This window comes from Streptomyces sp. NPDC001532 (assembly GCF_040298625.1).
Lineage (GTDB): Bacteria > Actinomycetota > Actinomycetes > Streptomycetales > Streptomycetaceae > Streptomyces.
In genome coordinates, this window is sequence record NZ_JBEPAL010000030.1 from 55958 (window position 1) to 108137 (window position 52180).

Here is a 52180-nt window from a genome sequence, read left to right on the forward strand (position 1 = left end):
TCACTCATGACCTGGTACAGGAACGTACGCGAAATGATCGTCGTCCCGCAACCCGTGTCCGGATCGCGGGACGACTCGAGGGGAGCCGGGAGTTCGCCCCTAGGGGGTGTCTCGTCGATCAGGCCGGACCAGCGAGCGGCGTCCGGTGCCGTGCATCGCAAGGCGGAGGAGGGCGGCATGGCGGAGCCATGGCAACCGACGACAACGCGGCGAGGCGCGGCACCAGACGCCGGGAGCCCGGCATGATCGGCGAGACGACCCCTAGGCGTGGCTCGCGGCGATCCAGCGCTCCAGGGCCCGCTTCGCCGCGCCCGTGTCGATGGACTCGGCCGCCTTCGCCATCCCGGCGCGGATCTGCTCGGCCAGCGGGGCGTCGGTCGGGTCCAGGGCGACCAGCGCGGCCGCCGAGTTGAGCAGCACCGCGTCCCTGACCGGCCCGGTCTCGCCGTCCAGCAGGCGCCGGGCGACCTCGGCGTTGTAGGCGGCGTCGGCGCCGCGCAGCGCCTCCACCGGGACCAGCTCGATGCCGACGTCGCGCGGGTCGAAGGACTCCTCGGCGACCTTGCCGTGGCGCACCACCCAGACCCGGGAGGTGGCCGTGGTGGTCAGCTCGTCCAGCCCGTCGTCGCCGCGGAACACCAGCGCCGAGTTGCCGCGTTCGGCCAGCACGCCCGCGACGATCGGCGCCATCCGCGGGTCCGCCACTCCCACCGCCTGCGCCTTCACCCGCGCCGGGTTGGTCAGCGGACCGAGGATGTTGAACGTCGTCCGGATGCCCAACTGGCCGCGGGCAGCGGCCACATGACGCAGTGCCGGGTGGAACTTCACCGCGAAGCAGAAGGTGATGCCGGCCTCCTCGGCGACCTCGGCCACCCGCTTCGGCGTCAGCTCCAGATTGACGCCCAGCTTCTCCAGCACGTCGGAGGCGCCGGAGGCCGAGGAGGCGGCCCGGTTGCCGTGCTTGACGACCTTGGCGCCGGTGCCGGCCACGACGATGGAGGACATGGTGGAGATGTTCACCGTCTTGGCGCCGTCGCCGCCGGTGCCGACGATGTCGACGGTGGCGCCGGGCACCTCGATCACGTTGGCATGCGCGTACATCGTGCGGACCAGGCCGGTGATCTCCGCCACCGTCTCGCCCTTGGCGCGCAGCGCCACCGCGAAGCCGGCGATCTGCGCGTCGGTCGCCTCGCCGCGCATGATCCGGTCCATCGCCCAGGCCGTGTCGTCGGCGCTCTGGTCCCGGCCCTCCAGCAGACCGTTCAGCACCACGGGCCAGGAACGGCCCGCCGCGGTGTCGCCTCCAGCGGGGGTCACAGCGCTCATCAGCCGCTCCTGATCGTCGTAGAACACGTTGTGGGCCCAGCCTATCCAGCCACGGGCACGGCGAAGGGCCCCCGTCCGAACACCGGACGGGGGCCCTTCAGCGTGGCGTGGCGAACGCAGCGATCAGTGGTGGCCGTGGCCGCTCGTGATCTCCTTGTACTCCTCGACGGTCGGCTTGGGGATCTGGGAGTCCTCACCGAAGTACGCCTTGCTGAGCTTGGCGCGCATCTTCTCGGAGCCCTTCACCTTGCGCTCGACGCCGTTCTCGTCGACCGTCGGGCCGATCTCGGCCGGCTGGTACTGCTCGTGCGCCGTGAGGGTGTACAGGGCCTCCTGGCTGAGCGGCTCGTGCACCTCGATGAACTCACCGTGCGGCAGGCGCTTGATGGTGCCGGTCTCGCGACCGTGCAGCACCTTGTCCTTGTCCCGGCGCTGGAGGCCGAGGCAGATCCGCTTGGTGACGATGAAGGCGATGACCGGTCCGGCGAAGAAGCCGATCCGCACGAACCACGTCACGTCGTTGATCGACAGGTGGAAGTGCGTGGCGACGATGTCGTTGCCACCGCCGATCAGCATGATCATGTAGCCGGTCACCCAGGCGACACCGAAGGCCGTACGGGTCGGGGCGTTGCGCGGGCGGTCCAGGATGTGGTGCTCGCGCTTGTCGCCGGTGATCCACGACTCGATGAACGGGTAGAGCGCGATCACCGCGAGGAAGATGCCGAAGAGCACCAGCGGGATGAACACGCCCAGGACCAGCGTGTGGCCCCAGAAGTTGACCTCCCAGCCCGGCATGGCGCGGATCAGGCCCTCGGCGAAGCCCATGTACCAGTCGGGCTGGGCGCCCGTGGACACCTGGTCCGGACGGTACGGGCCGAGGACCCAGATCGGGTTCACCGAGGCGATGCCCGCGATGGCCGCGATCACACCGAAGACCAGGAAGAAGAAGCCTCCGGCCTTGGCCATGTAGACCGGCAGCAGCGGCATGCCGACCACGTTCTTGTTGGTCTTGCCGGGGCCCGCGAACTGCGTGTGCTTGTGGTAGAAGACCAGGATCAGGTGCGCCACCACGAGACCGAGCATGATGCCCGGCAGCAGCAGGATGTGGATCGAGTAGAACCGCGCCACGAAGTCGGTGCCGGGGAACTCCCCGCCGAACAGGAACATCGAGATGTACGTGCCGACGATCGGCACGGACAGGATCGCGCCCTGCGTGAAGCGGACACCGGTGCCGGAGAGCAGGTCGTCCGGGAGCGAGTAGCCGGTGAAGCCGGTGAACATGCCCAGGACGAACAGCAGGAAGCCGAACAGCCAGTTGATCTCACGCGGCTTGCGGAACGCGCCGGTGAAGAAGACGCGCATCATGTGCACGAACATGCCGGCGAGGAAGATGATCGCCGCCCAGTGGTGGATCTGCCGGATGAGCAGACCGCCGCGCACGTCGAAGCTGATGTCCAGGGTGGAGGCGAACGCCTCCGACATCAGCTGGCCCTGGAGCGGGACGTAGCTGCCGTGGTACTCCACCTCGTTCATCGACGGGTGGAAGAACAGCGTCAGATACACACCCGTGAGGATGATGATCAGGAAGCTGTAGAGGCAGACCTCACCCAGCATGAACGACCAGTGGTCGGGGAAGATCTTGCGCATGTTGGCCTTGGCCAGGGAGTAGATCCCCAGCCGGCCGTCGGCCCAGTCGGCGACGCGTTCGCCGGCCGGCGCCTTCCCGCGCGAACGGGACTCGGTGGTCTCTGAAGTGCTCATCCGCGCTCCCAGAATGCAGGACCGACGGGCTCCTCGAAGTCGCCGAGCGCCTGGAGGTAACCCTCGTCGTTCACGCCGATGCGCAGCTGCGGCAGGGCGTGGCCGGCGGGGCCGAAGATGACCCGGGCGCCGTCGGACAGGTCGAAGGTGGACTGGTGGCAGGGGCAGAGCACGTGGTGCGTCTGCTGCTCGTACAGGGAGATCGGGCAACCGACGTGGGTGCAGATCTTCGAGTAGGCCACGATGCCCTCGTGCGACCACTCGAGCTCCTGCTTGTCCTTGATGTCGGACGGCTCGAGCCGGACGACCATCAGGGCAGCCTTGGCGATCTCGTTCTGGAAGTCGTGGTCGTGCTCCTCCAGGCCCTCGGGCATGGCGAAGGTGAGCGAGCCGACAGCGACGTCCGAGGGACGCAGCGGCTCGTTCGTGTTCATGTTGACCAGCAGCTTGCCCTTGGACCACAGGGTGTGACGCAGCTTGTCCTCGGGCAGCGGGCCGAGGTCGCGCAGCAGCACGACACCGGACAGCGGCACCAGGGCCACCGCGCCGAACATGGTGTTGCGGATCAGCTTGCGACGGCCGAGCTGCGACTCCTTGGCACCCTGCTTGAAGTCGGCGTGCACCTGGGCACGGACGTCGGCGGGGGCCTCGATCGGGTGACGCTCGCCGACCATCTCCTCGTCCGACATCAGCGTGCGGCCCCAGTGGACCGCGCCGGCGCCGATGCAGAACAGCGCGATGCCGAGCGTCAGACCGAGCGCCAGGTTCAGCGCTCCGACGTGGCCGAGCGGCCAGACGAAGACGGACTTGTCGACCGGGATCGTCACGAAGGAGGCGATGAAGCCGATGGTGCCCAGCATCGACACCGTGAACAGCAGGGCGACCGTACGCTCGGACCGCTTGGCGGCCCGCTCGTCGATGTCCTGGATCCGGTGCTCGTGGGGCGGCAGGCCCGGGTCGGCGAACGGGTTCTTCTCGTCCGCGACGTCCACCGCACCGTGGGTGGTGTCCTGCGCGGCGGGCAGGTTCTCTTCTGGAATGTCTTGGCTACTCATGACTTCTTGGCCTTTGCGGTCCGGGCGGCGACCCACACAGCGACGGCGATCAGGCCACCGAGGCCGGCGATCCAGCCGAACAGACCCTCACTGACCGGCCCGAGGCCGCCGAGGTCCGTACCGCCGAGGTTCACCGTCTCGTCGCTGTTGACCGCCTCCAGGTACGCGATGATGTCCTTCTTGTTCTGCTCGGACAGCGTCGTGTCGGGGAAGGAGGGCATGTTCTGCGGGCCGGTCTGCATGGCCTCGTAGATGTGCTTCGGGTCCACGTCTTCCAGGGTCGGCGCGTACTTGCCCTTGGTCAGGGCGCCGCCCTTGCCGGTGAAGTTGTGGCACTGCGCGCAGTTCGTGCGGAACAGTTCGCCACCCTCGCCGATGTCCGCGCCCTCCGGGCCGTACTGCTCCTTCGTCGGGACGGTCGGACCGGCCCCCAGCGAGGAGATGTACGCCGCGAGCTGGTCGATCTCGGCCTGGGAGTAGACGACCGGCTTCCGCGGCGCCTGGGCGCCCTGGGAGGTCGCGGCCGGCATACGGCCGGTGGCGACCTGGAAGTCGACGGCCGCCGCACCCACGCCGACCAGGCTCGGACCGTCGGAGGTGCCCTGACCGCCGGTGCCGTGGCAGCTGGCGCAGCCGACGGCGTAGAGCTTCTTGCCCTCGTCGATGGCGAGGGACTGGGCGGTTTCGTCGGCCTGTGCCTTGCCCGCGGGTGCGAACGCGGCGTACAGCCCCCCGGTAGCCGCCAGCGCGAGGAGTAGGACGACGACCGCCGCCAGCGGATGGCGTCGTCGTGCGGAGAGCTTTTTCACGGATTACCCCGGTGTCAGGATCTTCTGCGTCGATGCTTCTGGGATGTGCGTTTCGGGAACGCGCGTGGGATCGGGTCCGGCTACTTGATCATGTAGATCGTGGCGAAGAGGCCGATCCAGACGACATCGACGAAGTGCCAGTAGTAGGACACGACGATGGCGGCGGTCGCCTGCTCGTGGGTGAACCTCCGGGCCGCGTAGGTGCGGCCGAGGACCAGCAGGAAGGCGATGAGGCCGCCCGTCACGTGCAGTCCGTGGAAGCCGGTGGTCAGGTAGAAGACCGAGCCGTAGGGGTCGGACGAGAGCGAGAGGCCCTCGTGCTTGACCAGCTCGGTGTACTCGTACACCTGTCCGCCGATGAAGATGGCACCCATGATGAAGGTCACGATGAACCACATCCGGAGCTTCTTCACATCACCGCGCTCGGCGGCGAAGACGCCGAGCTGGCAGGTGAGGGAGGAGAGCACCAGGATCGTGGTGTTCGTCGCCGAGAACGGGAAGTTCAAGGCGTCCGCCTTCTCACTCCAGAACTCGGGTCCTGTCACCGATCGCAGGGTGAAGTACATCGCGAAGAGGGCCGCGAAGAACATCAGCTCGGAACTCAGCCAGATGATGGTTCCGACGCTGACGAGGTTCGGCCGGTTGACCGACGGGTGCGCGTGCCCGGTATCTACTGTCGTTGCTGTCGCCACGACCGACATTATGTCGGTCGCTTATCCCGCCCTCACTCCGGGGGGTGCCGTTCGGAGTGTTGCCGTCCGCCATACCGGTGTTGACGTGGTGTTCAGAGGAGTAGCATCCGGCCCCACGGGCCTTTCCGTACGACGCCGAAGTCACGGAGGAACAATGCAGCCGACCGCCACCGTGCTGGTCTACAGCGACGACTCCAACACCCGCGAGCAGGTGCGGCTCGCCACCGGCCGACGGCCGGCTCCGGACGTCCCGGTGGTGGAGTTCGTCGAGTGCGCGACACCTCAGGCGGTCCTGTCGGAGCTGGACAAGGGCGGCATCGACGTCTGTGTGCTGGACGGCGAGGCCGTGCCGATGGGCGGCATGGGCCTGTGCCGGCAGATCAAGGACGAGGTGTTCTCCTGCCCGCCGGTGCTGCTGCTGATCGGGCGCCCGCAGGACGCCTGGCTGGCGACCTGGAGCCGGGCCGAGGCTGCGGTGACCCTGCCGGTGGACCCTGTGGAGTTCGCGGCGTCGCTGGCGGCTCTGCTGCGGCGGAAGCACCTGCAGAGCGCCTGAGGCCGAAGGCACCGGGCGGCCGCGGCTTCGTCGTGGCCGCCCGCCCGCGCGCTGTCCGCGTGCCGGGGCCGCCGGTGGCCCCGAGGGGCGCCCTCAGGCGCTCTGAGGCGTCAGACGGGCCTGTTCCACCGGGTTGGGGGTCTGGGGGCCGCCGCCGGTCAGCGCGCTGCCGGTGCGCCACTTCTCCCAGCTGAGGTTCCAGTCGCCGAAACCGTTGCCGAAGGTCTCCATGGTGTGGCCCTCGGAGTTGACGACCTTGACGACGTCGCCCGCGCGGACGTTCTCGTAGAACCAGGCGGCGTTGCCGGTGCTCATGCCGGTGCAGCCGTGGCTGACGTTGGCGGCGCCGTGCGAGCCGACCGACCAGGGTGCGGCGTGGACGTACTCGCCGCTCCAGGTGACCCGGGTGGCGTAGTACACCGGCAGGTCGTACGACTCGGAGGAGCCGGCGGCTATGCCGATGCTGGTGCTGCGCATCTGCACGAAGTACTCCTTGCCGAGCACCACCTTGACGCCGTTGCGGGTCTCGAAACCGGGTTTGCCGGTGGTGACCGGGATGGAATTGATCTCCTCGCCGTTCTTGTAGACGGTCATGTAGTGCGAGGAGGCGTCCGTGACGGCGACGACCTGGTCACCCGTGGTGATCTTCAAGGGCTTGGCGGTGCCGCCCCACAGCCGGTCGCTGACCTTGATGCCCTCCAGGTTGCTGCGGACCTGGACGGTGGCGTGCGCCGGCCAGTACTCCTTGGGCCGGTAGTGCAGTTTCTTCTCGTCGACCCAATGCCACGAGCCCTCCACCGCGGGTGTTGACCGCACCTGGAGGGCTCGTTCGACGATCGCCCGCTGAGAGGCGTCCTCGACGGCGTGGCTCAGTTCGGCGGTTATGGGCTGGCCGACGCCGTACTCTCCCGCGTCGGGGCCGAAGGTGACGTTCAGCCGCTTCTGGGCGGAGGGCCGGCCGGTGTCGAAGGCGATGACCCGGCGGCCCTGCCGGCCGTCCTCGTCCTCGGTGCTGACCCGGACGGTGTAGTGCGCGTCGGCGGCGAGCGGGGAGGTGGAGTGCCAGCGGCCGCCGTCGGCGGAGAGTTCGCCGGCCAGCCGGCGGCCGTTCGCGTCCGTGGCCGTGACGTCCGTGATGCGGCCCTCGGAGCCTTCGGCGGTGATCTCCAGGGGCTTGTCCGGGTCGGCCTTCCTGCCGTCCTCGGTGGGGCCGTTGAAGGCGATCTGGTCCGCCGCGTCGTACGGCGCGGCCGACAGCGGGTGGGAGTCGCCGCTGCAGGCGGTGACGGCCGGGCCGATGGCCGTCACCAGCAGGGCGCAGGCGACGACGGTGCGAGTACGCGGAGTGTGGCTCATGGGCTCACGCTAAGAAGGTCTGTCAACGACGGCGCGGCGGGATAACCCGGTCGAGTGAGCCTTGTTGCTGCAAACGCAGAGCCCGGACGCTCCTGACGGAGTGTCCGGGCTCTGCGGTGTCCGGTGCGTGCCGGTGCTCGCTACTGCGTGCGGCTCTCACCGCGGTAGTACTCGAAGACCCAGCCCCAGATACCGATCAGGATCACGGGGGCGGCGAAGTACAGCAGCCACCAGCCGACCGCGACACCGAGGAAGGCCAGGGCGCCACCGATGCCCAGGGCCAGCGGCTGCCAGCTGTGCGGGCTGAAGAAGCCCAGCTCGCCCGCGTCGTCGGCGACATCGGCGTCCAGGTTGTCCTGCGCACCCGCGTCGACCCGCCGGGCGGTGAAGCCCAGGTAGAAGCCGATCATGATGCACAGGCCGAAGGCCAGGAAGAGGGCCGTGGTGCCGGCCGGCTCCTTCGACCACACGCCATAGACGATCGCCATGACGAGGACGAAGACGCTCAGCCACATGAACATCTTGCCCTGGATCTTCACTTGCCGGCCTCCTTGCTGCCCGCGAGCGCGCTCTGCCCGGTGTGACCCAGCTGCTCCAGGGCCGCGATGTCGGGGTGGTGCAGGTCGAACGCCGGGGATTCGCTGCGGATCCGCGGCAGGGTGAGGAAGTTGTGCCGCGGCGGCGGGCAGGAGGTCGCCCACTCCAGGGAGCGGCCGTAGCCCCACGGGTCGTCGACGCCGACCGGCTTGCCGTACTTCGCCGTCTTCCACACGTTGTAGAGGAACGGCAGGATCGACAGACCGAGGACGAACGAGCTGATCGTCGAGACCGTGTTCAGGGCGGTGAACCCGTCGGCCGCCAGGTAGTCGGCGTAACGACGCGGCATGCCCTCGGCACCCAGCCAGTGCTGGACCAGGAAGGTGCCGTGGAAGCCCACGAACAGCGTCCAGAAGGTGATCTTGCCGAGACGCTCGTCGAGCATCTTGCCCGTCCACTTCGGCCACCAGAAGTGGAAGCCGGAGAACATCGCGAAGACGACGGTGCCGAAGACGACGTAGTGGAAGTGCGCCACCACGAAGTACGAGTCGGAGACGTGGAAGTCCATCGGCGGCGAGGCCAGGATGACGCCGGTCAGACCACCGAAGGTGAAGGTGATCAGGAAGCCCGTCGCCCAGAGCATCGGTGTCTCGAAGGACAGCGAGCCCTTCCACATCGTGCCGATCCAGTTGAAGAACTTCACACCGGTCGGGACGGCGATGAGGAACGTCATGAAGGAGAAGAACGGCAGCAGCACACCGCCGGTGACGTACATGTGGTGCGCCCACACGGTCACGGACAGACCGGCGATCGAGATGGTCGCCGCGACCAGACCCCAGTAGCCGAACATCGGCTTGCGGGAGAAGACCGGGATGACCTCACTGATGATGCCGAAGAAGGGCAAGGCGATGATGTACACCTCTGGGTGTCCGAAGAACCAGAAGAGGTGTTGCCACAGTAGTGAGCCACCGTTGGCGGCGTCGAAGATGTGGGCACCGAACTTGCGGTCCGCCTCCAGGGCGAACAGCGCGGCCGCCAGGACCGGGAAGGCCAGCAGGACCAGGACACCGGTCAGCAGGACGTTCCAGGTGAAGATCGGCATGCGGAACATGGTCATGCCCGGTGCGCGCATGCAGATGATCGTGGTGATGAAGTTGACCGAGCCGAGGATGGTGCCGAAGCCGGAGAAGGCCAGACCCATGATCCACATGTCGGAGCCGAGCCCCGGCGAGCGGACCGCGTCGGACAGCGGGGTGTAGGCGAACCAGCCGAAGCTCGCGGCGCCGTTCGGGGTGAGGAAGCCGCCGACCGCGATCAGCGAGCCGAACAGGTAGAGCCAGTAGGCGAACATGTTCAGCCGCGGGAACGCGACGTCGGGTGCGCCGATCTGGAGCGGCATGATCCAGTTCGCGAAGCCGGCGAACAGCGGCGTCGCGAACATCAGCAGCATGATCGTGCCGTGCATCGTGAACGCCTGGTTGAACTGCTCGTTGGAGATCAGCTGCGTACCAGGGCGGGCGAGCTCGGCGCGCATGACGAGCGCGAGCACACCACCGATGCAGAAGAACGCGAACGACGTGGCCAGGTACAGCGTGCCGATCGTCTTGTGGTCGGTGGTCGTCAGCCACTTCACCACGGTGTTGCCGGGCTGCTTGCGCCGGACCGGCAGCTCGTTCTCGTAGGAGCCGGCCTCGGCGGCGCCTTGAGGTTCGTTGACGATACTCACAGGATGTTCGTCTCCCGGTTCTTCTCGTGCTCGGTCTGCTCGATGCCGGCGGGCACGTAACCGGTCTGGCCCTTCTCGGCGAGCTCCTTCAGGTGCTGCTCGTAACGCTCGGGGGAGACCACCTTCACGTTGAACAGCATCCGGGAGTGGTCGACACCGCACAGCTCGGCGCACTTGCCCAGGAAGGTGCCCTCACGGTTCGGGGTCACCTGGAAGGCGTTGGGGTGGCCGGGGATGACGTCCTGCTTCATCAGGAACGGCACCACCCAGAAGGAGTGGATGACGTCACGCGAGGTGAGGACGAAGCGGACCGTCTTGCCCTCCGGCAGCCACAGCGTCGGACCGGGGTTGCCCGTCTGCGGGTTGCGCTCACCCGGCGTACCGCAGGTGTAGACACCGCCCGCGTTGTCCGGGAAGTCCTTCTTGTAGCGTTCCGGGACCGCGGCCAGTTCCTTGGAGGTCTTGGCGTCGCCCGTGGAACCTTCGACGTTCTCGATGTAGTTGAAGCACCAGCTCCACTGGAAGCCGACCACGTTCACCGTGACGTCGGGCTTCTTCTCCAGGCTGAGCAGCTTCGACTCGTCGCGGGCCGTGAAGTAGAAGAGCACCGAGACGATGATGATCGGAACAACCGTGTACAGCGCCTCGATCGGCACGTTGTACCGGGTCTGCGGAGGTACCTCCACCTTGGTGCGGCTGCGCCGGTGGAAGATCGCACTCCACAGGATGAGGCCCCACACCAGCACGCCGACGGCGAGCGCGGCAGCCCAGGAGCCCTGCCACAGGGAGAGGACGGTCGGCGCCTCTTCCGTGGTGGGGGTGGGCATGCCAAGGCGGGGGAAGTCCTCCCATGTGCAACCGGTGGCGGTCGCCAGGACCAGGCCCGCGGTCAGTGCCTGCAGCAGCTTCCGCCGCATCGGGCGCCGCGGCGAGCGGTCGGAGCCGTTGGGACTCACGTAGCGCCTTCCCGAGAGTCTCGCCCGCGCGCATCGGCTGCGGCCTGCCTTCTCGCTGGTCGGTCGCCGCCCTGCGTCGGGCAGGGGTTTGGATGTTTATGCGGACCAAACCCTACTGGACGCGTTTTGGGGTCGCGCGGGGAGGGTCCCTCCACGCGCCGGGGGTCACTCAGACGGGGTGGAACGCGGTATTCCGGGGGGATCTGACGGGGGCTCCGGCGAGGGGGCGGGGCACTGGTCCGGTCGGACGTTCTAGCGTTGCGGTGTGTCCTACTTCGATGCCGCCTCCGCCGCGCCCCTGCACCCCGTGGCCCGCCAGGCCCTCCAGGCCTCCCTCGACGAGGGCTGGGCCGACCCCGCGCGGCTGTACCGGGAGGGCCGCAGGGCCCGGATGCTGCTGGACGCGGCGCGGGAGGCGGCCGCGGAGGCGGTGGGCTGCCGGCCGGACGAGCTGGTGTTCACCTCCTCCGGCACCCGGGCCGTGCACTCCGGGATCGGTGGGGCGCTGGCGGGCCGGCGGCGGGCCGGACGCCACCTGATCGTGTCAGCGGTCGAACACTCCTCTGTACTGCACGCCGCCGAGACCCACGAGGCGGACGGCGGAACGGTCACCCGGGTGGGCGTGCGGCGCACGGGTGAGGCGGCCGCCGGGGAGTACGCGGCCGCGCTGCGCGCGGACACCGCGCTGGCCTGCCTTCAGTCCGCCAACCATGAGGTGGGCACCGTGCAGCCGGTCGCCGAGGTGGCCGAGGCGTGCCGGGCGGCCGGGGTGCCCCTGCTGGTGGACGCGGCGCAGTCGCTGGGCTGGGGGCCGGTCGCGGGCGACTGGTCGCTGCTGACCGCCAGCGCCCACAAGTGGGGCGGGCCGTCCGGGGTCGGACTGCTCGTCGTGCGCAAGGGTGTGCGGTTCGCGCCGCAAGGGCCGGTGGACGAGCGGGAGTCGGGACGGGCCGCCGGGTTCGAGAACATCCCGGCCGTCGTGGCCGCCGCCGCCTCGCTGCGGGCGGTGCGCGCGGAGGCGGCCGCGGAGGCCGCGCGGCTGCGGGAGCTGACGGAGCGGATCCGGGTCCGGGTGCCGCAGCTGGTGCCGGACGTGGAGGTGGTGGGCGAGCCGGAGCGGCGGCTGCCCGGCATCGTCACCTTCTCCTGTCTCTATGTCGACGGGGAGGCGCTGCTGCACGAGTTGGACCGCGAGGGCTTCTCGGTCTCCTCCGGTTCGTCCTGTACGAGCAGCACGCTGACGCCCAGCCATGTGCTGCGGGCGATGGGGGTGCTGAGCGAGGGCAACGTCCGGGTGTCGCTGCCGCCGGGGACGCCGGAGGAGGACGTCGACCGGTTCCTGGCGGTGCTGCCGTCGGCGGTGGCCGGGGTGCGGGAGAAGCTGAGCGCGCCGGCGCCGGCCACCGCCGTACCGCGGGGCGGCGGGGACGCGCTGGTGCTGGACGCGCTCGGCAAGCTGTGCCCGCTGCCGGTGATCGAGCTGGCCAAGGTGATCGGGACCGTCCCGGTGGGCGGCACCGTGCGGGTGCTCTCGGACGACGCGGCGGCCCGGCAGGACATCCCGGCGTGGTGCGCGATGCGCGGCCAGGAGTACGTCGGCGAGGAGCCGGCGGAGCGCGGTACGGCCTACCTGGTCCGCCGGACGAGCTGACACACCCGGACGCGCTGACACACCGGGCGCGAGGACGCTCCCGCCGGGGCGGACGTGTGGCCGCTCCGGCGGGACCGGGCCGGGTGTGCCTGGGCCCTGGCGGTGGGATCAGGCCGGGTGCGCCCGGGCCCCGGCGGTGGGATCAGGCCAGGTGTGCCTGGGCCCGGCGGTGGGATCAGGCCAGGTGTGCCTGGACCTCGGCGGCGGCGTCATGGCCGTACGCCTTGGTGAAGCGGTCCATGAAGTGGGCGCGGCGCAGCTGGTACTCCTGGGTGCCGACCGTCTCGATGACGAGGGTCGCCAGCATGCAGCCGACCTGCGCCGCACGCTCCAGCGAGACGCCCCAGGCCAGACCCGACAGGAAGCCGGCGCGGAAGGCGTCGCCAACGCCGGTGGGGTCGGCCTTGCGCTCCTCCTCCGGGCAGCCGACCTCGATCGGGTCCTCGCCGACCCGCTCGATGCGCACACCGCGCGAGCCGAGGGTGGTGACGCGGTGGCCGACCTTGGCCAGGATCTCCTCGTCCGTCCAGCCGGTCTTGGACTCGATGAGGCCCTTCTCGTACTCGTTGGAGAAAAGGTACGTCGCCCCGTCCAGCAGTATCCGGATCTCCTCGCCGTTCATCCGGGCGATCTGCTGGGAGAAGTCGGCGGCGAACGGGATGGACCGGGAGCGGCACTCCTCCGTGTGGCGGAGCATGCCCTCCGGGTCGTCGGCGCCGATCAGGACGAGGTCGAGGCCGCCGACGCGGTCCGCGACCGTCTTCAGCTCGATCAGGCGGGCCTCGCTCATCGCACCGGTGTAGAAGGAGCCGATCTGGTTGTGGTCGGCGTCGGTGGTGCAGACGAAGCGGGCGGTGTGCAGGGTCTCGGAGATCCGGACCGAGCCGGTGTCGACGCCGTGCCGGTCCAGCCAGGCCCGGTACTCGTCGAAGTCGAACCCGGCGGCGCCCACGAGGATCGGCCGGGTGCCGAGCTGGCCCATGCCGAAGGCGATGTTCGCGCCGACGCCGCCCCGGCGGACGTCGAGGTTGTCGACCAGGAAGGAGAGCGAGACCGTGTGCAGCTGGTCCGCGACGAACTGGTCGGCGAAGCGGCCGGGGAAGGTCATGAGGTGGTCGGTGGCGATGGAGCCGGTGACTGCGATGCGCACGGCGGGGACTCTCCTGGGTGGAGGGGTAATGACAGTCCACGCTACCCGGTACGCGCGGTGCCGGCCGAAGCGGGAAAACTACCCGATAGTAGATCTTTCTTCGTGAGCCGCCGCGTGCTTACGGTGCCGCTATGACGAACCTCGACGCTCCCGCGCCCGCTGCCGCGCTCGCCGACCTCGAAGGCGATCTGGCCTCGCTGCGCGGCGACTGCGCCCGGATGGCCCCGCACTGGTCGGTTCCGGACCACGGCGCGGCGCTGCCCGTCCCTCCGTCCCTGATCCACGGCGTGTCCGTGCCGCCGGCCTCCGCCCGGCTTCTGGACGCGATGTCCGACTACGGCGACTGAGGCGGCCGTCCGACGGGAACCGCACGCTCCTCCGCCACGTCCCATCGCTGTCCCCCGTAACAGCTGTGCGGCCGAAGGAGCGATGCGGTGAACACCGAGCGACCCGACAACGACGACGAGGTCGTGGGCGAGCCGGGGCCCGCCGGCCGGAGCGAGGACGCCTCGCGGGGTCGGGACGACACGCGGGACGACACGCGGAAAGACACGGCCGGGCGAGCCGGTGCGCCGGACGACACGGGCGACGCGGACGACGCCCGTCCGGAGGCATCCGAGGAGGCGTCGGGCGCGGAAGCCGACGTTCCCGGCACCACCGGGCCCGACGACACCACCGCGCCGGTCGACGCCGGCACTCCGCGCGACTCCGACGCCGACTCCGATGTCGACGCCGACTCCGATGTCCACGCCGATGTCGACGCCGACTCCGATGTCGATGCCTCCCACGACTCCGACACTCCGGACGTCACCCGCGCGGACCAGACCCACTCCCCCGACGGCGCTGTCCGCTCCCGGCGCCGCTCCCCCGCCGTGATCGCCTCCGTGGCCGCGGCGGTGCTGCTGGTCGGCGGTGGTGGGACGTACCTCGCCGCGTCGGCGGGTGGCGGAGGGTCCGGGGACAGGGAGTCCGGCGCGCCCGCCGGGGACGACGGTTCGCCGCCGCCGCTCGCGCTCGACGGTTACGCGGAGGGCGCGGGCAACGGGATCGCGCCCGGCGAGCCCGACCCCCGCGGTGTGACGTACCAGGCCTCCGGCTCGCTGCCGAAGGGCCCCGGCTCGGCGCCCGTCCACTGGGCGAAGGGCGAGGTCGGCGAGGCGGAGGTCGCGCGGCTGGCCGCGGCGCTCGGCGTGGACGGGACGCCGGTGGCGGAGGGGCAGGCCTGGAAGGTCGGTTCCGGCAAGGACGGCCAGGGCCCGAGTCTCCAGGTGAACAGGCAGGCGCCGGGCACCTGGACCTTCACCCGGTACGCCCCCGACACGGACGACTGCCGGAGCGCCACGGTCTGCGAGGAGTCGCCCGGCCCCGCCTCCGCCGACCCGGTGAGCGAGGCGGCGGCACGCAAGGCCGCCGCGCCGGTGCTGAAGGCGGTCGGGCTGGACTCCGCCCGCGCGGACGCCTCGCAGGTGATGGGCGCGCAGCGGGTGGTGAACGTGGACCCGGTGGTCGGCGGGCTGCCGACCTACGGCTGGCCGACCGGCCTGACCGTCAGCGCGCAGGGCGAGGTGGTGACCGGCAGCGGCCAGCTCGGGGCGCCGGTGAAGGGGGACACGTATCCCGTCCTGGACGCCCGCCGGACGCTGGATCGGCTGAACGGCGCCCAGGAGCCGGGCCGGGGTGCGAGCATCGGCGGCTGCGCCAGTCCCGTACCGCTGGACGGGGCGGAGGAGCGGCAGCAGGCGCCCTGCGAGACGGACGCGGAGGCGGGCGCGCTGACGGACGCACCGACGGCCGCGCCGCGGCAGGTGATCACCGTGGAGAACGCGACGTTCGGGCTGGCCTCGCACTTCGTGGACGCGCGGCCGACGCTGGTGCCGTCCTGGCTGTTCGAGGTGCGGGCGCCGGGGGCGGCGGACACCTTCACGGTGACGTATCCGGCGGTCGACCCGAGGTATCTGACCTCGTCCACGCCGTCCGGGGCACCGACCGAGAACCCGAGCCCGCGGCCGACGGGGCCGGAGTCGGGGCAGCCGGGTGAGAGCCGGGACGTGACGGTGGAGGGCTACACCGCCGAGGGCGACGAGCTGACCGTGGCCTTCACCGGCGGGGTCTGCTCCGACTACGAGGCGACGGCGACGGAGAGCGCGGGCCGGGTGACGGTCACGGTGACCGAGACGCCCTGGCCGGACAAGGTCTGCATCATGATCGCCAAGGTGCAGCACCGCACGGTCGAGCTGGACGGGCCGCTCGGCGACCGCGAGGTGGTCGGCACCGACGGCGAGCCGGTCCCGCTGGAGAAGCCGGGCGCGCGGCTGCCGGCACCGCGGTAGGAACGCGGCCGTACGTACCTACGCGAAGGCGGCGGCCCCCGAGGGGGCCGCCGCCTTCCACGTCACTCGGCTCAGCTGAAGGAGTCGCCGCAGGCGCAGGAACCGGTCGCGTTCGGGTTGTCGATCGTGAAGCCCTGCTTCTCGATGGTGTCCACGAAGTCGATGGACGCGCCGCCCAGGTACGGGGCGCTCATACGGTCGGTGACGACCTTGACGCCGCCGAAGTCCTTGACGACGTCGCCGTCGAGCGAGCGCTCGTCGAAGAAGAGCTGGTAGCGCAGGCCGGAGCAGCCGCCGGGCTGAACGGCGACACGCAGGGCCAGGTCGTCACGGCCTTCCTGGTCGAGCAGGGCCTTGACCTTCGCCGCGGCGGCGTCGGACAGGATGATGCCGTCGGTGACGGTGCTGGTCTCGTCCGATACGGACATCTACATCTCTCCCGGGTTGTACGGAGACTGCTTGCCGACGGTTGCAACCGGCGGGGCCGCGGATTCATTCCGGGACGGACCCGAGTCTTTTCTCCTTGGCTTCTTTTCATGCTCGCACATGCCCGCGCGGGCGGACAGCGCCTCGGTGCGGGCCCGGGGACAAGGCGACGTTCCGGACATCGGGATTCACGTCACATCGACGCAATGGACATCGTCAACGTGACGTGAAGCGGTTATGATAGATAGCGTCAATTCGACGAAAAGCGCGCAACGCTGTCCCGCCACCCGCCGGTCCGGTCTCCCGGACCGGCGAGCCGCAGAAAAGAAAGGGTGCGTGTCGTGACCACCGCCCAGACCCAGGAGCTCGACGTACAGCCGACGCCCCTCGCCCTGCTGCTCCTCGGCCGCGAGGCCGACCCGAGGAGCGAGCGTGGCGTGGAGTGTCCCGGCGACCTGCCCTCGCCGTCCGACCCGGACCTGGTGGAGCGCGCCCGCGCGGCCAAGGAGAAGCTGGGCGACAAGGTCTTCGTGCTCGGCCACCACTACCAGCGCGACGAGGTCATCCAGTTCGCCGACGTCACGGGCGACTCCTTCAAGCTGGCCCGGGACGCGGCCGCCCGCCCTGAGGCCGAGTACATCGTCTTCTGCGGTGTCCACTTCATGGCGGAGTCCGCGGACATCCTCACCTCCGACGACCAGAAGGTCGTCCTGCCCGACCTCGCCGCCGGCTGCTCCATGGCCGACATGGCGACGGCCGAGCAGGTCGCGGAGTGCTGGGACGTGCTGACCGAGGCCGGGATCGCCGATCAGGTCGTCCCCGTCTCGTACATGAACTCGTCCGCGGACATCAAGGCCTTCACCGGCAAGCACGGCGGCACCATCTGCACCTCCTCCAACGCCAAGCGCGCCCTCGACTGGGCGTTCGAGCAGGGCGAGAAGGTGCTGTTCCTGCCCGACCAGCACCTGGGCCGCAACACCGCCGTCCGCGACATGGGCATGTCCCTGGACGACTGCGTCGTCTACAACCCGCACAAGCCGAACGGCGGCCTGACCGCCGACGAGCTGCGCGCCGCGAAGATGATCCTGTGGCGCGGCCACTGCTCGGTGCACGGCCGCTTCAGCCTCGACTCGGTGAACGACGTGCGCGAGCGCATCCCGGGCGTGAACGTCCTGGTGCACCCCGAGTGCAAGCACGAGGTCGTGGCCGCGGCGGACTACGTCGGCTCGACGGAGTACATCATCAAGGCGCTGGAGGCGGCCCCGGCCGGCTCCAAGTGGGCCATCGGCACCGAGCTGAACCTGGTCCGCCGTCTGGCGAACCGTTTCGCCCCCGAGGGCAAGGAGATCGTCTTCCTCGACAAGACGGTCTGCTTCTGCTCCACGATGAACCGCATCGACCTCCCCCACCTGGTCTGGGCCCTGGAGTCGCTGGCCGAGGGCAACCTCGTCAACCGCATCGAGGTCGACCCGGAGACCGAGGCGTTCGCCAAGCTGGCGCTGGAGCGGATGCTGGCGCTGCCGTAGCCGTAGCCGTCCCGGCCCCGGTCACCCCGATGCGGGCTTCGCGTCGGGGTGACCGGGATCGAGGGAGAAGACGGTGCCGTCCGGGGTGGCCACGACGAGGCTGCCCTCGTTCAGGAACACCTCGGGCCCGGCCCAGCCGTTGGCTGTGACCCGCTCGGCCCGCGGATACGTCTCCCACAGCGGGGTGCCCTCACGGGCGTCGAGCGCCGCCACCCGCCCGCTCAGGCTGGCGAGGAACAGTGTGCGTCCCCGCGGATCGAGCACCGCCTCGCCCGGCTGCTCCAGCGTGGTCCCGGTCCGCCACAGCTCCTTGCCCGTCGTCGGCGAGACGGCCCGTACGACCCCGTTGGACGTGGTGATCCACAGGGTGTCGTCGGCCAGCACGACGTTCCCCTCGAACTCGGCGGCCAGCTTCACCCGCTTGCGGTTCCCGGTGTCCGGGTCGACCAGCAGCACCGCCCGGTACGCGGCGTCCGCGAAGCCCAGGCCCGAGCCCTCCGCCCACTCCATGAAGACCAGCCGGCCGTCCGCGGCCCCGAACAGGGTGCTCTCGAAGGGCATGGTCAACCGGCGCGCCGAGCCGTCGCCCGGGTCGAGGAGCAGGAGCACCGACGCCTCGGAGGCCTCGGACGAGCAGTCCGCGTACAGCTCCTGGCCGCCCTGCGAGGCCGGCTCCAGGAAGGTGCAGTAGTGGTTCGCCGGGAGCTCCGCCGTCCAGCGCCGCTCGCCGGTGCGCGCGGAGCGGGCGGTGACCGAGCGGCCGTCGGACGCCTGGTGGAGGACCAGGCCGTCGAGGTACTGGACGGTGCCGTAGTCCTCGCGCACCACGCGGCTCCACCGGCGCTCGCCGGTCGCCGCGTCGAGGCCGGTGACGGTGATCTCCTCGTTCTCCTGGTTCGCGTCGGCGACGGACTGCCGTACGACGACCACGCCGTCCCGCACCCCGAGGACCTCGCCGGCGTTCCACCGCTCGGCGTCCACCCCGTCGGGCAGCAGGTCGGCACGCCAGACCGTCTTCCCGGTGAGCGCATCGAGCCGCACCGGCAGCATGGCGTCGCCGCCGCAGTAGACCGCGTCGCCCGCCAGCAGACACTGCGGCCCGGTGCTCGCGCCGATGCCGCCGAGCGGGCTGCGCGCACCGCGCGGCGCCTTCTCGAACACCGTCGTCCGCCAGGACCGCCAGCCCTGCGGCAGCTCACCCCACCGCGAGACCGCCGTCGGTGTGGGATCCGCCGAGCCGCCGGGCGTCGCCCCGCCCTGCGCGCCGGGCCCCATCAGATACGCCACCAGACCCAGGGCGAGCGCGCCGACCGTGCCGGTGGCGGCCAGCAGCGGCCGGATCCCGCTCCGCCGGACACCGGACCCGCCGGTCGCCGGATCGGCCGGGCCGCCCGGGTGGGTCGTCTCCGCCTCCGGCGGATCCAGCCGCAGGGTCACCGTCGGCGCGTCGCCCGGCGCCGGTTCGGGCAGCGCGGCGGCGAACTCGCCGGCCAGCTCCTCCAGAGCGGGCCGGTCGGCGCGCTCCTTGGCCAGACACCGCTCCAGGATCTCGCGCAGCTGCCGCGGGACGCCGTCCAGCACCGGCTCGTCGTTGATGACCCGATACGCCGTCAGATACGGGCTCTCCGCCTCGAACGGGCCGCGGCCCGTCGTCGCGAACGCCAGCAGCGCGCCCAGCGAGAAGACGTCCGAGGCCGGGCCGACCGCGCGGGCGTCGGTGAACTGCTCCGGCGACATGAACGGCGGGGTGCCGATCATCTGGCCCGTCTCGGTCAGCGTGAGGTTCTCGGTGGCGCGTGAGATGCCGAAGTCGATGACACGCGGCCCGTCCTCGGCCATCAGGACGTTGGCCGGCTTGAGGTCCCGGTGCACCACCCCGGCCCGATGGATGTCCCGCAGTGCCTCCACCAGCCCCAGCGCGAGCCGGCGCAACTCGGCGTCGCGCAGCGGGCCGTGCTCCCGTATCCGCTCGGCGAGCGAGCGGCCGGGCACGTACTGCGTCGCCATCCACGGCCGCCCCGCCTCCGCGTCGGCGTCCAGCACCGGCGCGGTGAAGGCGCCGCTGACCCGGCGGACCGCCTCGATCTCCTGCCGGAAGCGGGTGCGGAAGACCGGGTCCTGCGCGTATTGGGCGTGCACCACCTTCACGGCGACCTCGCGCCCGGACCGCGACCTGCCCCGGTAGACGACCCCCATGCCCCCGGCCCCGAGCCGGTCGACGAGCCTGTACCCGCCGACCGACCGCGGATCGTCCCTGTACAGCGCCACCGCCCGATCCTCTCCCCCGTTGAGCAGTTCGAGGCCACAGGATACGTAACCGTCGGTATCCGCCCGACGGCGTCCACACCGCGGAAGCGGGGGCGCTCGTTGCCGGACGGGGCCTCATTTCCCGCGCGCGTCACTACGCTTGGCTCCTCACAGCACGTGCACGCACGGGGGCGGAATGGCGACAGGGCGCAACCAGGTGGACGACCTCGTGGTGGTGGTCCCCGGCATCATGGGGAGCCGGCTGGCGGACGCGGACGGCAGGGAGGTGTGGGGGCCGTCGGGCGAGGCGCTGTTACGGGGCATCAGGACCCTGGGCGGCTCCCTGAAGGACCTGGCACTGCCGAGGGGGGTGCTGGACGGCCACCCCGGGGACGGCGTACGGCCGGTGGGCGTGATGCGAGACGTCCACGGCCTGCCGGGGCTCTCCCCGCTCGTCGAGGGATACACGGACCTGCTCGGCTGGCTGCGACGGCACTTCACCCTGGACCTCCGCCCACCCGGCGACGACCCGAGCACGCCGGCCAATCTGATCGCCTTCGCGTACGACTGGCGGTTGTCCTGCCGCTACAACGCCGAGCGGCTGGGCGAGCGGGTGAGCGAAGAGCTGGACCGGTGGCGGGAGGCCGGGCACCCGGACGCCAAGGTCGTCTTCGTCTGCCACTCGATGGGCGGGCTGGTGGCCCGGCAGTACGTCGAACTGGGCGGCGGCGCGGAGATCACCCGCCGGGTGGTGACCCTGGGGACGCCGTACCGGGGGTCGCTGGACGCGCTGTTGTATCTGGTGAACGGACTGCGGGTGAGCGAGCTGCGGGGCGGCCTCGCCCGCCTGGTGCCGCTGAACCTGTCGGACTTCGCCCGCAGCCTGCCGTCGCTGCACCAGCTCAGCCCCGACTACGCCTGCCTGGACGGCGTGCCCGGTCGGACGGGACTGCACTACGCGCGTGAGGTGACCGGGCTACCGGGGCTGGACGCGGAGTTGCTGGACGACGCGCAGACGTTCCACTCGGACCTGCGGGAGTCCCGCGCGGGGGCCGCCTACGGCGTGGAGTACGCGCCGGTCAGCGGCGCGCTGCAACCGACGCCCACCACGGCCGTCGTCGACGGTGCGGGGCGACTGACCCCTCTGCTCACCATCGACGGCGCCGACGAGGGCGGCGACGGCCGGGTGCCCGCGCTGTCCAGTGCGCACGTGGGGGCGGGACGGCCCGCGTACACGCCGTGGGAGCAGCACGGCTCGTTGCAGAACAACCGGGCTGTGCGGGAGGGGTTGTCGGGGTGGCTGGCGGGCGCACCGGTCTATCACCGGGGGCCGGGCGACGAGACGACGGCGCTGGGTGTGCGGGTGCCCGACGTGGTGGCCGAGGGCGAGCCGTGCGAGGTGGTGGTGACGGCCGCGCGGGACTCCCCCGGGTACGCGGAGCTGGCCGTGGGGGTTCGGGTGGACCCCGAGGACGGGGAGGGCGGGGTGATTCCACTGCGGAATCTGGACGGCGGGCGCTACGTCACCGCCCTGACCGGTCTCGCACCGGGCGTGCACCGGCTGAAGGTGGGGGCCGGGAGTCGGCCCGAGCGGACGGTGACGGCGCTGGTGCTGGTGGTGGGCTGTGAGTGAGCCGTCGGCTGAGGCGTACCTGGCGACGGCGCTGTGCGTGGTCTGCGAGGCGTACGAGGACGCGCCCGCGTCACGTCGGCTGACCGGCGCGCGGGAGCAGATGCTGGGGATCGCGGAGCGGTTGCGGGGCCTCGGGTTCGTGGTTCGGGTGGTGGGAGCGGATAAGGACCCGGACAAGGCGGCCTTCCGGCGGGAGAAGGAGGAGTGGCGGACCTTCTGGCAGCGGGAGGGCGGGAACGGTCCGGCGCTGATCCTCTGGTCGGGACACGGCGAGCTGGACGGCCAGGAGCTGAGGCTGGTGCTCGGTGATCTGAAACTGACCGGGAACCAGTTCGAACGCGCGATGCTGCTGCGGGAACACGGCGTCTCCGCCCAGGAGCTCGTCGACACGGCCATGGCCTCTGGTGCCGATCAGACACTGCTGGTGCTGGACACCTGCCATTCGGGGGCCGGTCTCGCCCCGAGTGTCGACCGCGCCTTGGACAATCTGCGGAAGACGTCACTGCCTCAAGGACGCTCCAAATGGCTCGGCGTGATGGCCAGTTGCCGTCCCGGTGAACTTGGTGAAGGCTACGGGCCGTTGATGGAGGCCGTGGCGCAGGCACTCGCCACAGGCCCGCACACCGACCACTACCGCACCGCGTGGAGCGCTCACAACGAGCTGGTCACCGGTACCGACCTGATGGCGGCGGTCCGAAGCCACTGGGCGGAGGACAAGCAGACGCCGGAGAGGGTGGCGGTCGGCGACGAGCGGCCGGCGTTCCCCAACCCGAAGTCCGACCCGGCCGCACCACCGGTTCTGGTCGAGCACCTGGTCCTTGCGGCACGCGGCGTGGGGCATCAGGAGGAGGGCTGGTTCTTCACCGGCCGGGAGCGGGTGCTCGGCGAAATCGTCGGATGGATGCGGACGGCGGCGCCCGGTCTCTTCCTGGTCACCGGTCCGGCGGGATGCGGCAAGTCGGCGGTGCTGGGACGGGTAGCCACGCTCGCGGACCCCGCGCAGCGCAGGCGGGCCGAGGAACAGGGGGCGATCCGGGAAGGAGATCCGGATCCCGGTGAGCGGCCCGCCCGGACCTTCGCCGCCGTGCACATGCGAGGCCTGGACGCGACTCAGGTGGCGGCGGACATCGCCGCTCAGCTCGGCCTCGGCGAGCCGAGGAACGCGGACGCTCTCAGAGCCGAACTCCGGGACCTGCCGGAGCCTCCCGTGGTGGTCCTGGACGGACTCGACGAGGTGCCGGCCGAACACACCCAGAGTGTCATCGAGGAACTGGTCTTCCCGCTGAGCCGGATGCTCCCGGTGCTGGTCGGCTCCAGGGAACGGCCCTTCCGTAATCTGCTGAAGCCCGACACGACCCTTTACGACGCCTTGGTCCAGCACATCGGTGACAGCGTCCACAGGGTCGATCTGGAGAACGAGCCGGGCACTCGGGACGACATCGCGGAGTACGTACGGCGTCGCTGCGAGGCGGCCGGGGTCGACGGCACCGAAGTCGCCGAGGCCTTGGCGAACCGTGCGACGGCACAGGGCGGGGGCTTCCTCTTCGCCCGGCTGGTGACCGGTTTCCTCATCGCCCGGCTCAAGGAAGGCGCCGTCTCCGCGGATGACCTGCTCGCCGGGCTGCCGGACTCCGTGGAAGCCGCGTTCGAGGAAGACCTGCGCGGCGGAGCACGGCGGAATCGCGCCGACGGCACCGAGCTTCCGTCCGCGGCCCGGGACCTCCTGACGGCACTCGCGTGGGCCGCCGGACGCGGAATGCCGGCGGGCGGAGTGTGGGAGACGGTGGCGTCGGCGCTCGGCGGGGAGGGGGTCTGCTACGACGAGGCTGACGTCGACTGGGTGCTCGCCGAGTACGGCCGCTACATCGTGGAGGACAGCGCGGGTCCGCAGGCGGTGTACCGGTTGTATCACCGGGAGTTCGTCACTCATCTGCGGAAGCGCAAAGGCCCTACGGGCGCGGCCGCCGCAACAGTGGTGCTGCGGGCAATCGTGGATCTCCTCCGACGACAGGCCGAGGTCGGCCATTGGGAGCGAGTCGATCCGTACGTACAAACGTGGCTGGCGCGTCACGCGGTATGGGCCAGCACTCCCGGGCCGGGCATCGACTTGCTGCGTGAGCTTGCGGAGTGGGACTCCGACAACGCGCGTCCTCTGCTTGCGGAGGCGCTGCTGAATCTCGCGACGACCTTGTCGGAGAGCGCACAGCACACGGCGGCCCTGGAGTTGTCCCAGGAGGCGGTCGACGTCTTCAGAGACGTGGCTGAAGCAGACCCCGCACATCTTCCCGATCTCGCCGGATCACTCAACAACCACGCCGCCTACCTGGCGAACATCGGAGACCGCCTCGGCGCCCTTGAGCCAGTCCAAGAAGCCGTACGCCACTACACCCAACTTGCCGACAACGACCCCACCGCTCATCTTGCCGACCTCGCCATGGCACTCAACAACCTCGCCGCGCACATGGCTGACGCTGGGGACCGCCGAGGCGCACTCGCACCCGCCCAGGAAGCCGTACGCCATTACACCCAACTCGCCGAAACCAACCTCACCGCCTACCTTCCCGACCTCGCCAGTGCACTCAACAACCTCGCCAGCCACCTGGCCGGCACCGGTGATCGCCAAGGCGCACTCGCGCCCGCTCAGGAAGCCGTACGCATCCGACGCCACCTTGTCCGTACCAACCCCGCCGCCTACAACCCCGACCTCGCCGCATCACTCAACAACCTGGCCAATCATCTGGCCGACACAGGGGACCGCCGGGGCGCACTCGAACATGCTCAAGAAGCCGTACGCATCCGACGCCAGCTCGCCCACACCCACCCCGCCGCCTACCTACCCGACCTCGCCACCTCGCTCAACAACCTCTCCAACCGTCTGGCCGACCACGGGGACCGCCAAGGCGCACTCGCACCCGCCCGCGAAGCCGTACAGCACTACACCCAGCTCGCCCACACCAACGCCGCCGCCTACCTTCCCAACCTCGCCATGGCACTCAACAACCTCGCCGCGCACCTGGCGGGCATAGGGGACCGCAGAGGCGCGCTCGAACCCGCCCAGGAAGCCGTACGCATCCGACGCCACCTCGCCCACACCAACCCCGCCGCCTACCTACCCGACCTCGCCGGATCACTCAACAACCTCGCCAACCATCTGGCCGACCTAGGGGACCGCCAAGGCGCACTCGAACCCGCGCAAGAAGCCGTACACCACTACACCCAACTCGCCGAAACCAACCCCGCAGCTCACCTCCCCGACCTCGCCATGGCACTCAACAACCTCGCCAGCCACCTGGCCGACCTAGGAGACCGCCAAGGCGCACTCGAACCCGCCCAAGAAGCCGTACGCATCCGACGCCACCTCGCCCGCACCAACCCCGCCGCCTACCTACCCGACCTCGCCTCCTCGCTCAACAACCTCTCCAACCGTCTTGCCGACGCAGGGGACCGCCAAGGCGCGCTCGAACACGCCCGCGAAGCCGTACAGCACCACACCCAACTCGCCGACACCAACCCCGCCGCCCACCTGCCCAACCTCGCCATGGCACTCAACAACCTCGCCAACCGCCTGGCCGGAACGGGAGACCCCCAAGGCGCACTCGAAGCCGCCCACAGGGCCGTACAGCACTACACCCAACTCGCCGACAGCAACCCCGCCGCCCACCTCTCCGACCTCGCCATGGCACTCAACAACTACGCCGCGCACCTGGCCGGAGTCGGGGACCGCCAAGGCGCACTCGAACCCGCCCGCGAAGCCTTACGCCACTACACCCAACTCGCCGAGACCAACCCCGCCGCCCACCTGCCCAACCTCGCGGGATCACTCAACAACCTCGCCGCGCACCTGGCCGGAGTCGGGGACCGCCAAGGCGCACTCGAACCCGCCCAGGAAGCCGTACGCCACTACACGCAACTCGCCGGCGCCAACCCCGCCGCGTACCTCCACGACCTGGTCATGGCCCTCAACAACCTCGCAGCACACCTGGCCGACACTGGAAACGAATCAGCTTCCCTACGGGCCTACACGTCTGCGGCCGGCGAACTCGCCACGGCACACCCCGCCGCCGCAAGCAGGATCAGCTACGAGCGTGAGGTCTTCCGGCTCGGACGTCCCGAGCCCAACCGGACAGTCGGCCTGCGAGAACTCATCCGTATGACTGTCGGCGAGTCGCCCGACCGGCCCGGCGATGTGACCGTGCGCGCCCGCCAGACCCTACGCAACTGGGCTCGCAAGTCGCCCTCCGACCGCGATCTTCTGGATCGGGAGTGGCAGGGAGAGACGGGCAGGACCGCTCCTGACTGGCTGTCTCTCCCGCAGGAGACCCTGGACCTGGTCCTCGGCTGGGTGAACACGCCTTCCTGGGCGGACAGCCGGGCTTTCTGGACACGGCATTCGGAAGTCCTCGCTTCCGACGATGCCTCGATCGCTCTCGCGGAGCTGGCTCTCGCGTGGCCGGTCGCCGCACAGCACCAGGTCTTGCGGGAGGCCGTCCTTTCCGAGGGCCGGGATGCCGCATTCCAGCCACTGATCGTCATGACCTGTCTCCAGGAGTGGTTGACCTGCGAGACCTGGGACAGTGCGAGGAGCTTCCTCCAGGAGAACGGCGAGCTGCTCCTCGAGGAGTCCGCGGAAGCCCTCCTCGCGTCCGTCGAGCCCATGACGACGACGGTGGTCGTGCACCTCGCGCTCCTGCACATCGCCCGCACCGAGGGCATCGACATCGCCTTCCAGTGCGTCCAGGACCGCGGCGCGCTGCGGGACTACGTCTCGCGTGCCGTGGACGCCCGTGACGCCCACGCATTGGCCCGTGCCGCAGCCATCGAGGGATCGGTCTTCGACGACCAGCCATCGGCCTCCGCCCACACTCAAGCCGCCCTCCTCCTCACCGGTGACACCGAAGCCCTGGAGCCGGACGCTCTCGCCTCCGCCGTGGCCGAGGCGGACCCCGCCACCCGTAATCGCCTCACCGCCGAACTCGCCGTCCTCAGCACCCGCCATGGCCAGGAGCACATGTCTCACTGGATGCGGCTCATCCAGGCCCTCACGCAGGACGCACAGGGAACCGCCTGAACGAGAACGGCCGGGCCCCGCTCTCGCGGAACCCGGCCGTCTTTACTGTGGACGTGTCACACGCGTGGACGCGTCACACGCGAGCCGTCTCCGGCTCACCCGAAGACTCCGGGGAGGACTGCGACGGCACGCCCGCCTTCGACGCTCGCTTCGCCGCCCGCTTCTTCGCGCGCCGCTCCTTGCGGAGCTCCAGCATCGCGTAGAGGGTCGGGACGAGGAGGAGGGTCAGCAGGGTGGAGGTGACCAGGCCGCCAATGACGACCACGGCCAGCGGCTGGGCTATGAAGCCGCCTTCGCCAGTGATGCCGAGGGCCATCGGGAGGAGGGCGAAGATGGTCGCCAGGGCCGTCATGAGGATGGGGCGCAGGCGGTGGCGGCCGCCCTCGACGACCGCCTCGACTACGCCGTAGCCCTGCGCCCGGTACTGGTTGATCAGGTCGATCAGCACGATCGCGTTGGTGACCACGATGCCGATCAGCATCAGCATGCCGATCATCGCGGGGACGCCCATCGGGGTGCCGGTGGCCAGCAGCAGGCCGATCGCGCCGGTCGCGGCGAACGGGATGGAGACCAGCAGGATCAGCGGCTGGACCAGCGAGCGGAACGTCGCGACCAGCAGCATGAAGACGATCGCGATCGCCGCCAGCATGGCGAGGCCGAGGTTGGCGAACGCCTCGTCCTGGTCCTCGGAGACGCCGCCGATCTCGGCGGTGGCGCCCTCCGGCAGGTCCAGCGCGTTGATCTTCGCCTGGAGGTCGGCGCTGACCGCGCCGGTGTTGTCGCCGGTCGGCCTGGCGGTGACGGTGGCGGCGCGCTGGCCGTCGATGCGGGTCATGGAGACCGGGCCGTCGACGAGCCGCACGTCCGCGATGTCGCCGAGCTTCACCGGGCCCAGGGGCAGCTTCTTCAGCTGTGCCAGGGTCTCCGCGGGGCGCGCCGAGCGGATGACGACGTCGCGTTCGGTGTCGTCCAGGGTGGCCTTCGCGGCGGTGGTGCCGCGCACCGCCTGGGTGACGGCGTCGCCGAGCGTCTGGTCGGTGAAGCCGGCCGCGGCGGCCTTCTCGTTGGCCTTGACGGAGATCCGCGGGACGCTCTGCGAGAGGTCGCTGGCGACGTCGGTGACGTCGTCCAGGCCGGCCACGGCCTCGCGGACCTCTTCGGCGGCCTCGCGCAGCACCTTCGCGTCGGCGGCCTTCACGACCACGCTGAGATCCTGGCTGCCGAAGCCGTCACCGGCGGCGATCGTGGTCGAACCGATGCCGTCGAGCTTCTTGAGGCCCTCGTCGATGGCCTTCTCGACGTCCTCGTACGACGCCGAGTCGGCCAGCTTCACGGAGTACGACGCCTGGTTGCTGTCGGTGCCGCCGCCGAAGGCCGCCATGAAGCCGGAGGAGCCGACGGTGACCTGGTAGTCCTCGACGCCGTCGATGCCGGCGAGCAGCTTCTCGACCTTCTTCGCCTGGGCGTCGGTCGCCGCGAGGCTGGTGCCGGGCTTCAGCTCCTGCTTGACGGTGAGGACTTCCTGCTCGCCCTGGTCGAAGAAGTTGGTCTTCAGCAGCGGGGCCATGGCGAACGTGCCGATGAGGACGACGACCGCGATCGCGACGCTGGTGAGGCGGCGGCGGGTGGCGAAGCGCAGGACGGGGACGTAGAAGCGCTGGAGCCTGCTCCTCGCCTCCTTCTCCTCGGCCAGCCGGCGCGCCTCGTCGGCGTCCTCCGGGGTGCCCTTCGGGGGGCGCAGGAACCAGTAGGAGAGGACCGGGACGACCGTCAGGGAGACCAGCAGGGACGCCAGCAGGGCGGCGGTGACGGTCAGCGAGAACGAGCCGAACAGCTCGCCCACCATGCCGCCGACCAGGCCGATCGGCAGGAAGACGGCGACGGTGGTGAGGGTCGAGGAGGTGACCGCGCCGGCCACCTCGCGGACCGCCTTGAGGATGGCCTCCTGGCGTTCCTCGCCGTAGCCGAGGTGCCGCTTGATGTTCTCCAGGACGACGATGGAGTCGTCGACGACACGTCCGATGGCGATGGTGAGCGCGCCGAGGGTGAGGACGTTCAGGGAGAGGTCGCGGGTCCACAGGACGATCAGCGCGAGGACCACGGAGAGCGGGATCGACACGGCCGTGACCAGGGTGGAGCGCACCGACGCCAGGAAGACGAGGATCACCAGGACCGCGAAGAGCAGGCCGAGGGCGCCCTCCGTCGTCAGGCCCTCGATGGACTTCGACACCGCCGGGCCCTGGTCGCTGACGACCGTGACGGTGGCGCCGGAGCCGAGGTCGGCGCGCATCTCGGGCAGCTGGTCGCGGACCGCGTCGGAGATGGCGACCGCGCTGCCGTCGCGGTCCATGGTGACCATGACGGCGAGGCTGGGCTCGCCGTTGGTGCGGGTGAGGGCGTCGGCGCGGGCCGGCTGCTGTGCGACCTCGGCCACGTCACCGAGGCGGACCGGCTTCTTGACGCCCTCGCCGGTGACCATCAGGTCCTGGATCTGCTTCAGCGAGGTGAAGCCGCCGCCGACCTGCACGGTGCGGTTGGCGCCGTCCTCGTCGAAGGAGCCGGCGGGGACGGTGGCGCCGCCCGCCTGGAGCGCCTGGACGAGGGACTGGGTGGTCAGCCCGGCCTTGGCCAGCTTCTTGTCGTTCGGGGTGACGGCGACTTCGAGGTCGCGGACGCCGTCCACGGTGACCTGGCCGACGCCGTCGATGTCCTTGAGGTCCGGTACGACGGTCCGGTCGAGCTGGTCGGCGAGGGCCTGCTGGTCGCGGTCGGAGGTGACGGCGAGCACGACGGTCGGGATGTCGTCCGTGGAGCCGGCGACGACCTGCGGGTCGACGTCGTCCGGGAGCTGGACGCGGGCCCGGTTGACGGCCTGCTGGACGTTGGCGACCAGCTGGTCGGTGTCGTTGCCGTAGTCGAAGGACGCCATGATGACGGCGTTGCCCTCACTGGCCGTGGAGGTGACGCCGGTGATGCCGTCGACCGCCTCCAGGTTGTTCTCGATCGGTTCGACGACCTGCTTCTCGACCACGTCCGGAGACGCGCCCTGGTACGGCGCGATCACCGACACCATGGGCAGTTCGATGGTGGGCAGCAGCTGCTGCTTGAGCTGTGGGATCGCGATCGCCCCGAAGGCGAGCGCGATGATCGACATCAGCCCTATCAGGGCCCGTTGCGCGAGGCTGAATCTGGACAGCCAGGACATGGGTCAGGGTCTCTCTTCCGTGGCCTGAGCGGAGCAGTGGGCGCATGCGAGCGCCCACCCTGACACCCTGGTCCATCGCGGACCGCCCGGCCGTCGCCCGCAGGTCCATTTCCTTATGCGGCGCATACTGCGGGTGGAGTAGTGCGGTACGGGTGTCAGTCCACCCTCGGACGTACCAGCCCGGACTCGTACGCGATCACCACCAGCTGGGCCCGGTCGCGGGCGCCCAGCTTGGCCATGGCCCGGTTGACGTGCGTCTTGACGGTCAGCGGGCTGACCTGGAGGCGCTCGGCGATCTCGTCGTTGGAGTGCCCGCCGGCGACCTGCACCAGCACCTCGCGCTCGCGGACGGTGAGCGCCTCCAGCCGCTCGGCGCGGGCCGGGTCGCGGTCGCCGTCCGGGAGGTCGCCGCCCTGGGCGAGGAAGCGGGCGATCAGGCCCTTGGTGGCGGCCGGGGAGAGCAGGGCGTCGCCGTCGGCCGCGACCCGGATCGCGTTCAGCAGTTCGTCGGGTTCGCTGCCCTTGCCGAGGAAGCCGGCGGCACCGGCCCGCAGCGACCGCACCACGTAGTCGTCGACCTCGAAGGTGGTCAGGATGACGATCCGGACGTGGGCGAGGTCGGGGTCGGCGCTGATCGCGCGGGTGGCGGCGAGGCCGTCGGTGCCGGGCATGCGGATGTCCATCAGCACCACGTCGACGTGCTGCTCCTTCGCCATCCGCACCGCCTCGGCGCCGTCGGAGGCCTCGCCGACCACCTCCATGTCGGGCTCGGAGTCGACCAGCACACGGAAGGCGCTGCGCAGCAGGGCCTGGTCGTCGGCGAGCAGGACACGGATGGTCATGCGGGTCCCTTCCGGGCGGTCGGAGGTCGGGGCGCGGGAGCGAGGCGGGGGCGGAGCCGGGGCGGGCGCAGGCTTGGCGGTCCGGTGCGTCAGGCCGTCGGGGCGGGTGTGCCCTCCTCCGTCGTACGGGTGCGCGGCTTGACCGGCAGGATCGCATGGACGCGGAAGCCGCCGCCGTAGCGGGGGCCGGTGGTGAGGGTGCCGCGCAGGGCGGTGACGCGTTCGCGCATGCCGAGCAGGCCGTGGCCGCCGCCGGCGGCGGGGCGGTCGGTCTCGCCGGTGCCGTCGTCGAGGACGGTGATCTCGATGTTCGGCCCCACGCGGACCACGCTGACCTCGGCCTTCGCGGAGGTCCCGGCGTGCTTCTGGACGTTGGTGAGGGCTTCCTGGATGACCCGGTAGGCGGCGAGGTCGACGGCGGCCGGGAGGGCGGTGCCGTGGTCGGTGCGGGCCACCTCGACGCGCAGTCCGGCGTTGCGGAAGGTGCCGACGAGTTCGTCGAGGCGGTCCAGGCCGGGCGCGGGCTCGGTCGGGGCCTCGGGGTCGCCGGACTGGCGGAGCAGACCGACGGTGGCACGCAGTTCGTTGAGGGCGGAGCGGCTGGCCTCGCGGACGTGGCCGAGGGCCTCTTTGGCCTGGTCGGGGCGCCGGTCCATGACGTGTGCGGCGACCCCGGCCTGGACGTTGACGAGGGCGATGTGGTGGGCGACGACGTCGTGCAGGTCGCGGGCGATGCGCAGGCGTTCCTCGGCGACCCGGCGGCGGGCCTCCTCCTCGCGGGTGCGTTCGGCGCGCTCGGCGCGTTCGCGGATGGCCTGGACGAAGGCGCGGCGGCTGCGCACGGCGTCGCCGGCGGTGGCGCCGATGCCGGTCCAGGCGAAGATCGCGAGGTTCTCCTGGGCGTACCAGGGCAGCGGGCCGGCGAGCATGGCGGCGCCGGTCAGCACGGTCATGGTGAGCAGGCCGACCCGCCAGGTGGTGGGGCGGTCGGTGGTGGAGGCGACGGTGTAGAGGGCGATCACGGCGGACATCGCCACGGGGGCCCGGGGGTCGCCGGTGACGGACTCGACCAGGGAGAGGGTGCCGGTGAGGGCGAGGACGGTGAGCGGGGCGCGGCGGCGGAACACCAGGGCGGCGGCGCCGAGGGCGATCAGCACCAGGCTCAGCGCGTCGGGGCGGTGCAGGCTCCAGGTGACGCTGTCCTTGCCGTGCGGGTCGACGAAGGAGCCGGCCACCATGCACGCCAGTACGCCCGCCGCCAGCGCCGCGTCCAGCGCCATCGGGTGGGCCTTGAGTCGGCGCCGGGCGCTCTCCAGGGTGCTCACGGTGCTCCACGGTAAGCCCGGCGCGCGGCGGGCCCGGCGCGCCCCTGCCCCGGCCGGGGTCGCCGCCCTCCGGGGCCGGGGGTCAGTCGGGGATGAGGCCGTCCTCGGAGAGCAGTTCCCGGACGTCGTCCAGGGTGGCGTCGGGGGACGGCAGGATGAGCTGGGAGGGTTCGAGGGAGTCGTCGGGCAGGGGGGTGCCCAGCTCCCTGACCCGGGTCAGGAGGGCGTGCAGGGTGCGGCGGAAGCCGGGTCCGTCGCCCTGTTCCATCTCGGCCAGGAGCTCGTTGTCCAGCTTGTTCAGCTCGGCGAGGTGGCCGTCGGCCAGCTCCACCTGCCCCTCCCCCATGATCCGTACGATCATGTCGCCCTCCTCGGCGTGGTGAAGGCTCGTGCCCCTACTGCTTGTCGAACCTCGGGGTGTCCTGCGGCTGCTGCTGGGGCTGCTGCTGTCCGTTGCCGCCCTCGATGGCCTGCTGGCCCGCGGAGCCGCCTCCGGCCAGTTCGGCCTTCATGCGCTGGAGCTCCAGCTCTACATCCGTACCACCGGAGAGCCGGTCCAGCTCGGCCTGGATGTCGTCCTTCGCCATGCCGCTGGGGTCGTCGAGGGCGCCGGAGGCGAGCAGTTCGTCGATGGCGCCGGCTCGGGCCTGGAGCTGTGCCGTCTTGTCCTCGGCGCGCTGGATGGCCAGGCCGACGTCGCCCATCTCCTCGGAGATGCCGGTGAACGCCTCGCCGATCCGGGTCTGCGCCTGGGCGGCGGTGTACGTCGCCTTGATCGTCTCCTTCTTGGTCCGGAAGGCGTCGACCTTGGCCTGGAGCCGCTGGGCCGCCAGGGTGAGCTTCTCCTCCTCGCCCTGGAGGGTGGCGTGCTGGGTCTCCAGGTCGGTGACCTGCTGCTGGAGCGCGGCGCGGCGGGACAGTGCCTCGCGGGCCAGGTCCTCGCGGCCGAGGGCGAGCGCCTTGCGGCCCTGGTCCTCCAGCTTGGTGGACTGCTGCTGCAGCTGGTTGAGCTGGAGTTCCAGGCGCTTGCGGGAGGTCGCCACGTCCGCGACGCCACGGCGCACCTTCTGGAGCAGTTCCAGCTGCTTCTGGTACGAGTAATCGAGGGTCTCGCGCGGGTCCTCGGCCCGGTCAAGGGCCTTGTTCGCCTTCGCGCGGAAGATCATCCCCATACGCTTCATGACACCGCTCATGGGCTTCGCGCGCCCCCTTCTGACGGACTTAAGGCTCCAGCTCTGCGACAGAACCCACAGTACGGGCCCTGCATCCATTACCGCACTGTTCGGGGAGTGATGCGGTCATCCCCGAGGACGACTGGGGACGGCCCGGCTCCGGCGTAGGGAGTAGGTGATCCCCAGGGTGGACCCAGGGTGGACCCCAGGGTTTGTCCCAGGGGTCCTCCGGAAGATCCCAGGGGTTCCGGGGCGTACGCATCGTCCCCTCTGTCCCCTTACAGACGACTGGTGTTGCCGGATCGTTCCCCGCGGGGCTGGGGTCCAACCCCGGGCACCCCGTACCCTTGGGTTTTGTGTTCCGTAGCCGTGCCAAGGAAGAGAAGGCCGCCGTCGCCGACAAGGCCCCGGTGACCGTCTCCAAGCAGCCCCGTGACCCGCAGGCCCCCAAGGGCCGCCCCACGCCCAAGCGCAGCGAGGCCCAGTCTCAGCGCCGCAGCGTGGCCAATACGCAGATGACGCGCAAGGAGGCCGCCAAGCGCTCGCGCGAGGAACGTCGTGCCGCACTGGAGCGGCAGCGCCAGGCGCTGGCCGGCGGTGACGAGCGGTACCTGCCGGCCCGTGACAAGGGCCCGGTCCGCCGTTTCGCCCGCGACTTCATCGACTCGCGGTTCAACATCGCGGAGTTCTTCCTGCCGATGGCCGTGGTCATCCTCGTGCTGAGCATGGTGCGGGTGGCCTCGCTGCAGAACATCGCGCTGCTGCTGTGGCTCGTGGTGATCGTCCTGATCGTGCTGGACTCGGTCGTCACCGGCTTCCGTCTGAAGAAGCGGCTGGCCGAGCGGTTCCCCGACGACAACAAGCGCGGCGCCGTCGCCTACGCGCTGATGCGCTCCCTCCAGATGCGCCGGCTCCGGCTGCCCAAGCCGCAGGTCAAGCGCGGGGAGCGGCCCTGAGCGCTGCGTCGTTCTCCGGGGGTGCGGCCGATGCCTGGCTCAGCAAGGTGGGCGGGCTGCGCGATGTCGTCCGACAGGAGCTGGTGGCCCGGCAGCTCGAGGAGCAGATAGCCGGTCGGTTCCCGGTCGGGCAGCGGCTGCGGGTGCTCGACGTGGGGATGGGCCAGGGCACGCAGTCGCTGCGGCTGGCCCGGGCCGGGCATCGGATAACCGGCCTGGAGCAGGACCCGACGATGATCGCCGCGGCCCGCGAGACGCTGGCAGGCGAGCCCGAGGGCATCCGTGAGCGGATGCGGATCATCGAGGGCGACGGCCGGGACACGGGGGTGCACTTCCTGCCGGGCAGCTTCGACGTGGTGCTCTGCCACGGGGTGCTGATGTACGTCGAGGAGCCCGATCCGCTGCTGGCGGGGCTGGCCCGGGTGCTCGCGCCCGGCGGGCTGCTGTCGCTGCTGGTGCGCAACGGGGACGCGCTGGCCATGCGGCCGGGGCTGTCCGGCGACTGGCCGGGGGCGCTGGCCTCCTTCGACACCACCGCCTACCGCAACCGGCTGGGCCTGGACGTGCGGGCCGACCGGCTGTCCACGCTGACCTCCACGCTGGCGGGGATCGGGGCGCCGCTGCACGCCTGGTACGGGGTGCGGGTCTTCACGGACACCGCCGCAGACGACGCCGAGGCGCCGGCCGACCTGGACACGCTGCTGGCGGTGGAGGAGCGCGCCGGACGGACGGATCCGTACCGGGGGATCGCGGCGCTGCTGCATCTGTGCGGGGTGCGGGGCTGAGCCTCGGCTCGTTCGGGTGAGCACCGAGGGCCGGAGGGAGAACGGCGGCGCGGCCGACCGGGCGGGTCTGGAACCCGAGGACGTCATCACCGGCCTGGGTGACACGGAGGTCACCACCCTCACCTCGCTCGCGGAGGCACTGGCCACCGAACGGCCGGGCGACCGGACGACGGTGACCTACCGCCGGGACGGCGAGGAGCGGACGGCAAAGGTGACGCTCGGCGAGCAGTGAGACCGGCGCCGCGAGCGGGGACGGCCCGGACCGGCTCGCGGCTCCGGGCCGTCTCTCACGCCGTCAGGAGGCTTCTTCCTCCTCCGCGTGCAGGCTCATCGGGCCGTAGATCTCCGTGCCGTCCTCGAACAGGCGTACCTGGTCCGCGCCTCCGGCGAGCAGGTCCTTCCACTGCTCCCCGATCCACGACTCGGCGTCCCCCTGCGTGGTGAACTCCTCGGGCTGCACCGCCGGCTCGACCTCCGTCCCGTCGGCCTTCTCGAACCGCCACGTCCATGCCGCCATGTACGCCTCCCAGGTGTCAGCACAAGCAGAGCGCGGGCCGGATCTTGGTCCGGCTCCTGCCCTGAGCCTAGCCGGACGCGCAAGACCTGCGGCGACACGCGAAAATCGGGTCCGTGGAACTCACTCTGCTCGGTACCGGTGCCCCCGCGGGCCTCCCCCGCCCCGACTGTCCCTGCGCGGCCTGCGCGACCGCGCTCGGGCCCGACGCGCGGGCGGCGACCGCGCTGCTCCTGGACGGGGCGGTGATGCTGGACCTGACGCCGGGCGCGGCGTTCGCGGCGGCCCGGGCGGGGCGGTCGCTGAGCGGGGTGCGGCAGGTGCTGCTGTCGCATCCGCACGACGGGCCCGCCGTGGAGGTGCCGGCCGGGCTGCCGCAGCCCGGCCGGGTGCCGGACGGCCGGGAGCTGGCGCTGCTGACCGGACACCGGGTGCGCGCGGTGGCGATGGACGCGCCGGGCACGGGCTACGCGGTGACGGGCCCGGACGGGCAGCGGCTGCTGTATCTGCCGCCGGGCGGCGCGCCGGCCGGGCTGGAGGAGGGGACCGAGCACGCCCAGCCGTACGACATGGTGGTCGCCGATGTGGTGGGGCGGCCGGACGCGCTGGCCCGGCTGCGGGCGGTGGGCGCGGTCGGGCCGACGACGGATGTGATCGCCGTCCACCTCGACCACGATGTGCCGCCCGGGGCGGAGCTGCGGCGGCGGCTGGCGGCGGCCGGGGCGCGGGCGGTGCCGGACGGGACGACGCTGGCGGTGGGGGCGTACGAGGACGTGCCCGACGTGCCGCGGCGGACGCTGGTGCTGGGGGGTGCGCGGTCCGGGAAGTCGGTGGAGGCGGAGCGGCGGCTGGAGGCGTTCCCGGACGTGCTGTACGTGGCGACCGGCGGGACGCGCGGCGGGGACACCGAGTGGGCGGCCCGGGTGGCGACGCACCGGGAGCGGCGGCCGGGGTCGTGGCGGACGCTGGAGACCTGCGATCTGGTGCCGCTGCTGAAGGACGACGGGCCGCCGCTGCTGATCGACTGTCTGTCGCTGTGGCTGACCGACGCGATGGACGCCGCCGGGGCGTGGGACGACGCCGAGTGGGCGGGCGGCGGTGAGCGGGCCCTGCGGGAGCGGGTGCGGGAGCTCGCGGCCGCGGTGCGCGAGACGCGGCGGGTGGTGGTCGCCGTGTCGAACGAGGTCGGCTCCGGGATCGTGCCGGCCACCGCGTCCGGCCGCCGCTACCGCGACGAGCTGGGCCGGCTGAACGCGGCGGTCGCCGGTGAGTGCGAGCAGGTGCTGCTGGTGGTGGCCGGGCAGGCGCTGGCCCTGCGGGGCTGAACCGCGCCCGGCCGTCCTCCGTTCCCCGGCACACCCCTCAGCGGTGGGCGATGACGCGGTAGGTGTTCGCGAGGGGGGTGTGGCGCAGGAGGGGGGCCAGGGTGTGGTCCGCGGCCACGGCCGCCGCCGCGAGGGGGGCGGTGGCGTGGGTCAGGGCGGTGCGGACGTGGCGCTGGAGGGCGGTCGGAGGGGTCGGGCGCCAGGGGGCGTCCTGGGGCGGGAGGGCGTGGGAGAGGGCGAGGGTGGCCGCCGTCACGAGGTCGTGCGGGAGGTGGTCGCGGTCCGTCCGCAGAATCGCGCAGCCCTGGGACCGCAGTTCCGCGAGGAGGTTGGCCGGCGGGATCAGGTGGAGGTGGCGGGGCTGGGTGTGCGGGAGCCACCAGCGGCCGAGGAGCGGGGCGAGCGGGCTGGTCGGGTCGGGCAGTTCGATCAGCAGGACGCCGCCCGGGCGGAGCAGACTCAGCGCCGCGCGCAGGTCGGCCCGTGGGTCGGGCGTGCGGTGCAGCTGGTGCAGCAGGCTGACGACGTCGTAGCGGGACCGCAGGCGGGCGGTGGTCCCGCGGGTGGTCAGGTGGCCGACGTGGGCCTCCTCCACACGCCCGGCCGCGCGGGCCTTCAGGACGCGCGGGGTGGGGTCCATGCCGTCGAAGGCGGTGTACGGGAAGAACTCCCGCGCGATCGCGGGGAAGTCGCCGTCGCCCGTGCCCACGTCGAGCCAGCTCTCCGGCTCCCCGTACGCCAGCATCGACCGGGCGGTGGCGCGCAGCCGGCGGCGGGCGCGTTCGGCGTGGGCGAGGTCCGGCTGCGGGTAGCGGGAGTGGAACGCCAGGCCTTCGGGGGTGAGGCGCGGGTTCTGGAAGACATGGGCGCAGTCCCGGCACACGTCGACGGTGAACCGGCCCGGTCTGCGCTGGAGGAGGTCGGGTGCGGAGAACCGGGTCCGCAGCCGCCCGGAGCCGCACCAGGGGCAGTCCTCGCGGCGCGGTTCGTGGAACCGTTCGGTGCCCTGGGCGAGTTCGGCGAGGCAGGCGGCGCGGCGGCGGGCGGTCACCTGCGGGGCGGAGGGCGTGATCGGCATCGACGGCTCCCAGACAGGGGCGGAGACAGCGGGATACAGGGATACATGCGCGTACACGGCTGATACAGGCACAAATACACCTACCCAGGCGAAATGGAACGTATGGGATCGCGATCTTGCGTGCAACGACGTGGTGACCGCGTGGTGGCCATGTGGCGCGGTCCTGTTCGATCGGTGCCGGTACTGTTCGGCGAATGAGCTCGCTGAATCTCGACGACTTCACCGATCTGATCGAGCGCCCCGACGGTGGTGTGCGCCGCGCCGCCGAGGAGCGCCGGGAACGTCAGATCGTGCCGCCCGGGTCGCTGGGGCGCCTCGACGACCTGGGTGAGTGGCTGGCCGCGGCGCAGGGTGTCGCGTCGGTGCGGCCGATCGGACAGCCTCGGGTGGTGCTGTTCGCCGGTGACCACGGCATCGCGGGGCTGGGTGTCTCGGCGCGCCCCGCGGGCAGCGCGCACGAACTGGTGCGCGAGGTCCTGGAGGGCGGCCGGCCGGTGGCGGTGCTGGCCCGGCGGCTCGGGGTGCCGGTACGGGTCGTGGACATGGCGCTGGACTGCGACCCGGAGACGCTCCCGGCCGATGTCGTACGGCACCGGGTGCGGCGCGGCAGCGGGCGCATCGACATCGAGGACGCGCTCACCCCGCAGGAGGCGGAGGCCGCCTTCCTGGCGGGCGTCGCGGTGGCCGACGAGGAGGCCGACTCGGGGACGGACCTGGTGGTCCTCGGTGACATCAGCGTCGGCGGTACGACGGCCGCGGCGGTGCTGGTGGCCGCCCTGTGCGGGACCGACGCCTCGGTGGTGACCGGCCGCGGCGGGCTAGCCGTGGACGACCTGGTGTGGATGCGCAAGTGCGCCGCGATCCGGGACGCGCTGCGCCGGGCCCGGCCGGTGCTCGGCGACCAGTTGCAGCTGCTGGCGACCGTCGGCGGCGCGGATCTGACCGCGATGACCGGCTTCCTGCTCCAGAGCGCGGTACGGAAGATGCCGGTGATCCTGGACGGTGTGGTGGCCGCCGCGTGCGCGCTGGTGGGCCAGCGGGTCGCGTTCCGGGCGCCGGACTGGTGGCTGGCGGGGCACGCCAGCGGGGAGCCGGGCCAGGCGAAGGCGCTGGACCGGATGGCGCTGGAGCCGCTGCTGGACCACGGGGTGGCGGTGGGCGAGGGCGCCGGCGGTCTGCTCGCACTGCCCCTGGTGCAGTCCGCGGCGGCACTGGCGGCGGAGCTGCCGGAGCGGAAGCCGGCCGACGCGGCGGACGGGACCGGTGCGGCCGCCGGGGCCGAGGCGACGGCGGGAACCGAAGAGGCCCAGGCGTAGGCGCAGACGGACGCGGACGCGGGACGGGTCAGCGGCGTTCCAGCTCCGCGACGGGCTCGTCAGGGGCGCCGCCGATCCAGTCCTGCAACCGGCGGGCGGGCCCGGCCCAGCGGCGGTCGTGGTGGTAGGAGCGCAGCGCGGCCCGGGCGCGGGCCCGCGGGCGGCGGTGGTAGAAGCGGCGGGCCCACGGGGAGCCGGGGCGGGCCAGCCGGAGTGCGCCGATCAGGGCCAGGAACGGGATGATCACCCCGAACACCGCCATGCGCAGCTTGCCCTTGTAGAGGGCGATGAGGGACAGCGCGAAGTTGCCGGCGACGGTGGCGATGACGGTGCCGCGGTCCTGGAGTTCGTCGTCGTCGACGCCGTTGACGCCGAACGGGGAGAACCCGGACAGGACCAGCCCGACCAGGGCGGCCGTCAGCACCACGACCTCGACGCTCTTGCGGCCCGCCTCGCTCCAGTAGACGTCGTCGAGGTGGAGGATCAGCGCGAACTCGTCGAGGACCAGCCCCGCTCCGATGCCGAAGATCACCGCGAACATCGCGGCTCCGAACCCGGAGCGTCCGCTCGCCACCGCCCCGAAGCCGCCGACGACGGCGAGCACGACGCCGGGCACGACGTGATGGATGTGCACCCCGCCCGACTGCACATTGCCGAAGGGCCCCTTGCCGGCCCGGATGAGCCGGGTGATCAGCCGGGTGGTCAGGAAGGTCAGCACGAAGGACGTGAGGGCGAGCAGCAGGGGAAGCTTGCCGGGTTCGACGACGTTGCGCTCCAGCCACTGCCACATACGTCCCAGTGTGACCGGATTACGCCCGCGGCGCCGTCCGGACGGTCGCGTACCCTTCCGGCGTGTCCATGATCCTGCCGTCGCACGGCCTCCGCTTCGCCTTCGGCACCCTCACCGTCCTGCCGGTGAAGGTGACCCGCTGGGACCGGGAGGCGGCGCGCGGCGGGATGCTGTGCGCGCCGCTGGCCGGGCTGGTCGTCGGCGCCCTGGCCGCCGGGACGGGTGTGCTGCTGCTGGTGCTGGGCGCGGGTCCGCTGCTCGCCGCGGTGGCCTCCGCCGCCGTACCGGCCGTGCTCACCCGGGGACTGCATCTGGACGGGCTGGCCGACACCGCCGACGGGCTGGGCAGCGGCAAGCCGGCCGAGGACGCGCTGCGGATCATGAAGCAGTCGGACATCGGCCCGTTCGGTGTGATCACCCTGCTCTTCGTGCTGCTGGCCCAGGTGGCCGCGCTCGCCGAGGCCTACGCCGGTTCCTGGGCGCGGGGCGCGCTCGCCGCGGTCGCCGCGGGCACCGCCGCCCGGCTGGCGCTCACCCTGGCCGCCCGCACCGGGGTGCCGGCCGCCCGCCCGGAGGGGCTGGGCGCGGCGGTGGCGGGGGTCGTGCCGCGCGGCGGCGCGCTGCTGGCGGCGCTGCTGGTGGCCGGGGCGGCGGCGGGCGGCGGCGCGCTCCTCGGGGTGTACGACCTCGGCCGTGCGGTGCTCGCGGTGGTGCTCGCCGTCGCCGCGGCGGAACTGCTGCTGCGGCACTGCGTGCGCCGGTTCGGCGGGGTGACCGGCGATGTGTTCGGCGGGCTCGCCGAGACGGCGGCGACCACGGCCCTGGTGGTGCTCGCCGCCGGCTGAGCCCCGCCCTGGTGGTGCTCGCCCCGGCTGAGCCCCGCTCTCGTGGGCCCCGGCCTCAGCAGGCCCGCCGCCAGACCCCCAGCTCGTACTTCTTCAGCATCGAGCTGAGCCGCAGCCGCCGCGCCTCGGGGCAGAAGCGGCGCGTGGGCACCTCGTACTCCACGTGGAAGACGGCCTTGTCCGCGTCGATGAACGGGGTGAGGGTGTCGCACTCGTCGTACTGGGCGCACTGCTCGTTGACCGCGAAGTCGAAGTCGTCGACGAGTTCGGGGATCTGGTCGAGGTCGTTCTTCAGGCCCACCGCCATGCCCCGCTCGTGGACGAGCCGGGCGATCAGCCGGTTGTAGCGGAGCTGGTCGGCGGCGGTGAGCGGGAAGCCGGTGCGGTTGCGGTAGCCGTCCATGTTGTCCGGCTCCACCGCGTCGAAGCCCTTCTCCCGGCACATGTCGACACGGGCCGCCATCAGCGGCTCCAGTACGTCGGTGCGGCGGATGTCGAGCCAGCGCTCGCCCTCCCAGCCGTTGCCCCGGCCGAGCACCGACTCCGGGAACTTCCCGGCGTCCGGGCGGAACTCCTCCCAGGCGCCGGTGGAGAGATAGCAGATCACCTTGCGGCCGCGCTGGTGCAGGTCGGCGACGGTGTCCGCGTCGTGGTCGAAGCCGTCGATGTCGTACACCGGCACCTCGACGGTCGGGTCGAGCCGACCGCTGAGCTGCCACTGCCAGGGGGTGCCGGGGCGCGGCTGCCAGCGTGGTCCGGGCGAGGCCGACGGGGTGTCGTCGGCCGGGGGCTCCGGCGCGGCGGTGCAGCCCGCCGACAGCAGAAGCAGCGCGAGCAGCAGGAGGATCGGGCGTCTCACGGGGCGGGCTCCAGGGTGTGCGGCAACGTACCCCATGGATGATCTCCCGTGCCGGGCACCGCGCAGTACACGGCGGCGCCGCGCGCCCGGGCCGCCGCGGCTGCGTCGACGCCGGGCGGGACGCCGTGCACGAGATGGCACTGGCGGGCGCCGGTGCCGGTCCAGGGCAGCGGGGGCCGGGTGCGGTACGTCTCCCAGTCGCCCTCGAAGGTGACGACGACGTCGGCGATGCGGGCGTAGCAGGGGTGGGGCTGTGTGCCGTGGTTCAGGGTGACGGTGGTGCAGCCGGCCGCCCAGGCGGCGCCGGCCAGGCGGCGGTAGTGGCCGAACTCCTCGGGGCCGGAGGCGACCTGGTCGAGGAAGGCGCCGTCGGTGCCGTACCAGGCGCGGTGGCGGTCGAGGTCGCGGGCCACGTCGGCGTACGGGCGGCGGCCGTAGTCGGTGTCGGTGTAGCCGAGCACCCGGACTCCGCCGGCGGCCCGCAGCCGGGCGGCGATCTCGGCGAACGCCGGGTCGAGGGCCTCCCCCGGGCCGCTGGCCGGGTTCAGGACCACGCCGTGCAGGCGGGGCGCGGCGGCGACGATGGCGTCCCATTCGGCGGGGCGGACGGACGGGTGCTCGTAGTAGGGGACCAGCAGGGTGCTCATCGGTGTGCGGTCGCCCTTCCCAGCAGGCCGCAGACGAGGGCCGCCTGGGCGAGGGCGGCGGCGCCGTGGACGGTCAGGCCCACCCAGTGCGGGGAGCCGGTGTGGGTGATCAGGGCCAGGGTCTGGGCGAGGGCGGCCGCGCAGCAGACGGCCGCCGCGCCGAGGATCGCGCCGAACGACTGGAGCAGCAGCCCCGTCCACAGCACCACACCGAGCAGCAGCAGCCCGGCCAGGCGGACACCGAGGGGCACACCGGCCTGTTCGAGCGTGGGCTCGGCCGGGGTGCGCGGCCACAGGGCGGCGGCGGCCACGGCGAGGACGAGCAGCGAGGCGAGGTAGCCGGCCAGACAGCGGATGACGATCAGGGCGGTGCCGCGCCAGAAGGCGCGCGGCGTGCCGGCGGAGCGCAGCCCGGCGAGGCTGCCGCTGCGGAAGCGGTACAGCAGCCATTCGGCGGGGCCCATGCTGAGGGTGAGGGCCACCGCGGCGGGCGCGGCGGTCGCGCTGTGCGCCTCGCCCGCGAGGACGTCGCCGAGCGCCGCGTACAGCACGAGGACGCCGCTGCCCAGGCCGAACAGCGCGTACGGCACGGACGCGGTGAGGCCGGGTGCGCCGGTGTGCCGGTGGACGGCGCCGAGCGCGCCGAACGGCAGCAGCGCCGTCAGGCCCGCCGTCCAGCTGCCCTCGCCGAGCTCCCGCAGCGCGGGCGCCACGTCGAGCAGGGCGAGCAGCGCGACCGCGGCCAGCGAGCCGAGCAGCAGGGCGGTCCGGGCGGCCTCGGGCACCTCGGTGACCATGGCGGTCACCGCGCCCGCCGCCATCGGCAGCAGCGCGGCGAGCAGGGCGCGCTCGCGGCCCAGCACCAGCAGGGTGGTGGCCGCGGCCAGGTAGCAGGACTGGCCGGCGGCGAAGGCGAGGGCGGCCGCGTCGCCGCTGCCCGCGACGGCGAGGGCGGTCAGCGCGCCGAGCAGGGCGCCCAGCGGCGCGCCCAGCAGGAGGCAGCGGCGGGCGGCCGAGCGGTCGCCGAGGCCGAGCCAGGAGTAGGCGCGGTGGGCGAGGCCCTGGTTCCAGGTCCAGCCGGTCAGGGCGCCCGCGAGCAGCGGGACCGTGCCGGCCGGGAGCCCGAGGCCGTCCTCGGGGCCGGCGAGCAGGGGGGCGCCGAGGACGTAGGCGAGACCGGGCAGGGCGAACACCACACCGCGCAGCAGGCAGCCGAGCAGGCCGACCTGCCAGGGGTCGTGGGGCGGGCCGTCCGGTTCGGGGTAGCGGCGGTCGACCCGCTGGTACAGCTCCTCGGCGAGCGCGAAGGAGTCCTTGACGCCGTACTGCTCGCGTATCCGGTCGTCGGAGAGGCCGTCGGACTCCAGCAGCGCGGCTATCTCGTCGGGGTGGACGGCGGCGGCGGCGAAGTCGTCGAGGCGCTCGGCGAGTTCGTCGATCGGGTCGGGCCCGGCCCAGCTGGGTGTCCGTTGCCGGGGGACGCCGGGCGGGCTGTCGGGGCGGGCGCCCGGGGGCAGCCACACGCTGCCGCTCACCAGCCGGTCCCGTCCGTCGCCACGGCCGCGTACCAGGGGTCGCGCAGCTCCAGGGTCCAGTCGGCGACCGTCTCCACGGTCGGCTCGTACACCTCGGGAAGGCCCGCGAGCTCCTGGTAGATGGTGCGGAAGTTGTCCACCGAGCGGCGCAGGGTGAACCGGTCGATGACCCGCTGGCGGCTCAGTTCGCCCAGTTCCCGGCGGCGTTCGTCGTCGCGGAGCAGGGTGAGCGCGGCGGCGGCCATCTTCTCCGGCTCGCGCGGCGGGACCACCAGACCGGTGTCGCCGACGGCCTCGCGCACTCCGCCGACGTCCGTCGAGACGGTCGTACGGCCGCAGGACATGGCCTCGATGATGGAGAACGGGAAGCCCTCGGAGATGGAGGAGAGCATCACGACGTGGCCGGCCGCGTAGGCGCGCCAGACCTCGCTGACGCGGCCCTCGAAGGTGAGGCCGTCGGTGACGCCGAGTTCGGCCGCGAGCTTCTCCAGTTTCGTCCGGTACGCCTCGCCGCCGGGCGGGACGGGGCCGAAGAGGCGCAGTCTGGTCTCCGGGAGCTCGGCGCGGATCAGGGCGTAGGAGCGGATCAGGGTCTCCAGGTCCTTGATGGGGTCCACGCGTCCGCACCAGGAGAGGGTGGGGACGTCGGGTTCGGGGCCGGCGTGCGGGAAGGCGGCCGGGTCGACGCCGTTGTAGACGGTGCGGATGCGGTCGGCGTCGGCGCCGCCGCGCTCCTCCCAGCGGCGGTTGTACTGGTTGCACGGCGTGATCAGGTCGGCGGAGCGGTAGCCGTGGGAGTTCAGTTCGCGGTAGAAGCCGAGCATGAACGCCTTCACGGGCCAGCGCTGGGCCTCGCGGCGGTGGCCCAGGTAGCGCTCGCGCAGATAGATGCCGTGCTCGGTGAGGAGGAACGGCACGCCGTCCAGCCGGCGGGCGGCGAGCGCGGGGAGGGTGGCGAGGCCGCTGCTCGTGGCGTGGGCGACGGAGTCCTCGGGGATGCGCGCGCCCAGCGGGCGCAGCGCGTGTTCCAGCAGGTCGGTGGCGGTCAGCGCGTCGTGCACGGTGGGACGGGCGGCGGCGGTCGGCAGATGCGGCATCGTCCAGATCCACATCAGCGAGCGCAGTGCCGCCTCGGTGCGCAGCGCCGCCGACAGCCGTCCGTCGCGGGCCAGCACGGCCAGTTCGTCGAGGGCGTCGCCGAAGTCGCGCGGCGCCTGCGGGTCGAGGAAGGACAGCAGCAGCCGCTCGTAGGCGTCGACGAACCGGCGGCGGGCCCTGCCGCTCGGCGCCCGCCGGTGTCCCGGTCGCGGGCCCCAGGTCGGCACCGAGGTGTGCCGGTAGACGTTGGGCGGCAGTTCCCAGGTGACGGGTTCGCGGCCGCTGCCGGTGAGCGAGACGACGTGGAAGTCGACCTCCGGCATGCCTTTGACGAGCTGGTCGCACCAGGTGCTGACGCCGCCGTGGACATGCGGATAGGTGCCTTCGGTGAGCATGGTGACATGACGGCCGGTACGCATCGCTGCGCTGTTTCCCCCTGGTCTGCGGATTCTGTGCGGGGAACTGCCGCCCGGGTCCCGGGTCCGGGTCCCGTGCGGCTGGTCGCGCCCCCCGCGGCGGAGCCGCGTGTCGATGCGGCTCCGCCCCCCTCACGGCGTTACGGCGTTACGGCGTTGCGTCTACGGCAGCTTCAGGGTGACGGCCGACTGGAGCGACGCCGGTGTGGTCCAGTCGGAGCGCGCTCCCGCGTACGGCGTGCCGAACGCGGTGGTGCCGAGCAGGAGTTGCTTGCGCGTGCCCTCCGGCACGGTCACCGGGATCTGGGTGCCGGAGGGCGCGGTGACGGTGACGGTGGTGCCGACGCGGTAGGCGGTGACCCGGCCGGCCGCGATCGCGCTCTGCCAGGCGGCGCGGCGCTTCAGCTCGGTGCCGATGGCGCTGTGGCGCAGGTTCTCCAGCGGGGTGTTGTCGGCGAACAGGGCGCGGTAGTCGGAGAGCACCTCGTCCAGGACCGGGTAGAGGATGCGGTCCTCGGCGAGGTTCGACTGGTGCGCGTAGTGCGGGCGCGGGTCGCCGCTGAGCGCGTGGCCGAGGGCGATGCGGGCCTCCTGCGGGACGATGTGGGTGTCGTAGCCGGTGGCGGGGTCCAGCGGCTGGTCGAGGCAGGTGGAGTTCGGGTTGTTCTCGCAGATCCCGCTGCCGCCGTCGGCCTTCGAGGTGTAGACCCAGTTGTACTCGTCGGCCATCTCGGCCTCGGTGCCGGTGTTGTAGTACACGTTCATCGGGTGCCGGGGCACGGTGGTCGCGGCGCCGACCGGGCGCTGTTCGGGCTCGCGGGAGTTGTCCGAGGCGATCCACTTCACGCCGGTGTCGGCGAGGGCGCCGGCCAGGTTGGGGTTGTCGGCGGGCTGCTGCGGCAGGGTCTTGAGCCCGGAGTGCTCGCCGGTGACGAGTTCGGCGCGGTCGACGGCGAGGCCCTTGAGGACGCCCCAGTTGTGGTTGTCGCGGATCTGTCCGGCGATCTCGGCGCGGCTCATGTACCGGGTGCTGCCGTCGGCGTTCTTCGCGCAGCTCCACGGCACGGTGGAGGTGTCCTGCACGCAGCCCAGGAAGGGGTGGGTGTAGGTGTGGTTGACCCAGCGGTACTGCGCCCGGTCGGCGAGCAGCCGGTCGGTGAGCGGGTCGGCGCCGCCGTGCTCGGTCTTCCACTGCTCGCCGGAGCCGGCGTTGTAGACCATGTCGAGGGTGAAGCCGCGCTCGCGCTGCCACTGGGCGGCGTAGGCGGCGTCGTCGGCGGTCATGCGGATGGGCGTGGTGGTGTCCTCGCCGCCGCCCGCGCAGTCGATGTCGCCGGGGGTGCAGTTGCGTTCGGTGTCCCAGCGGGCGTCGGGGGCGAAGACGTCGTCGACGTGGACGGCGAAGTGGTTGCGGGACCGGCCCAGGTGGACGCCCTGGGTGAGCCATTCGACGATGCCGCGGGCCAGCACCCGGAACTGCTGCTGGTACTCGTTGTAGGCGAAGGTCACGACCAGTTCGCGCCGCCCGTCGTGGGCGTACTCCCCGACGAGGCTGCCGCGGCCGGTGCCGCCGGGCACGGGCAGGTCGACGTAGCTGGTGAAGCCGGGGCGGGGCCGGGCCGCGTAGCCGTAGCTCTCCTGGACGGCGGGGGCGTTGTCCTCGAAGGCGAGGGCGCCGTCGAGGTAGCCGAACCAGCCCGCCTTGCCGGCCGCGGTGACGGTCGCCTCGCGGCCGTCGAGGGCGCCGGCCCAGCCGCCCTCGCTGGTGTAGTCGAGGCCCACTCCGGGGTGGGCCCAGGTGTAGGCGTCGACCTGCGGGATGCCGTACGTCCGTTCGTAGGTCTCCAGCGCGGTCTGCTCGGCGGAGCCCGCGCCGAAGGGGGCCTCGTTGGGCAGCACCACGCCCTGGTACTTGGCCCGTGGCGTGCCGCCCACCGTGTCGCTGAGGAACGCCGGGGTGACCGTCGGGCGGCCCGGATCGTTCAGGTCGATCGTGGTGTACGGGATGCCGGTGCTCTTCAGCTGTGCGGTGATGGCCTTGACGGAGCTGTCCCCGTTGTCGACCACCAGGACCTTCAGATCGATCCGCGGCTCGGCCGCCGCCGAGGCGCCGGGCACCCCGAGACCCAGCGTCAGCATCGCGGCGGACGCCAGGACGGCGGCCGCCTCTCTCCTTCTGCGCGCGCGTGGCGTCATGGTGGTTCCTCCCCCCAGAAGATCCCCGTGGTGCGCGCGGCCGGTATGCGTCCTTGCGGGACGTGTGGCCGCCGCCGGCCGCCGACGGGCCGGGCACGGAGGATCATGCGGAAATCATGCGAAGCGGCGAGCACGGGACTCACCGGAACCCGACGAGTGTGACCCAGCTCATGGAGTGCGAGGATCAGGAACGGCCACGACGCCACTCACAGGTGAACGCCCGCAGACGTGAGCGAATCAACCCGCGCGCGTAGTCTCGTGCCAGGTCCGCGCCGCGATGACGCGGACCCGGTGGACACCACCATCAGGGGCCGGTTCTAGGGTCGGCTGTCGGGCCCGGCCGACCCACCCTGTTCGGCCAAGCAACTTCACATCGGAAGCGAGAATTCACCACCGTGACTGCTCTCACTCTCAGCACCGCCGCGGCGGCCGGCCTGCGGGCCGACGCGATCGTGATCGGTGTCGCCAAGAGCCCGAAGGGCGGAAAAGGGCTCGCCGTCGCGCCGGGCGCCGAGGCCGTGGACAAGGCCTACGACGGCGCACTCGCCGGCCTGCTGGAGACCCTGGGCGCCTCCGGTGCCGAGGGCGAGGTGACCAAGCTGCCCGCGCCGTCCGGCTTCAAGACGCCGCTCGTGGTGGCGGTGGGCCTGGGCGCGCAGCCGGACGAGGACGGCGAGTACGACGCCGAGGCGCTGCGCCGCGCGGCCGGTGCCGCCGCCCGCGCCCTGTCCGGCTCCCGCAAGGCCGCCTTCGCCCTGCCGCTCGCGGACAGCGCCGCGGTCGGCGCGGTCGCCGAGGGCGCGCTGCTCGGCGCGTACTCCTTCGACGCCTACAAGGACAACGGCCGGAACGCCAAGGACAAGAACGGCAAGGCGCCGCTCGCCGAGGCCGTGCTGCTCGGCGCCAAGCCCCGCGACAAGGCGCACAAGGCCGCGCTGGAGCGGGCCGCCGCCGTCGCCGAGGAGCTGAACCGCGCCCGCGACCTGATCAACACCCCGCCGAACGACCTCACCCCGGAGGCGTTCGCCGCCGTGGCGCAGGCCGCGGCCAAGGAGCACGGCATCAAGGTGCAGGTGCTCGACGAGAAGGCCCTCGCCAAGGGCGGCTACGGCGGCATCCTCGGCGTCGGCGGCGGCTCCGCGGCCGCCCCGCGCCTGGTGAAGCTGTCGTACACGACGTCCAGGGCGAAGAAGCACCTGGCCTTCGTCGGCAAGGGCATCACCTACGACTCGGGCGGCATCTCGCTGAAGCCGGCCGGTCACAACGAGACCATGAAGTGCGACATGAGCGGCGCCGCGGCGGTCCTCGCCGCGGTCGTCGCCGCCGCCCGCCTCGGCCTGGAGGTGAACGTCACCGGCTGGCTGGCGCTCGCCGAGAACATGCCGTCGGGTTCCGCGGTGCGCCCCGGTGACGTGCTGCGCATGTACAGCGGCAAGACGGTCGAGGTGCTGAACACCGACGCCGAGGGCCGGCTGGTGCTCGGCGACGCCCTGTGGGCCGCGTCGCAGGAGAAGCCGGACGCGATCGTGGACGTGGCGACGCTGACCGGCGCGATGGTGCTGGCGCTCGGCAACCGCACGTTCGGTGTCATGGCCAACGACGACGCGTTCCGTACCGCGATCGTGGAGGCCGCGGAGGAGGTCGGCGAGCAGTCCTGGCCGATGCCGCTGCCGGAGCACCTGCGCAAGGGCATGGACTCCCCCACCGCCGACATCGCCAACATGGGCGAGCGGATGGGCGGCGGTCTGGTCGCCGGTCTCTTCCTGCGCGAGTTCGTCGGCGAGGGGATCACCTGGGCGCACCTCGACATCGCGGGCCCCGCGTTCAACGAGGGCGGCCCGTTCGGCTACACGCCCAAGGGCGGCACCGGCTCCGGTGTGCGGACGCTGGTGCGGCTGGCGGAGCTCACGGCCGCGGGTGATCTCGGGTGACGTCCGCCCGCTGAGCGGGACGCGTCCGCCGTAGGGCGGTTCGAGGGGCGTGGGGGCTGCTCGCGCGGTCCCCGCGCCCCTTGCGTCACTCCGATCACCTCGGTCCACGACTGAACGTGCTACGTCTCACACCCCGGCCCCGCGTCTCGTCAAGCACCGACTAGTGCGAAGATGGGGCACGGCAGGACAGGGCCCCCACCTAAGGGCCGAAGAACGAGCGGCCGGACACCAGCCGCCGACCGGTCACTGGAGACCGGCGTGGCGCACATGCATGGAGGACGTGACGTGGCGAACGACGCCAGCACCGTTTTCGACCTAGTGATCCTCGGCGGTGGTAGTGGCGGTTACGCCGCGGCCCTGCGCGGGGCGCAGCTGGGCCTGGACGTCGCCCTGATCGAGAAGGACAAGGTCGGCGGCACCTGCCTGCACCGGGGTTGCATCCCCACCAAGGCCCTGCTGCACGCGGGCGAGATCGCCGACCAGGCCCGCGAGAGCGCGCAGTTCGGCGTCAAGGCCACGTTCGAGGGCATCGACGTCCCCGCGGTCCACAAGTACAAGGACGAGGTCATCTCGGGCCTGTACAAGGGTCTCCAGGGCCTGGTCGCCTCCCGCAAGGTGACGTACATCGAGGGCGAGGGCCGGCTGTCCTCCCCCACCTCGGTGGATGTGAACGGTCAGCGTGTCCAGGGCCGTCACGTCCTGCTGGCGACCGGCTCCGTGCCGAAGTCGCTGCCGGGCCTGGAGATCGACGGCGACCGGATCATCTCCTCCGACCACGCCCTCGTCCTGGACCGCGTGCCGAAGTCCGCGATCATCCTCGGCGGCGGTGTCATCGGCGTCGAGTTCGCCTCCGCGTGGAAGTCCTTCGGCTCGGACGTCACGATCATCGAGGGCATGAAGCACCTCGTCCCGGTCGAGGACGAGAACTCCTCCAAGCTCCTCGAGCGCGCCTTCCGCAAGCGCGGCATCAAGTTCAACCTGGGCACCTTCTTCCAGAAGGCCGAGTACACCGCCGACGGCGTCAAGGTCACCCTGGCCGACGGCAAGGAGTTCGAGGCCGAGGTCCTGCTGGTGGCCGTCGGCCGCGGTCCGGTCTCGCAGGGCCTGGGCTACGAGGAGGCCGGGGTCGCCATGGACCGCGGTTACGTCCTCGTCGACGAGTACATGCGGACCAACGTCCCCACCATCTCCGCGGTCGGCGACCTGGTCCCCACGCTCCAGCTCGCGCACGTCGGGTTCGCCGAGGGCATCCTGGTGGCGGAGCGGCTGGCCGGTCTGAAGACCGTCCCGATCGACTACGACGGTGTCCCGCGGGTGACGTACTGCCACCCGGAGGTCGCCTCCGTCGGCATCACCGAGGCCAAGGCCAAGGAGATCTACGGCGCGGACAAGGTCGTCGCCCTGAAGTACAACCTGGCGGGCAACGGCAAGAGCAAGATCCTGAAGACCGCGGGCGAGATCAAGCTCGTCCAGGTCAAGGACGGTGCCGTGGTCGGTGTCCACATGGTCGGCGACCGGATGGGCGAGCAGGTCGGCGAGGCCCAGCTGATCTACAACTGGGAGGCGCTGCCGGCCGAGGTGGCCCAGCTCGTCCACGCCCACCCGACGCAGAACGAGGCGCTCGGCGAGGCCCACCTGGCGCTGGCGGGCAAGCCGCTGCACTCGCACGACTGACCGGCCCTCGGGCGCGACGACACAGACTTCCGCAATTCGTTAGGAGCAACCGAAACCATGGCGGTTTCCGTAACCCTTCCGGCGCTCGGCGAGAGCGTCACCGAGGGCACTGTCACCCGCTGGCTGAAGGCCGAGGGTGAGCGCGTCGAGGCCGACGAGCCCCTGCTTGAGGTCTCCACCGACAAGGTCGACACCGAGATCCCGGCGCCCGCCGCCGGTGTGCTCGCCTCCATCAAGGTCGCCGAGGACGAGACCGTCGAGGTCGGCGCCGAGCTGGCGATCATCGACGACGGCACCGGCGCCCCGGCCGAGGCTCCGGCCCCGGCCGCCGAGCAGGCTCCCGCCGCCGAGGAGGTCGCCCCGCCGGCGCCCGAGCCGGCTCCGGCGGCCCAGCCGTCCACCGAGCAGGCCGCCCCCGCCCCGGCGCCCACCGCCGAGGCCGCCGCCGGCGGCGGTTCCGCCGAGGGCACGGACGTGGTCCTGCCCGCGCTCGGCGAGTCCGTCACCGAGGGCACCGTCACCCGCTGGCTGAAGTCGGTCGGCGACAGCGTCGAGGCCGACGAGCCGCTGCTGGAGGTGTCGACGGACAAGGTCGACACCGAGATCCCCGCGCCCACCTCCGGTGTGCTGCTGGAGATCGTGGTCGGCGAGGACGAGACGGCCGAGGTCGGCGCCAAGCTGGCCGTCATCGGCGCCCCGGGTGCCGCTCCGGCCGCCGCCCCGGCCGCCCCGGCTCCGGCGCCCGCCGCCGAGGCCCCGGCCGCTCCGGCCGCCCCGGCCGCCCCCGCGGCTCCGGCCGCCCCTGCTCCGGCTCCCGCCACTCCGGCCGCGCCCGCCGCCGCTCCGGCCCCGGCCCAGCCCGCGGC

At 71.8% G+C, this 52180-nt stretch carries 40 protein-coding genes, 1 pseudogene and 1 riboswitch (1 of these 42 only partly in view); of the genes and pseudogenes, 16 read left to right on the forward strand and 25 right to left on the reverse strand.

What is annotated here, in order from left to right; all coding sequences use genetic code 11:
- Nucleotides 1–12, reverse strand: a riboswitch (SAM riboswitch) (it extends 105 nt beyond the left edge of the window).
- 249 nt (nt 13–261) lie between these two features.
- From trpD to ctaE, 5 genes are all read right to left on the reverse strand, one after another.
- Nucleotides 262–1326: an anthranilate phosphoribosyltransferase gene (gene trpD, locus ABT232_RS25460; protein WP_351843778.1), complete on the reverse strand. Its 1065-nt coding sequence runs from the start codon at nt 1324–1326 to the stop codon at nt 262–264.
- 123 nt (nt 1327–1449) lie between these two features.
- Entirely contained in the window at nt 1450–3087 is a 1638-nt protein-coding gene (gene qcrB, locus ABT232_RS25465; protein ID WP_351843780.1) for a cytochrome bc1 complex cytochrome b subunit, read from the reverse strand.
- Complete coding sequence (gene qcrA / locus ABT232_RS25470) at nt 3084–4142, reverse strand: cytochrome bc1 complex Rieske iron-sulfur subunit (protein WP_351843783.1); 1059 nt, start codon at nt 4140–4142, stop codon at nt 3084–3086. Before qcrA ends, qcrB begins: the two co-directional genes overlap by 4 nt.
- Nucleotides 4139–4951, reverse strand: a complete 813-nt coding sequence (gene qcrC / locus ABT232_RS25475) for a cytochrome bc1 complex diheme cytochrome c subunit (protein ID WP_351843785.1) — start codon at nt 4949–4951, stop codon at nt 4139–4141. Before qcrC ends, qcrA begins: the two co-directional genes overlap by 4 nt.
- An 80-nt stretch (nt 4952–5031) precedes the next feature.
- A complete protein-coding gene (gene ctaE, locus ABT232_RS25480) occupies nt 5032–5652 on the reverse strand; it encodes an aa3-type cytochrome oxidase subunit III (RefSeq protein ID WP_351843787.1) in 621 nt (206 codons plus the stop codon).
- Nucleotides 5653–5797: 145 nt separating this feature from the next.
- Between ctaE and ABT232_RS25485 the strand changes: the two genes are divergently transcribed.
- The gene (locus tag ABT232_RS25485) at nt 5798–6199 is read left to right on the forward strand and encodes a response regulator (protein ID WP_351843789.1); all 402 of its coding nucleotides are present in this window, start codon (nt 5798–5800) and stop codon (nt 6197–6199) included.
- Nucleotides 6200–6292: 93 nt separating this feature from the next.
- Here the strand turns inward: ABT232_RS25485 and ABT232_RS25490 are convergent, their stop codons facing one another.
- The 4 genes from ABT232_RS25490 to ctaC all read right to left on the reverse strand — a co-directional run bounded on the left by ABT232_RS25490 (nt 6293) and on the right by ctaC (nt 10774).
- Nucleotides 6293–7555: a L,D-transpeptidase gene (locus ABT232_RS25490; RefSeq protein WP_351843791.1), complete on the reverse strand. Its 1263-nt coding sequence runs from the start codon at nt 7553–7555 to the stop codon at nt 6293–6295.
- A 140-nt stretch (nt 7556–7695) separates the two neighbouring features.
- The gene (locus tag ABT232_RS25495) at nt 7696–8094 is read right to left on the reverse strand and encodes a cytochrome c oxidase subunit 4 (RefSeq protein WP_351843793.1); all 399 of its coding nucleotides are present in this window, start codon (nt 8092–8094) and stop codon (nt 7696–7698) included.
- Complete coding sequence (gene ctaD / locus ABT232_RS25500) at nt 8091–9818, reverse strand: aa3-type cytochrome oxidase subunit I (protein ID WP_351843795.1); 1728 nt, start codon at nt 9816–9818, stop codon at nt 8091–8093. The genes ABT232_RS25495 and ctaD overlap by 4 nt, the downstream gene beginning before the upstream one ends.
- Nucleotides 9815–10774, reverse strand: coding sequence for an aa3-type cytochrome oxidase subunit II (ctaC, locus tag ABT232_RS25505; RefSeq protein ID WP_351843798.1), 960 nt, complete (start codon nt 10772–10774; stop codon nt 9815–9817). The genes ctaD and ctaC overlap by 4 nt, the downstream gene beginning before the upstream one ends.
- A 265-nt stretch (nt 10775–11039) precedes the next feature.
- Between ctaC and ABT232_RS25510 the strand changes: the two genes are divergently transcribed.
- A complete protein-coding gene (locus ABT232_RS25510; RefSeq protein ID WP_351843800.1) occupies nt 11040–12425 on the forward strand; it encodes a cysteine desulfurase/sulfurtransferase TusA family protein in 1386 nt (461 codons plus the stop codon).
- A 175-nt stretch (nt 12426–12600) separates the two neighbouring features.
- Here ABT232_RS25510 and ABT232_RS25515 read toward each other — a convergent pair whose 3' ends face one another.
- The gene (locus ABT232_RS25515; RefSeq protein ID WP_351843802.1) at nt 12601–13575 is read right to left on the reverse strand and encodes a carbohydrate kinase family protein; all 975 of its coding nucleotides are present in this window, start codon (nt 13573–13575) and stop codon (nt 12601–12603) included.
- Between the two features lie 131 nt (nt 13576–13706).
- On the opposite strand from ABT232_RS25515, the gene ABT232_RS25520 reads away from it, so the two are divergent.
- Together ABT232_RS25520 and ABT232_RS25525 are read left to right on the forward strand one after the other, a co-directional pair.
- Nucleotides 13707–13922 carry a hypothetical protein gene (locus ABT232_RS25520; protein WP_351843804.1) on the forward strand — a complete coding sequence of 72 codons (216 nt, stop codon included), beginning with the start codon at nt 13707–13709 and terminating at the stop codon, nt 13920–13922.
- Nucleotides 13923–14009: 87 nt separating this feature from the next.
- Complete coding sequence (locus ABT232_RS25525; RefSeq protein WP_351843807.1) at nt 14010–15905, forward strand: hypothetical protein; 1896 nt, start codon at nt 14010–14012, stop codon at nt 15903–15905.
- Between the two features lie 71 nt (nt 15906–15976).
- Here ABT232_RS25525 and ABT232_RS25530 read toward each other — a convergent pair whose 3' ends face one another.
- Nucleotides 15977–16333 (reverse strand): iron-sulfur cluster assembly accessory protein, encoded by a 357-nt coding sequence (locus ABT232_RS25530; RefSeq protein WP_030582488.1) that lies wholly within the window; start codon nt 16331–16333, stop codon nt 15977–15979.
- 339 nt (nt 16334–16672) lie between these two features.
- Between ABT232_RS25530 and nadA the strand changes: the two genes are divergently transcribed.
- Complete coding sequence (nadA, locus tag ABT232_RS25535) at nt 16673–17857, forward strand: quinolinate synthase NadA (RefSeq protein ID WP_351843809.1); 1185 nt, start codon at nt 16673–16675, stop codon at nt 17855–17857.
- Nucleotides 17858–17878: 21 nt separating this feature from the next.
- On the opposite strand, the gene ABT232_RS25540 is transcribed toward nadA, so the two are convergent.
- Nucleotides 17879–20125 carry a serine/threonine-protein kinase gene (locus tag ABT232_RS25540; RefSeq protein WP_351843811.1) on the reverse strand — a complete coding sequence of 749 codons (2247 nt, stop codon included), beginning with the start codon at nt 20123–20125 and terminating at the stop codon, nt 17879–17881.
- 175 nt (nt 20126–20300) lie between these two features.
- On the opposite strand from ABT232_RS25540, the gene ABT232_RS25545 reads away from it, so the two are divergent.
- Nucleotides 20301–21737, forward strand: coding sequence for an esterase/lipase family protein (locus tag ABT232_RS25545; RefSeq protein WP_351843813.1), 1437 nt, complete (start codon nt 20301–20303; stop codon nt 21735–21737).
- Nucleotides 21730–26805 carry a tetratricopeptide repeat protein gene (locus ABT232_RS25550; protein ID WP_351843815.1) on the forward strand — a complete coding sequence of 1692 codons (5076 nt, stop codon included), beginning with the start codon at nt 21730–21732 and terminating at the stop codon, nt 26803–26805. The genes ABT232_RS25545 and ABT232_RS25550 overlap by 8 nt, the downstream gene beginning before the upstream one ends.
- Nucleotides 26806–26878: 73 nt before the next feature.
- Here ABT232_RS25550 and ABT232_RS25555 read toward each other — a convergent pair whose 3' ends face one another.
- The 5 genes from ABT232_RS25555 to ABT232_RS25575 form a co-directional block, all read right to left on the reverse strand.
- Nucleotides 26879–30010, reverse strand: coding sequence for an efflux RND transporter permease subunit (locus ABT232_RS25555; RefSeq protein ID WP_351843817.1), 3132 nt, complete (start codon nt 30008–30010; stop codon nt 26879–26881).
- Nucleotides 30011–30165: 155 nt separating this feature from the next.
- On the reverse strand, nt 30166–30852 hold the full coding sequence (locus ABT232_RS25560; protein ID WP_351843819.1) for a response regulator: 687 nt from the start codon (nt 30850–30852) through the stop codon (nt 30166–30168).
- Nucleotides 30853–30941: 89 nt separating this feature from the next.
- A complete protein-coding gene (locus ABT232_RS25565) occupies nt 30942–32177 on the reverse strand; it encodes a sensor histidine kinase (protein WP_351843822.1) in 1236 nt (411 codons plus the stop codon).
- A gap of 82 nt (nt 32178–32259) precedes the next feature.
- A complete protein-coding gene (gene pspAA, locus ABT232_RS25570; RefSeq protein ID WP_351843825.1) occupies nt 32260–32538 on the reverse strand; it encodes a PspA-associated protein PspAA in 279 nt (92 codons plus the stop codon).
- Between the two features lie 34 nt (nt 32539–32572).
- Nucleotides 32573–33370, reverse strand: a complete 798-nt coding sequence (locus ABT232_RS25575) for a PspA/IM30 family protein (RefSeq protein WP_351843827.1) — start codon at nt 33368–33370, stop codon at nt 32573–32575.
- A gap of 296 nt (nt 33371–33666) precedes the next feature.
- Here ABT232_RS25575 and ABT232_RS25580 point away from each other — a divergent pair, with 296 nt between their 5' ends.
- The 3 genes and pseudogenes from ABT232_RS25580 to ABT232_RS25590 all read left to right on the forward strand — a co-directional run.
- The gene (locus tag ABT232_RS25580) at nt 33667–34305 is read left to right on the forward strand and encodes a DUF3043 domain-containing protein (RefSeq protein ID WP_351843865.1); all 639 of its coding nucleotides are present in this window, start codon (nt 33667–33669) and stop codon (nt 34303–34305) included.
- A gap of 83 nt (nt 34306–34388) precedes the next feature.
- On the forward strand, nt 34389–35090 hold the full coding sequence (locus tag ABT232_RS25585; RefSeq protein ID WP_351843830.1) for a class I SAM-dependent methyltransferase: 702 nt from the start codon (nt 34389–34391) through the stop codon (nt 35088–35090).
- A 40-nt stretch (nt 35091–35130) separates the two neighbouring features.
- Nucleotides 35131–35322: pseudogene (locus tag ABT232_RS25590) on the forward strand (PDZ domain-containing protein); the annotation flags it as partial.
- A 63-nt stretch (nt 35323–35385) separates the two neighbouring features.
- Here the strand turns inward: ABT232_RS25590 and ABT232_RS25595 are convergent.
- Nucleotides 35386–35607 carry a hypothetical protein gene (locus ABT232_RS25595; RefSeq protein ID WP_351843832.1) on the reverse strand — a complete coding sequence of 74 codons (222 nt, stop codon included), beginning with the start codon at nt 35605–35607 and terminating at the stop codon, nt 35386–35388.
- 113 nt (nt 35608–35720) lie between these two features.
- Between ABT232_RS25595 and ABT232_RS25600 the strand changes: the two genes are divergently transcribed.
- Complete coding sequence (locus tag ABT232_RS25600; RefSeq protein ID WP_351843834.1) at nt 35721–36929, forward strand: bifunctional adenosylcobinamide kinase/adenosylcobinamide-phosphate guanylyltransferase; 1209 nt, start codon at nt 35721–35723, stop codon at nt 36927–36929.
- Between the two features lie 37 nt (nt 36930–36966).
- Here ABT232_RS25600 and ABT232_RS25605 read toward each other — a convergent pair whose 3' ends face one another.
- Nucleotides 36967–38007 (reverse strand): class I SAM-dependent methyltransferase, encoded by a 1041-nt coding sequence (locus ABT232_RS25605; protein WP_351843836.1) that lies wholly within the window; start codon nt 38005–38007, stop codon nt 36967–36969.
- Nucleotides 38008–38201: 194 nt separating this feature from the next.
- Here ABT232_RS25605 and cobT point away from each other — a divergent pair, with 194 nt between their 5' ends.
- A complete protein-coding gene (cobT, locus tag ABT232_RS25610; protein WP_351843838.1) occupies nt 38202–39323 on the forward strand; it encodes a nicotinate-nucleotide--dimethylbenzimidazole phosphoribosyltransferase in 1122 nt (373 codons plus the stop codon).
- A 28-nt stretch (nt 39324–39351) separates the two neighbouring features.
- Here the strand turns inward: cobT and ABT232_RS25615 are convergent, their stop codons facing one another.
- Nucleotides 39352–40113, reverse strand: coding sequence for a hypothetical protein (locus tag ABT232_RS25615; protein WP_351843841.1), 762 nt, complete (start codon nt 40111–40113; stop codon nt 39352–39354).
- Between the two features lie 68 nt (nt 40114–40181).
- Between ABT232_RS25615 and ABT232_RS25620 the strand changes: the two genes are divergently transcribed.
- Nucleotides 40182–40958 (forward strand): adenosylcobinamide-GDP ribazoletransferase, encoded by a 777-nt coding sequence (locus tag ABT232_RS25620; RefSeq protein WP_351843867.1) that lies wholly within the window; start codon nt 40182–40184, stop codon nt 40956–40958.
- Between the two features lie 55 nt (nt 40959–41013).
- On the opposite strand, the gene ABT232_RS25625 is transcribed toward ABT232_RS25620, so the two are convergent.
- The 5 genes from ABT232_RS25625 to ABT232_RS25645 all read right to left on the reverse strand — a co-directional run bounded on the left by ABT232_RS25625 (nt 41014) and on the right by ABT232_RS25645 (nt 47709).
- On the reverse strand, nt 41014–41817 hold the full coding sequence (locus ABT232_RS25625) for an endo alpha-1,4 polygalactosaminidase (RefSeq protein WP_351843843.1): 804 nt from the start codon (nt 41815–41817) through the stop codon (nt 41014–41016).
- Nucleotides 41814–42464 carry a spherulation-specific family 4 protein gene (locus tag ABT232_RS25630; RefSeq protein ID WP_351843845.1) on the reverse strand — a complete coding sequence of 217 codons (651 nt, stop codon included), beginning with the start codon at nt 42462–42464 and terminating at the stop codon, nt 41814–41816. The genes ABT232_RS25625 and ABT232_RS25630 overlap by 4 nt, the downstream gene beginning before the upstream one ends.
- On the reverse strand, nt 42461–43999 hold the full coding sequence (locus ABT232_RS25635) for a hypothetical protein (protein WP_351843847.1): 1539 nt from the start codon (nt 43997–43999) through the stop codon (nt 42461–42463). Before ABT232_RS25635 ends, ABT232_RS25630 begins: the two co-directional genes overlap by 4 nt.
- A complete protein-coding gene (pelF, locus tag ABT232_RS25640) occupies nt 43996–45516 on the reverse strand; it encodes a GT4 family glycosyltransferase PelF (protein ID WP_351843849.1) in 1521 nt (506 codons plus the stop codon). The genes ABT232_RS25635 and pelF overlap by 4 nt, the downstream gene beginning before the upstream one ends.
- Nucleotides 45517–45675: 159 nt before the next feature.
- The gene (locus ABT232_RS25645) at nt 45676–47709 is read right to left on the reverse strand and encodes a hypothetical protein (RefSeq protein ID WP_351843852.1); all 2034 of its coding nucleotides are present in this window, start codon (nt 47707–47709) and stop codon (nt 45676–45678) included.
- 395 nt (nt 47710–48104) lie between these two features.
- On the opposite strand from ABT232_RS25645, the gene ABT232_RS25650 reads away from it, so the two are divergent.
- The 3 genes from ABT232_RS25650 to ABT232_RS25660 form a co-directional block, all read left to right on the forward strand.
- On the forward strand, nt 48105–49640 hold the full coding sequence (locus tag ABT232_RS25650) for a leucyl aminopeptidase (RefSeq protein ID WP_351843854.1): 1536 nt from the start codon (nt 48105–48107) through the stop codon (nt 49638–49640).
- A 285-nt stretch (nt 49641–49925) separates the two neighbouring features.
- Nucleotides 49926–51314: a dihydrolipoyl dehydrogenase gene (gene lpdA, locus ABT232_RS25655; protein ID WP_351843856.1), complete on the forward strand. Its 1389-nt coding sequence runs from the start codon at nt 49926–49928 to the stop codon at nt 51312–51314.
- A 57-nt stretch (nt 51315–51371) separates the two neighbouring features.
- On the forward strand, nt 51372–52180 hold an 809-nt coding region (locus tag ABT232_RS25660), incomplete at its 3' end, for a biotin/lipoyl-containing protein (protein ID WP_351843858.1).

What these genes read in the sequence shown, in the direction of transcription:
- trpD (WP_351843778.1), bottom strand. Translation starts at nt 1,326, where the DNA reads ATGAGCGCTGTGACCCCCGCTGGAGGCGACACCGCGGCGGGCCGTTCC.
- qcrB (WP_351843780.1), bottom strand. Translation starts at nt 3,087, where the DNA reads ATGAGCACTTCAGAGACCACCGAGTCCCGTTCGCGCGGGAAGGCGCCG.
- qcrA (WP_351843783.1), bottom strand. Translation starts at nt 4,142, where the DNA reads ATGAGTAGCCAAGACATTCCAGAAGAGAACCTGCCCGCCGCGCAGGAC.
- ctaE (WP_351843787.1), bottom strand. Translation starts at nt 5,652, where the DNA reads ATGTCGGTCGTGGCGACAGCAACGACAGTAGATACCGGGCACGCGCAC.
- ABT232_RS25485 (WP_351843789.1), top strand. Translation starts at nt 5,798, where the DNA reads ATGCAGCCGACCGCCACCGTGCTGGTCTACAGCGACGACTCCAACACC.
- ABT232_RS25490 (WP_351843791.1), bottom strand. Translation starts at nt 7,555, where the DNA reads ATGAGCCACACTCCGCGTACTCGCACCGTCGTCGCCTGCGCCCTGCTG.
- ABT232_RS25520 (WP_351843804.1), top strand. Translation starts at nt 13,707, where the DNA reads ATGACGAACCTCGACGCTCCCGCGCCCGCTGCCGCGCTCGCCGACCTC.
- ABT232_RS25530 (WP_030582488.1), bottom strand. Translation starts at nt 16,333, where the DNA reads ATGTCCGTATCGGACGAGACCAGCACCGTCACCGACGGCATCATCCTG.
- ABT232_RS25545 (WP_351843813.1), top strand. Translation starts at nt 20,301, where the DNA reads ATGGCGACAGGGCGCAACCAGGTGGACGACCTCGTGGTGGTGGTCCCC.
- ABT232_RS25555 (WP_351843817.1), bottom strand. Translation starts at nt 30,010, where the DNA reads ATGTCCTGGCTGTCCAGATTCAGCCTCGCGCAACGGGCCCTGATAGGG.
- ABT232_RS25560 (WP_351843819.1), bottom strand. Translation starts at nt 30,852, where the DNA reads ATGACCATCCGTGTCCTGCTCGCCGACGACCAGGCCCTGCTGCGCAGC.
- pspAA (WP_351843825.1), bottom strand. Translation starts at nt 32,538, where the DNA reads ATGATCGTACGGATCATGGGGGAGGGGCAGGTGGAGCTGGCCGACGGC.
- ABT232_RS25575 (WP_351843827.1), bottom strand. Translation starts at nt 33,370, where the DNA reads ATGAGCGGTGTCATGAAGCGTATGGGGATGATCTTCCGCGCGAAGGCG.
- ABT232_RS25595 (WP_351843832.1), bottom strand. Translation starts at nt 35,607, where the DNA reads ATGGCGGCATGGACGTGGCGGTTCGAGAAGGCCGACGGGACGGAGGTC.
- ABT232_RS25605 (WP_351843836.1), bottom strand. Translation starts at nt 38,007, where the DNA reads ATGCCGATCACGCCCTCCGCCCCGCAGGTGACCGCCCGCCGCCGCGCC.
- cobT (WP_351843838.1), top strand. Translation starts at nt 38,202, where the DNA reads ATGAGCTCGCTGAATCTCGACGACTTCACCGATCTGATCGAGCGCCCC.
- ABT232_RS25615 (WP_351843841.1), bottom strand. Translation starts at nt 40,113, where the DNA reads ATGTGGCAGTGGCTGGAGCGCAACGTCGTCGAACCCGGCAAGCTTCCC.
- ABT232_RS25620 (WP_351843867.1), top strand. Translation starts at nt 40,182, where the DNA reads ATGATCCTGCCGTCGCACGGCCTCCGCTTCGCCTTCGGCACCCTCACC.
- ABT232_RS25630 (WP_351843845.1), bottom strand. Translation starts at nt 42,464, where the DNA reads ATGAGCACCCTGCTGGTCCCCTACTACGAGCACCCGTCCGTCCGCCCC.
- pelF (WP_351843849.1), bottom strand. Translation starts at nt 45,516, where the DNA reads ATGCGTACCGGCCGTCATGTCACCATGCTCACCGAAGGCACCTATCCG.
- ABT232_RS25645 (WP_351843852.1), bottom strand. Translation starts at nt 47,709, where the DNA reads ATGACGCCACGCGCGCGCAGAAGGAGAGAGGCGGCCGCCGTCCTGGCG.